The organism is Myxococcus sp. NMCA1, from assembly GCF_026810205.1.
Lineage (GTDB): Bacteria > Myxococcota > Myxococcia > Myxococcales > Myxococcaceae > Myxococcus > Myxococcus xanthus_A.
In genome coordinates, this window is sequence record NZ_CP113950.1 from 1,428,726 (window position 1) to 1,485,250 (window position 56,525).

The 56,525-nt window shown below is 69.9% G+C and carries 47 protein-coding genes (2 of these 47 cut by a window edge); 19 read left to right on the forward strand and 28 right to left on the reverse strand.

The window, feature by feature from the left end:
• The 3 genes from OZ403_RS06110 to OZ403_RS06120 form a co-directional block, all read right to left on the reverse strand.
• A protein-coding gene (locus OZ403_RS06110; protein ID WP_268783682.1) for a flagellar hook-length control protein FliK crosses the window boundary here: on the reverse strand, positions 1-4,219 show its 5' portion. The gene continues 1,124 nt to the left of window position 1, outside the view; 4,219 of the gene's 5,343 nt are visible here — the first part of the coding sequence; it begins with the start codon at positions 4,217-4,219; its stop codon lies beyond the left edge, outside the window.
• Entirely contained in the window at positions 4,212-4,829 is a 618-nt protein-coding gene (locus tag OZ403_RS06115) for a peptidoglycan-binding protein (protein ID WP_268783683.1), read from the reverse strand. Before OZ403_RS06115 ends, OZ403_RS06110 begins: the two co-directional genes overlap by 8 nt.
• Before the next feature lie 144 nt (positions 4,830-4,973).
• Positions 4,974-7,679: a M1 family metallopeptidase gene (locus tag OZ403_RS06120; protein WP_268783684.1), complete on the reverse strand. Its 2,706-nt coding sequence runs from the start codon at positions 7,677-7,679 to the stop codon at positions 4,974-4,976.
• A 265-nt stretch (positions 7,680-7,944) separates the two neighbouring features.
• On the opposite strand from OZ403_RS06120, the gene OZ403_RS06125 reads away from it, so the two are divergent.
• A complete protein-coding gene (locus OZ403_RS06125; RefSeq protein ID WP_140788142.1) occupies positions 7,945-8,760 on the forward strand; it encodes a Uma2 family endonuclease in 816 nt (271 codons plus the stop codon).
• Positions 8,761-8,778: 18 nt separating this feature from the next.
• On the opposite strand, the gene OZ403_RS06130 is transcribed toward OZ403_RS06125, so the two are convergent.
• The 6 genes from OZ403_RS06130 to rsfS all read right to left on the reverse strand — a co-directional run bounded on the left by OZ403_RS06130 (position 8,779) and on the right by rsfS (position 14,152).
• Positions 8,779-9,480 (reverse strand): ComF family protein, encoded by a 702-nt coding sequence (locus OZ403_RS06130; RefSeq protein WP_268783685.1) that lies wholly within the window; start codon positions 9,478-9,480, stop codon positions 8,779-8,781.
• 19 nt (positions 9,481-9,499) lie between these two features.
• On the reverse strand, positions 9,500-11,041 hold the full coding sequence (gene gpmI, locus OZ403_RS06135; protein ID WP_268783686.1) for a 2,3-bisphosphoglycerate-independent phosphoglycerate mutase: 1,542 nt from the start codon (positions 11,039-11,041) through the stop codon (positions 9,500-9,502).
• Between the two features lie 56 nt (positions 11,042-11,097).
• Positions 11,098-11,898, reverse strand: coding sequence for a GNAT family N-acetyltransferase (locus OZ403_RS06140; RefSeq protein ID WP_268783687.1), 801 nt, complete (start codon positions 11,896-11,898; stop codon positions 11,098-11,100).
• A gap of 9 nt (positions 11,899-11,907) precedes the next feature.
• Positions 11,908-13,065: an RNA ligase RtcB family protein gene (locus OZ403_RS06145; RefSeq protein WP_268783688.1), complete on the reverse strand. Its 1,158-nt coding sequence runs from the start codon at positions 13,063-13,065 to the stop codon at positions 11,908-11,910.
• Positions 13,066-13,128: 63 nt separating this feature from the next.
• A complete protein-coding gene (locus OZ403_RS06150) occupies positions 13,129-13,593 on the reverse strand; it encodes a 23S rRNA (pseudouridine(1915)-N(3))-methyltransferase RlmH (RefSeq protein WP_140853218.1) in 465 nt (154 codons plus the stop codon).
• A 1-nt stretch (position 13,594) separates the two neighbouring features.
• A complete protein-coding gene (gene rsfS, locus OZ403_RS06155; RefSeq protein ID WP_237078081.1) occupies positions 13,595-14,152 on the reverse strand; it encodes a ribosome silencing factor in 558 nt (185 codons plus the stop codon).
• Between rsfS and OZ403_RS06160 the strand changes: the two genes are divergently transcribed.
• Complete coding sequence (locus tag OZ403_RS06160) at positions 14,151-14,528, forward strand: tetratricopeptide repeat protein (RefSeq protein ID WP_174259204.1); 378 nt, start codon at positions 14,151-14,153, stop codon at positions 14,526-14,528. The genes rsfS and OZ403_RS06160 overlap by 2 nt on opposite strands.
• A 9-nt stretch (positions 14,529-14,537) precedes the next feature.
• Here the strand turns inward: OZ403_RS06160 and OZ403_RS06165 are convergent, their stop codons facing one another.
• Positions 14,538-15,659, reverse strand: coding sequence for a hypothetical protein (locus OZ403_RS06165; protein ID WP_268783689.1), 1,122 nt, complete (start codon positions 15,657-15,659; stop codon positions 14,538-14,540).
• A gap of 38 nt (positions 15,660-15,697) precedes the next feature.
• Here OZ403_RS06165 and OZ403_RS06170 point away from each other — a divergent pair, with 38 nt between their 5' ends.
• Positions 15,698-16,234, forward strand: a complete 537-nt coding sequence (locus OZ403_RS06170; RefSeq protein WP_174258663.1) for a hypothetical protein — start codon at positions 15,698-15,700, stop codon at positions 16,232-16,234.
• A 23-nt stretch (positions 16,235-16,257) separates the two neighbouring features.
• Here OZ403_RS06170 and OZ403_RS06175 read toward each other — a convergent pair whose 3' ends face one another.
• The gene (locus OZ403_RS06175) at positions 16,258-17,304 is read right to left on the reverse strand and encodes a TetR family transcriptional regulator (protein ID WP_237078082.1); all 1,047 of its coding nucleotides are present in this window, start codon (positions 17,302-17,304) and stop codon (positions 16,258-16,260) included.
• A 173-nt stretch (positions 17,305-17,477) separates the two neighbouring features.
• The gene (locus tag OZ403_RS06180) at positions 17,478-18,887 is read right to left on the reverse strand and encodes a sigma-54-dependent transcriptional regulator (RefSeq protein ID WP_140788159.1); all 1,410 of its coding nucleotides are present in this window, start codon (positions 18,885-18,887) and stop codon (positions 17,478-17,480) included.
• 162 nt (positions 18,888-19,049) lie between these two features.
• On the opposite strand from OZ403_RS06180, the gene OZ403_RS06185 reads away from it, so the two are divergent.
• The 3 genes from OZ403_RS06185 (at position 19,050) to OZ403_RS06195 (ending at position 22,615) form a co-directional block, all read left to right on the forward strand.
• Complete coding sequence (locus OZ403_RS06185; protein ID WP_140873488.1) at positions 19,050-19,631, forward strand: NUDIX hydrolase; 582 nt, start codon at positions 19,050-19,052, stop codon at positions 19,629-19,631.
• Positions 19,632-19,861: 230 nt separating this feature from the next.
• Positions 19,862-20,605 (forward strand): TenA family transcriptional regulator, encoded by a 744-nt coding sequence (locus OZ403_RS06190; protein WP_140788161.1) that lies wholly within the window; start codon positions 19,862-19,864, stop codon positions 20,603-20,605.
• A gap of 219 nt (positions 20,606-20,824) precedes the next feature.
• Entirely contained in the window at positions 20,825-22,615 is a 1,791-nt protein-coding gene (locus tag OZ403_RS06195; RefSeq protein WP_237080213.1) for a methyl-accepting chemotaxis protein, read from the forward strand.
• Here the strand turns inward: OZ403_RS06195 and OZ403_RS06200 are convergent.
• Positions 22,599-24,092 carry a sensor histidine kinase gene (locus OZ403_RS06200; protein ID WP_140873491.1) on the reverse strand — a complete coding sequence of 498 codons (1,494 nt, stop codon included), beginning with the start codon at positions 24,090-24,092 and terminating at the stop codon, positions 22,599-22,601. The two genes, OZ403_RS06195 and OZ403_RS06200, sit on opposite strands and share 17 nt — an antisense overlap.
• Positions 24,093-24,400: 308 nt before the next feature.
• On the opposite strand from OZ403_RS06200, the gene OZ403_RS06205 reads away from it, so the two are divergent.
• Complete coding sequence (locus OZ403_RS06205; protein WP_140853224.1) at positions 24,401-24,952, forward strand: dihydrofolate reductase family protein; 552 nt, start codon at positions 24,401-24,403, stop codon at positions 24,950-24,952.
• 72 nt (positions 24,953-25,024) lie between these two features.
• Here OZ403_RS06205 and OZ403_RS06210 read toward each other — a convergent pair whose 3' ends face one another.
• From OZ403_RS06210 to radA, 4 genes are all read right to left on the reverse strand, one after another.
• Positions 25,025-27,202 carry a glycosyl hydrolase family 18 protein gene (locus tag OZ403_RS06210; protein ID WP_268783690.1) on the reverse strand — a complete coding sequence of 726 codons (2,178 nt, stop codon included), beginning with the start codon at positions 27,200-27,202 and terminating at the stop codon, positions 25,025-25,027.
• Positions 27,203-27,573: 371 nt separating this feature from the next.
• Positions 27,574-28,143 (reverse strand): imm11 family protein, encoded by a 570-nt coding sequence (locus tag OZ403_RS06215; RefSeq protein ID WP_268783691.1) that lies wholly within the window; start codon positions 28,141-28,143, stop codon positions 27,574-27,576.
• A gap of 15 nt (positions 28,144-28,158) precedes the next feature.
• Positions 28,159-29,499, reverse strand: a complete 1,341-nt coding sequence (locus OZ403_RS06220; RefSeq protein WP_268783692.1) for an AHH domain-containing protein — start codon at positions 29,497-29,499, stop codon at positions 28,159-28,161.
• A gap of 112 nt (positions 29,500-29,611) precedes the next feature.
• Positions 29,612-30,979: a DNA repair protein RadA gene (radA, locus tag OZ403_RS06225; protein WP_140853226.1), complete on the reverse strand. Its 1,368-nt coding sequence runs from the start codon at positions 30,977-30,979 to the stop codon at positions 29,612-29,614.
• Between the two features lie 183 nt (positions 30,980-31,162).
• Here radA and OZ403_RS06230 point away from each other — a divergent pair, with 183 nt between their 5' ends.
• From OZ403_RS06230 to OZ403_RS06255, 6 genes are all read left to right on the forward strand, one after another.
• Complete coding sequence (locus OZ403_RS06230) at positions 31,163-31,432, forward strand: GlsB/YeaQ/YmgE family stress response membrane protein (RefSeq protein ID WP_020478235.1); 270 nt, start codon at positions 31,163-31,165, stop codon at positions 31,430-31,432.
• 140 nt (positions 31,433-31,572) lie between these two features.
• Positions 31,573-32,613, forward strand: coding sequence for a biotin synthase BioB (gene bioB / locus OZ403_RS06235; protein WP_140873508.1), 1,041 nt, complete (start codon positions 31,573-31,575; stop codon positions 32,611-32,613).
• Positions 32,614-32,620: 7 nt separating this feature from the next.
• Positions 32,621-33,796 (forward strand): 8-amino-7-oxononanoate synthase, encoded by a 1,176-nt coding sequence (gene bioF / locus OZ403_RS06240; protein ID WP_268783693.1) that lies wholly within the window; start codon positions 32,621-32,623, stop codon positions 33,794-33,796.
• On the forward strand, positions 33,789-34,472 hold the full coding sequence (gene bioD / locus OZ403_RS06245; protein ID WP_268783694.1) for a dethiobiotin synthase: 684 nt from the start codon (positions 33,789-33,791) through the stop codon (positions 34,470-34,472). Before bioF ends, bioD begins: the two co-directional genes overlap by 8 nt.
• Before the next feature lie 132 nt (positions 34,473-34,604).
• Positions 34,605-34,883, forward strand: a complete 279-nt coding sequence (locus OZ403_RS06250; RefSeq protein WP_140788190.1) for a hypothetical protein — start codon at positions 34,605-34,607, stop codon at positions 34,881-34,883.
• Positions 34,880-36,046, forward strand: a complete 1,167-nt coding sequence (locus OZ403_RS06255; protein WP_268783695.1) for a pyridoxal phosphate-dependent aminotransferase — start codon at positions 34,880-34,882, stop codon at positions 36,044-36,046. Before OZ403_RS06250 ends, OZ403_RS06255 begins: the two co-directional genes overlap by 4 nt.
• Positions 36,047-36,058: 12 nt before the next feature.
• On the opposite strand, the gene OZ403_RS06260 is transcribed toward OZ403_RS06255, so the two are convergent.
• From OZ403_RS06260 to OZ403_RS06270, 3 genes are all read right to left on the reverse strand, one after another.
• The gene (locus OZ403_RS06260; RefSeq protein ID WP_140788195.1) at positions 36,059-37,489 is read right to left on the reverse strand and encodes an ABC transporter substrate-binding protein; all 1,431 of its coding nucleotides are present in this window, start codon (positions 37,487-37,489) and stop codon (positions 36,059-36,061) included.
• Complete coding sequence (locus tag OZ403_RS06265; protein ID WP_140788197.1) at positions 37,489-38,307, reverse strand: hypothetical protein; 819 nt, start codon at positions 38,305-38,307, stop codon at positions 37,489-37,491. Before OZ403_RS06265 ends, OZ403_RS06260 begins: the two co-directional genes overlap by 1 nt.
• A gap of 145 nt (positions 38,308-38,452) precedes the next feature.
• Positions 38,453-40,246 (reverse strand): phosphoenolpyruvate carboxykinase (GTP), encoded by a 1,794-nt coding sequence (locus OZ403_RS06270; RefSeq protein WP_140797456.1) that lies wholly within the window; start codon positions 40,244-40,246, stop codon positions 38,453-38,455.
• 210 nt (positions 40,247-40,456) lie between these two features.
• Here OZ403_RS06270 and OZ403_RS06275 point away from each other — a divergent pair, with 210 nt between their 5' ends.
• Positions 40,457-42,313 carry an SLC13 family permease gene (locus OZ403_RS06275; RefSeq protein WP_140788201.1) on the forward strand — a complete coding sequence of 619 codons (1,857 nt, stop codon included), beginning with the start codon at positions 40,457-40,459 and terminating at the stop codon, positions 42,311-42,313.
• Between the two features lie 4 nt (positions 42,314-42,317).
• Here the strand turns inward: OZ403_RS06275 and OZ403_RS06280 are convergent, their stop codons facing one another.
• From OZ403_RS06280 to gluQRS, 6 genes are all read right to left on the reverse strand, one after another.
• Positions 42,318-42,941: a tRNA-(ms[2]io[6]A)-hydroxylase gene (locus tag OZ403_RS06280; RefSeq protein WP_268783696.1), complete on the reverse strand. Its 624-nt coding sequence runs from the start codon at positions 42,939-42,941 to the stop codon at positions 42,318-42,320.
• A gap of 28 nt (positions 42,942-42,969) precedes the next feature.
• Complete coding sequence (locus OZ403_RS06285; protein ID WP_268783697.1) at positions 42,970-43,806, reverse strand: GNAT family N-acetyltransferase; 837 nt, start codon at positions 43,804-43,806, stop codon at positions 42,970-42,972.
• A 40-nt stretch (positions 43,807-43,846) separates the two neighbouring features.
• Positions 43,847-44,500, reverse strand: a complete 654-nt coding sequence (locus tag OZ403_RS06290) for an AgmX/PglI C-terminal domain-containing protein (RefSeq protein WP_140797457.1) — start codon at positions 44,498-44,500, stop codon at positions 43,847-43,849.
• A 28-nt stretch (positions 44,501-44,528) separates the two neighbouring features.
• A complete protein-coding gene (locus tag OZ403_RS06295) occupies positions 44,529-46,367 on the reverse strand; it encodes a patatin-like phospholipase family protein (RefSeq protein ID WP_268783698.1) in 1,839 nt (612 codons plus the stop codon).
• Positions 46,368-46,529: 162 nt separating this feature from the next.
• Entirely contained in the window at positions 46,530-47,486 is a 957-nt protein-coding gene (locus tag OZ403_RS06300; protein WP_140797459.1) for a hypothetical protein, read from the reverse strand.
• Between the two features lie 139 nt (positions 47,487-47,625).
• Positions 47,626-48,573 (reverse strand): tRNA glutamyl-Q(34) synthetase GluQRS, encoded by a 948-nt coding sequence (gene gluQRS, locus OZ403_RS06305; protein ID WP_140788210.1) that lies wholly within the window; start codon positions 48,571-48,573, stop codon positions 47,626-47,628.
• 169 nt (positions 48,574-48,742) lie between these two features.
• On the opposite strand from gluQRS, the gene OZ403_RS06310 reads away from it, so the two are divergent.
• Both OZ403_RS06310 and OZ403_RS06315 read left to right on the forward strand, forming a co-directional pair.
• Complete coding sequence (locus OZ403_RS06310; RefSeq protein WP_268783699.1) at positions 48,743-49,597, forward strand: metallophosphoesterase family protein; 855 nt, start codon at positions 48,743-48,745, stop codon at positions 49,595-49,597.
• A gap of 34 nt (positions 49,598-49,631) precedes the next feature.
• Positions 49,632-51,227: an adenylate/guanylate cyclase domain-containing protein gene (locus OZ403_RS06315; RefSeq protein ID WP_140797461.1), complete on the forward strand. Its 1,596-nt coding sequence runs from the start codon at positions 49,632-49,634 to the stop codon at positions 51,225-51,227.
• On the opposite strand, the gene OZ403_RS06320 is transcribed toward OZ403_RS06315, so the two are convergent.
• Together OZ403_RS06320 and rlmN are read right to left on the reverse strand one after the other, a co-directional pair.
• Positions 51,217-51,600 (reverse strand): hypothetical protein, encoded by a 384-nt coding sequence (locus OZ403_RS06320; protein WP_140788215.1) that lies wholly within the window; start codon positions 51,598-51,600, stop codon positions 51,217-51,219. The two genes, OZ403_RS06315 and OZ403_RS06320, sit on opposite strands and share 11 nt — an antisense overlap.
• Before the next feature lie 306 nt (positions 51,601-51,906).
• Entirely contained in the window at positions 51,907-52,986 is a 1,080-nt protein-coding gene (gene rlmN / locus OZ403_RS06325) for a 23S rRNA (adenine(2503)-C(2))-methyltransferase RlmN (protein ID WP_140788217.1), read from the reverse strand.
• A 171-nt stretch (positions 52,987-53,157) separates the two neighbouring features.
• Here rlmN and OZ403_RS06330 point away from each other — a divergent pair, with 171 nt between their 5' ends.
• The 3 genes from OZ403_RS06330 to OZ403_RS06340 all read left to right on the forward strand — a co-directional run.
• A complete protein-coding gene (locus tag OZ403_RS06330) occupies positions 53,158-54,648 on the forward strand; it encodes a glutamate-cysteine ligase family protein (protein ID WP_268783700.1) in 1,491 nt (496 codons plus the stop codon).
• 95 nt (positions 54,649-54,743) lie between these two features.
• Entirely contained in the window at positions 54,744-56,162 is a 1,419-nt protein-coding gene (locus tag OZ403_RS06335; RefSeq protein WP_268783701.1) for a hypothetical protein, read from the forward strand.
• A 203-nt stretch (positions 56,163-56,365) separates the two neighbouring features.
• A protein-coding gene (locus OZ403_RS06340; RefSeq protein ID WP_237078085.1) for a hypothetical protein crosses the window boundary here: on the forward strand, positions 56,366-56,525 show its 5' end (the start). The gene runs 602 nt beyond the window's last position; the window shows 160 of its 762 coding nt (coding positions 1-160); the start codon lies at positions 56,366-56,368; its stop codon lies off the right edge, out of view.

The window sequence follows — 56,525 nt, forward strand, 5'->3', positions numbered from 1 at the left end:
CCGGACCTGCCGCGGGGGCCGTGGCGGCGGCCGCGGCGGGGACCACGCCGATGGCGGTTGCAACGGCGGTGGCTGGCGCTGCTCCCGCTCCCACGGCCGCGGTTGCTCGGGCCGCGGCGACCTCCCTGCAACCATGGCACGTCCGCGAAAGGGTGCCCGTGACGGCGGAGGCCGGGCGCAGCGGTCCTTCGTAGAACGGGGCCAGCTCCCACCCCAATGCGTGGTGCCCGCGAGGGCTGTTGTCTGGCTGTGCGCTCTGGTCCGCGTGCATGCTGGTGTTGCGGCGCACCACCCAACCCCGGCGCTGGTACTTGTCGATGGCGAGGTGGGCGGGATGCCCCACGCCCTGCGAGAGATACCGGTGCGCGAAGGGAAGGGCCGCCGCCGCGCCGCCCGTCTGGGTGGCGACGCCGTAGGAATAGCCGATGCGGTCCGCCGCCGCGTGTGCGAGCCCGGCGGCCGGAGGTGCGCCCGCCGCCTGGCCGGTTTGCGCCGCGCGCGCCGCCTCGACGACCGCGGCCACCTCGGAGAGAGAGGCCGCGGGCCCGATGGCCGCGAGGGCTGCGGCAATCTCAACCAACGCGAGTGGGAACTTCGGGAGCGACTGGCCGCGAGACACCAGTGCATCCAGGATGATTTCGGGAAGGACGGGCGAGGGGGCGAAGGCGTTGGCCACCGCGCGTGGGGCATTCGCCGGGTCGATGGGCACGCTCCGCGCGAGCCCCAGCGCGGCCTGGACCGCCGCCAGCGGTGGGTTGGGAATGGCGGCGACAGCGGTGGCGAAATAGGGATGGGTCACCGCGGGGAGGTTGGCAATCCCCGCTCCGGCGAGGGCCGCCAATGTGCCCCCGGCGCCGGTGGTGATGCTCAGGCGGGAGGCCTGGACGATGGCGGTGGCGGTCGCGACGGAGATGGTTCCGCCTTGGGCGATGCTCCGCCGCACGGCCACGGCCGCGGCGACGGCCTGCAGCACGGGTTGTGGCGCTCCGGGCCTCGCGCCGACGTGCGCCTGCTCCACGGCTCTGCGCGCCGAGGCGGTGTGGTGGGCGTTGGGGAGACCCCTGGCCATGAGGACGGCCTCGGTGGCCGCCCTGACCACCTGGGGGCCTCCTGGGACCGCCACCACGGGGCCCAGTCCTGGCACCGCCGCCGCACCGCCACCACCCAATGCGGCTGTCACCAGGCCCCAGGCCGCCGCCGTTCCGCCGACCAGGACGGGCACGGGGGGCGGGGCGCCCGCGGACACGGCCCCCAGTTGGTCGAACTGCGCTTGGGGCGTGTTCGGGGCGGCGTTCTCCAGGACCACCGCCGCGGCCGCTGCACGGGCCACCACGAGCGGGGTGAATAGCCCCGCGGAGGCGGCATAGGCAGCGCGTTCCGCCGCGGCGGCCAGGTTCGCCAGGTTCGCGGGCAGGGGAATCGGGAGCGCCGCCGCGGCTGCCGCGGCTGTCGCGGCCCGGCGGATGTTGGGATTGGGAAGCGCCGTCGCCGCGTGCGCGACCGCGGCCGCACGGGTGGGCAGCGTGTTGGGGGCCCATGGAATCCTGTCGGGATTCAGGTCGTTCGCTCCCACCTTGTTGGACCCGTGGTGGGTCGCGGTGAGGCTCACGACAACGGGCGGGTGGGCCGTGGGGGCGTAGGGAAGCGCCACCGCGCCTCCGGGAGCTCCGCCGCCGGGTGCGGCGAAGGGGCGCCGCTGCGCGGGGATGTATTGGTAGTTGACGTCGCCCGTGAGGAGCACGAACCGCTCGTTGGCGTGGAAGGGCGCCTCTCCCTGGAGCGTCGGTGGCAGCGGGGGCGCGAGCGCCTTGCAGACCGCGGTGGGGTTGCTGACGCCAGCGGCGCGGGCCACGGCGCCTTCCAGCGACAGGCCGGGGAGCGGTGCGGGGGCGTGGGTGCGTACCACGGCCTCCACCGCGGCCCGCACCGCTTCGGCGCCCTGTGGCACGGCGCCGGCCGCCGTATTCGCCGCCGTCGTGACGGGGGAGACGGCGGGTGCACCGACGATGGCTCCCTGCACATGGGCCAACGCCAGGGCCTCGACGCTTCCGGGCATCAGCGGCGCGCCGCCCGCCGCCGCTGTCCCCATGGCCGTGAAGGTGGCGACCGCCGTGCCCGGCGCGCCGCCTGCCACGATGACGGCCGCGCCCGCCGCCGCCGCCATCTGGGGCAGGGTGCCGCCCGCGACCACCACGGCGTCCGCGGCGACTTCAGCGGCCCCGCCCAGCGTCACCGCCGTGGCGGCAGCGAGCGCGGGGTGCGCCACGGCCAGCGCCGCGATGACAAGCCGCTGTCTCGCGGTGAGACCGGCGCCGGGGCCACCCGCTCCCACCGCCGCGGTGGCCGCGGCCGCCTGTCGCCGGGCGAGGACCGCCGCGGGATTGGGGTTGCCACCGGCCGGACCCATCGCCGCGAGAAATGCGGCCAGGCCGCCTCCAACGCCAGGAAGGTTGGGCCCTCCGAACGCGGCAGCCACCCATGCAGGAGGGGCGCCTCCGCCGATGGTGACCAGACCTCGCCCATTGCCCCCCAGGTTGTTGGCGTCGGTGGCCACGGGGCCCGCGGCGACAGCAACTGCACCGGCCGCGTCGCGCACGCAGACATACAGCGCCAACCCGGAGTTGTTGCGCGGGTCCGAGCCACTGGCGAGCGGGTTCTGCGCGCCTTCACGGTAGTTGCGTTCGACGAAGCCCCAGGGAAACCGCATGTGACTGCCGCCCGGACGGTTCCAGGAACTCGGCGTGCCGCGTGGACTCGCGGCTGTTCCGGGCCGCCCTGATGCCGCCCAGATGTAGAACTCGCCACCGTCGTGGACGACGCGCGCGACCGTGTCGCGGCACACGACGGTGCCCATGTGCTGCTGCGGCGCGAGCCACCGGCAGCGGAAGGACTCCGGGTAGTAGCGCCCCAAATCACAGTGGTCCATGTCCCAGTGGGACAGGATGATGAGGGGGCCGTTGCACATGCAGGGGCCCACGCAGTGCCCCTGCGGAATGATGGGGAAGGTCCCCTGCTGGCCGTTCGCCGGGCTGCCGAAGTCGTAATAGACGATGGCGCGCCCCTGGTTGTCGTACAGCACGGAGCACGCGCCCTGGCCCACGTTGAACAGCCCCACGAAGGGGGCGAACAAGCGGTTCGGGTCGGACGCATCCATCGGATTGGGCGCGCCATCACCTACGTAGGTGTGGGCCGTGGGCGGTGGGGCACCTGGCCGCGACCTTTCCCTGGGCACCGCTCGTGAAGTCAGCGTAGGGCCGGCTGCTCCGGCGAATGCGAGCACGGGCCCTCCGGGAGGCGGCATCCAGTCATCGAAGAAGGCCGCCACCTCCTCGGTGAAGGCGCGCACCTGTTGGGTCAACTGGCGGCCCGCGGCGCGCATCCACCGGGCCAGCGCCGGGGTGGCGACCCGGGCCGTCACCGGAATGGGGAGGGGCGCGGAGGGGATGGCGAAGGGGTTCTTGACGGGAGGCTCTGGAATCGGGCCTGAGCCCCCGGAGCCGCCAGAGCCTCCTGGACGAGATGGAGGCGGTGGTGGTGGCGGCGCGGGCAGCGGAAAGTGCAGCGCCTTGAGGGCGCCCTGCGTCAGCCCGCCATCCGAGCGATCCTCCACCCGCAGGAAGCTCCGCACCCAACGCTCCGCGGGAGGCGAGTCCGTGTCCGGGGTGAAGCCCCGCACCGTGTGAACCCCCGCGCGACGCACGCTGCCCGCCCGCACGAAGAGCCCGTCCGGGCGGGTGCTGCCTGGCGCCGCCTGCAGCTCCAGGTGGAACCAGTCCGTCTCGTAGAGGTCATCACGCAGCGGGTCCCCGGGCGCGAGCTCGAACTCGAAGACGGACACCGGGGCGGAATCATTGCCGCCGTCGATGACCCGCCGCAGGAACCAGTAATAGACGACGTAGAAGAGGTTGAGTTGCTCCAGCGTCAGCGCATCGTAGAAGTCCTCGAAGCGCCGGCCGTTGATGACGGCATTGAAGAAGCGGAGGAAGTCGCCCGGGTCGAACTGCTTCTCCAGTTCATTCCAGACCCGGTCCATCCAGTCTCGCTCGACGCACTCCAGCCGCAGGTAGAGCGGGTCGTCGTCCGCGCCTTCCCGCTCCGTGACGAACGCGTAGTAGCGGCCGGGAAACCGGATGTTGAGGGTGTTGATTTCACCGCCGCGCGCGACGTGGCCCAGGCGGCGGTTCTTGGGCGCTGGAGTGGGGGGCGTGGCCTCAGGCACCGTGTGCCTCCCGCAGCTTGTGCCGGGTCCGCTCATCCACCGTGCCGGAGGGCATCAGCCCGTATTCGGCCTGGAAGCGCGCGACCGCCTCGGAGAGCGCGTCCTCCTCGCTGGCCTCGTCCTCGAGGAAGCCCAGGTTCGCCAGGCGCGCTCGCAGTCCCTCCTCCGTGGACACGGGTTGGAGCGTTCCCAGGGACAGCGTGTACTCCTCGCCGCCGACCTCCAGCGTCGCCTCGCGGGCACCGGGAGGAATCCCGCACTCGATGAGACCCTGCTCGTTCGTCTCTCCTTCGTGAGTGACGTCCCCGATGACGAGCCGGTAGGGCACCTTCGTCCGAGGCGCACCGTCCTCATGCAGTCGCAGGCGGAAGCGTTCCGGGATGCCCTTGAGCCTGAACGTGTGCGTCCTTCCCGTCGCGCAGGGGACCTGCCGGATTTCCTTGTCCGGGAGCGTCACCGTGTCGCCGGGCTTGAGCACATGGGGGCTCGTCCGCTCCCGTCGCAGGGCCTCGTTCTCGGGCGCTTCCCAGACGCGCTGCGGACTCAGGTTGTGCGCGTGGGCAATGCTGGAGACGCAGTCGCCCGCTTGTGCTGTGTACGTTCGAGGCATGGGTCCGGCGGGCTGAGTGCAGCCCGTGTGCCGGACGTGGCTGGAGTGGCCCCATGCCACGGGGGGCAATCCCCGACGCCGTGCGCGTCATGACGGAACGCAGATGCGTTTCGCGATGACGCGCACGGGAGGCGTGTCGCGCGCTCAGCGGGACTTCGCGGGGATCGGCTGGCTCTTCAAGAAGTCCCTGACGCTCTGCGCGTTCAGCGTGCTGGACGCGGCGCAGAGGCGGATGGACTCCATGGTGCGGGTGAGGGTGAGAGACGCGTTCTCCAGCTTCGCCGCGCGGGGGGTGAGGAATGCTTCCGCCTCGGCGGCGGTCTTCTCGTCGCACAGCGTGCCCACCAGTCCGATGAGCCCGGCGACTTCGTCCGAGCGCATCCGGCTGGCGAGCGCGTCGAAGTGCTCCTGGTAGAACGTCCAGGCGAGCGCCCGCGTCTGCGGCATCGAGAAGGCTCCCACGAGGATGGGCTGGGTGTCGCGCACGTCGAACTCGCTGCCGGCCACCAGCGCGAGTGCCTCGCGCATGAGCGCCGGGTCCCGGAAGGCGCCCAGGGTGGTGAAGACGCGGCTGCGCTCGGTCCGGTCCTCCGTGGTGCGGGCGCGCGCGACCAGCGTGTCGAAGAAGGCCTTGTCTCCGTTCCGAGCCGCCACCATCAGCGCGAGGGGAACGGCCTCCGGGTGGACGGACTTCCGGTCCGCCAGCCACGCCTTCACCAGCCGGTTCGCGTCCCGGACCAGGGCCGGGTCCTCGCCGCGCAGCGCCGCCAGCCCCAGGAGGTTGGGTCGCAGCGACTTCACCGCGTCGTCGTCACCGGGCTTGGGCTCCCAGCCCAGCGCACGGGCCCGAGGGCCGTACATCGCGGCCACCCAGTTCCGGTAGCGCGCGCTCTCGTCGTTGGACAGCCGGTCCACGTGCACGAAGGTCAGCAGCCGGGCGCCGCGCTGCATGATGAGGCGGTGGTCCGCCTTGGCCGTGGTGGGCACGTAGCGCAGGACGTCGCCCAGGGGCAGGTCTCCCCGGCGCACCCCGGCCTCCATGTCGGCCAACAGGGCCAGCCGCTCGCGCACCGTCAACGCTTCCGTGGGCGCGGCCAGCACGCGGGTGAGCTGCTCGCGCGTGTAGCCGGAGCGGTAGTAGCCGGTGCCGCCCGCGTTGAGCACGAACCAGGAAGGGCAGCTCTTGCCGGGCAACGCCAACTCACCCGTGGCCCCGGTGAGCAGCGTGCACGTGCGCTCGGACGTCTTGCCGGAACCCGCGCGCACACACACCGGCACGGACCACGTCTGGTCCTTGCTGGCGGTGGAGCCCGCGGGGACGTAGCGCTCCTGCGTGAACTTCAGCTTCGCGGGGGCCCCCGGCTGGCATTGCAGCTCGGCGGCGATGCGCGGCGCGCCGGGCTGGTCGATGAAGCTGCGGAAGGCACGCGCGACGTCCGGCCCCGCGGCGGCCGACAGCGTGGCGGCGAAGTCCTCCGACGTGGCCACGCCCCATTCATGCTTCTTGATGTGGCCGCGCAGCAGGTCGCGCATGCGCTCCTCGCCGAGCCACGCCTCGAACATGTCGATGATGGCCGAGCCCTTGGCGTACGTGGTGCCGTTGTCGAACGAGCCCAGCACCTCGTCATGCGTGGTGGCGGGCTTGCGCACCGGTGGGGTGGCGGCGAGCGCGTCCGTGTCCAACGCGAAGAGCGTGGACTGGGTGCTCTGCTCCAGCCCGAAGCCCCAGCTCGTGTCGAAGGGGTCCACCGTCTTGCGGTCCAGCCACGAGGTGAGCGACTCGTTGAGCCAGATGTCGTCCCACCACTGGCAGGTGACGATGTTGCCGAACCAGTAGTGCCCCAGTTCGTGGTTTGCGATGTTCACGTACCACTTGCGGCGCGCGAGCGTCTCCTCGCCGGGGCGGATGAGCGTCAGCGGCTGCCCGAGCGCGACGAGGCCCGGGTGCTCCATGGTGCCCCAGTAACGCGGCACCACCGCGACATCGAGCTTCTCGTACGGGTACGGCATGTCGAAGTAGTCTTCAATCAGCGTGACGATGCGCGGCGTGACGCTGGCCGCGTAGGCCGTCTCCGCGCCCCGGCCGCGCGGCACGATGAAGCGCAGCGGCGCGGCGTTGCGGCCCGCGGTGCCCGCGTCCACCACGTCGAAGGGGCCCACCACGAACGCGACGAGGTAGCTGGGCATCGGCTTGCTCTCGGCGAACGTGACGCGCGCCAGCCCGTCCGGCAGCGTCTCGCGCGAGACGATGGGGTGGTTGGCGAGCGCGACGTGGTCCTCCTTGGCGGTGATGCGCAGCGTCCAGGGCACCTTGAAGCCCGGCTCGTCGAAGCAGGGGAAGGCGCGGCGCGCGTCGACGGGCTCGAAGAAGGTGTAGAGGTAGGGCTCGCCGCCTTCCTCCACGGCGTAGAGGCCCTGGCTGCGCTCGCGGTCGACCTTGCCGGTGAAGGCGATGTGGATGCGGGCCTTGCCTGTCGCGAGCGTTTCGGGGAGCAGCAGTCCGAGCCGCCCTTCGCTGGCGGTGACGGCGCGGGCCTCCAGGGTGCGGCCTCCCGCTTCGATGCGGACCTGCGAGACTTCCATGTCCTGCCCGTGCAGCCAGACCTGGCGCACCGGTTCGCTCACGTCCACGTCGATGCTGACGCTGCCGGAGAAGGTGGGCTCGGCGGGCAGCAGCTTCAGGTCGAGCGCGTAACGCGTGGGGCGGACCGAGTCGGGCAGCCGCAGCGCGGGAGGCTGGGGTTCGGGCCACTCAGGTGCGGCGGCCACGGGAGCGGCGGGGGGCGCCTCGGGCGCATGGGCGCAGCGGAGGACGGCGACCGCGAGTGCAAGTGGGAGGAGCGAGCGCATGGGCTGACGCTAACTCCAGTTGGCCCTCGGGCCAGAGTCCTTGAGTGTGGCAATTCGCTGATGACGCGGCTCTTTCCGGAGAGGCGGAGAGTGGGACCGTGTGCGTTGAGCGTCCGCGTCATGGGATGCCGCGTTCCGGAACGCGAACGCGGCCGTGTGCGGGTTGAAGGCGTTCCTCTCGGAGACGTTCGCCGGTCCGTCACTTGCTGACGCCACGATGTGGGGGCGGATTGACCGCGACGGAGTGCCGCCACACGATGAAGGCATGGGACGGCCTACTGACGAAGGAGGGGCTGCCTTCCCCCGGGCGCCCTCACAGGATGCGTGGGACAGGATGAGTCCGGAGGAGCGGGCGCGGGTGGTGGAGTCCCTGCCGGCGGAAGTGACGTATGCGGAGATGGCACCGCCCGAAGGGGACCGGCACCAGTGGGCAAAGCTTCGGGCGTTGGATGTGCTTCGGGGGTACTTCGGCCACCAGCGGCGCACGGCGTATGTCGGCTCGGAGCTGCCGGTGTACTACCCGGATGAGCGGCGCTTCGCGCCAGACTTGCTGGTCGTCTTCGACGTGGGCGCCCACCCGCGGGAGAAGTGGCTCGTCAGCCATGAGGGCCGCGGGCTGGACTGGGTGATGGAGGTCCACGTCGGGGGCGACCGGAAGAAGGACGCCGAATTCAACGTGCGGCGCTATGCCCGGCTCGGAATTCCTGAGTACTTCATCTACGACCGGTCCCGGGAGCGGCTGGAGGCCTACACGCTGGAGTCACCCGGCGCAGGCGTCTACGTGCGGATGGAGCCTACGCAGGGACGCTATGTCTCGCGGGTGCTGGGGCTGGAGTTGGAGCTGGTGGGTGACCGGCTCCGGTTCTGGGCTGGAAACGCGCTCTTGATGGAGTCCGACGAACTCATCGTCCGGATGCGGGAGCGCATCACGTGGCTCGAACAGCGCGCGGATGAGGAGGCCCACCTGCGAGAAGATGAAGTCCGGCGCCGAGAAGAAGAGTCCCGGCGCAGAGAAGACGCGGAGCGGCGCGTGGCCGAACTCCAGGCCGAGCTGGAGCGGGTCCGGGCCTCCCAGAAGTAGCCTTCGGGCGTCGTCCACTCACTCCAGGCTGAAGGCCCGCGCCAGCGTCAGCATCTCCACCTGGACGGCGCCCGCTTCGAGCAGGGCCGAGGCCGCCGCCCTGGCGGTGGCTCCGGTGGTGAACACATCGTCCACCAGCAGAACACGCTGCCCCGAGACACGGGAAGACGCGGCGAACGCCCCCGCGACGTTGTTCGCCCGCTCCGCCTCGCTCAGGCCCACCTGCCGCTGTGTCTCGCGGTGCCGCGTCAGCAATCCCACGGGCGCCTTGCGCCCCGTGGCCTTCGCCAGAGCGCCCGCCAGCAACTGCGCCTGGTCGTACTTACGCGCGTGATATCGCCGCGTGTGCAGCGGCAACGCGACCACCAGCTCGGGTGCACGGCTGAGGAAGCTTCGCGCCTCGCCCGCCAGCAACTCTCCCAGAGGGCCCGCGAGATTGGGGTGGTCCTCGTACTTGAACCGGTGGATGGCGCGCGCCAGGGGCCCCTCGTGCGCGAAGGGCGCCCAGGCGCGAGTGAAGGACGGCGGGGCGGCACGGCACCGGGGACACGTGTCCCCAGGAAACGTGCCGGGCTCCGCGCAGGTGCGGCAGCACGCGGGAGGAAGCCGCTCCACCGCGGTGTCGCACGTCTCGCAGAAGAAGCCCTCGGGGCCCGGCAGCACCTTCGTGCACGCGAGGCACGAAGGGGGATAGAGCACGTCCAGCAGGGCTTTCAGCACAGGCCGTGCCCCGCGCGCATCACGGCAGCAGGCCCTGACGGTTCATCTCCTTGGACTGCGGCAGTCCCATCACCTTGCACAGGGTGGGCGCGATGTCCGCGAGGATGCCCGGGCGCAGCTTCTGCCCTCGGAAGTCCGGGTGGATGAGGTGGAAGGGCACCGGGTTGAGCGTGTGCGCGGTGTGGGGCTCGCCCGTCTCCAGGTCCACCATCTGCTCGCAGTTGCCGTGGTCGGCGGAGATGGCCAGCACCCAGCCGTTGCGCTCGCACGCCTTACCCAGCGCGCCCAGGCATTCATCCACCGCCTTCACCGCCTTCATCGCCGCGTCCAGCCGGCCGCTGTGGCCCACCATGTCCGGGTTGGCGAAGTTCACCAGCGCGAAGTCGTACTTCCCGGAGTCGAGCCGCTTTACCAGCTCGGCCGTGACTTCGTAGGCGGACATCTCCGGCTTCAAGTCGTACGTCTTCACGTCGCGCGGGCTGGGCACCAGGTGCCGGTCCTCGCCCGCGTAGACGACCTCTCGGCCGCCGTTGAAGAAGAACGTGACGTGCGCGTACTTCTCCGTCTCCGCCGTGCGGAACTGGCGCAGCCCCTGGCGCGACAGCAGCTCCGGGAAGATGTCCTGCGGCTGGTCCGGCTCGAAGAGCGCCGGCAGCTTGAACGTCTCGTCGTACTGGGTCATGCAAACGTAGCGGCCCAGTCGCAGCCCGCCCCGGTCGAACTCCTTGAACTCTGGGAACGCCAGGGCCTGCGTCAGCTCCCGCGCCCGGTCCGCGCGGAAGTTGAAGAAGAGCACCGCGTCGCCGTCCTGGATGCGGCCCACCGGCGTGCCGTCACCGCCGGCCAGCACCGTGGGCTTCACGAACTCGTCGGTGACCTTCTCCGCGTAGGACGCGCGGATGGCGCTCAACGCATCCGGCGCCTTGGGCCCGCGGCCGAACACCAGCGCCTCATAGGCCTGGTGCACCCGGTCCCAGCGCTTGTCGCGGTCCATGGCGTAGAAGCGCCCGCTCACGGTGGCGATGCGGCCGGTGTGCGTCTCATGGAGGAAGCGCTCCAACTCCTCCACGTAGCCCAGCGCGCTCTGCGGCGGCGTGTCACGCCCGTCCAGGAAGGCGTGCACGTAGACATGGGCCACGTTGCGTTCCTTCGCGGCCTTGAGCAGCGCGAACAGGTGGTCCATGGACGAATGGACGCCGCCGGGCGACACCAGCCCCAGCAGGTGCAGGGCCTTGCCGTCCGCCTTCACTCCGTCGAGGGCCGCGCGAAGCACGGGGTTCTGCGCCAGCTCTCCGGACTCCGCGGCGCGATTGATGCGCACCAGGTCCTGGTAGACGATTCGCCCCGCGCCGATGTTGGTGTGGCCTACCTCGGAGTTGCCCATCTGCCCCTCGGGCAGGCCCACGGCCAGACCCGCTGTCTGCAGCTCGGTGAAGGGGTAGGGGCTCGCCAGCTTGTCGAGGTGCGGCGTGCCGGCCAGGACGATGGCGTTGTTGTCACGCTCCTGGCGGATACCCCAACCATCCAGGATGCAGAGCAGGACCTTGTGCGCGGGCGTCATGCTCCGAACCCTAACCATGCAGGCGCCAGACGGGAGAGGACAAAAAGCGAGCGCGTCTATTGATACTCGCGGAAGGTCCCCTGAGGTACGAAACCCAGCCGGGAATAGACGCCCTGGCCCTGCGCGGACGCCTGGAGGGTGGCTGTCCGGTAGCCCGCCTCCCGGGCATCCAGCAGGGGTGCCAGCGTGAGCGCCGCGCCAATGCCTCGTCGCCGAGCGTGCCGCACAGTGGCCACCGAGTAGAGGCCCGCGACCCCCCACGCCCGGTGGCACTCACTGGCGGCGACCGCCTCGCCGTCCAGGTAGCCCACGAAGAAGCGGAGGGGACTGTCGGGTGCGAGCGCCACGTGCGCCGTCCTCGCGTAGAAGTCCAGCACGTGTGGGTCGGCGGGCTCCCAGTTCGCCGCGACGACGCGGGCGAAGTCCGCCAGGGTGTGTTCGTCCTCGGCGCGGCGGATGCACAGCCCCGAGGGCAGCGTGAGTCCTGGCAGCCGGGAGAGGTCCATGGACATGCCCAGCTCCTGCTCGGCGTTCGCCAGACCGTGCGCCGACAGGCGGGCGTCCAGGTCTTCGGGCGCGGCGTCCGGTCCCACCCACCATGCGAAGGGAAAGGCCTTGTCCCGGAAGTGGGAGACGGCGGCGGCGATGCGCGCGTCCGCTTCGTGGCGCTCAAGCCAGGCTCGGCACACCACGTTGAAGGTGTTGCAGGGCAACCCGGAGTCGACGAGCAGCAGCCCGGGAGTGTCCTTCACGATGGCGCCGGGGAGGCTTCGCGCCAGATAGGTCATGTGCTCCACCTGATTGGCTTCCATGGCGGAGCGCACTCGCGGGGAGTCTGGCTCAAGGAAAGGCTGCATGCGGGGACCCTACTCCGGCCGGGCGCGCGTCTTGTACGTGAGGACGGGCGCCAGGGTGGCCACCACGCGGACCAGCCCCGCTTCCACCAGGTCCGTCACCACGCGGTCGATGGGCTTGTACGCGGGCGGCGCCTCCTCGAAGAGGAGGTCCTTGTTCTCACACACCACGTGGCTCTTGAAGGCGGTGCGGGTGAGGGACTCCGCGGTGAAGCGCTCGCGCATGCGCTCCCGGGCGGCGGAGCGCGTCCACTTGCGGCCCGCGCCATGCGCCAGGCTGTGCGCGCTGGTGTGGCTCTCTCCGGTGGGAATCACCAGGTAGCTGAGCGCGCCCCGGCTGCCGGGAATCACCACCGGCCCTTCGTCGGACGGCGCCGCGCCCTTGCGGTGCAGCCACTGCGTCCGTCCCGTGTCACGCCGAGGGGTGACACTGTTGTGGCACACGTCGAGGACTCGCTGGCCCATCGCGCCGATGCCGTCCAGCATCCGCCGCGCCACCAGGGCCCGATTGGCCCGGCCCCAGGCCACCGCGTGGTCATGGCGCGTGAGGTAGGTCTGCGCCTCGGGTGAGTCGTCCGCGAGCCCGCCCGCCGCGTGCCGGTCCACGTGGGCCCGGAGAATCGCTTCACCGAGACCGCGTGAACCGGAGTGCACCAGGAGCAGCAAGCGGTCCGCCTCCAGGCCCAGGGCGCTGAAGACCTTCGCGTCATGGACCGCGTCCACCCGCTGCAACTCCGCGAAGTGGTTGCCGCCGCCCACCGTGCCCAGCGCGGCCTCGTAGCCCGAGGACTTCACGCCGTGCTCCTGGAGGAAACCTTCCGTGTCACCCGTCCACGGGCCTTCCAGGTCCAACTTGCCTGCCCAACGCTCGGGCTTGGCTTTACGTGCCAGCAGGTCCACGTTCCACAGGCCCATGCCACAGCCGATGTCACTGCCGACCAGATAGGGATAGAGAAAGCCTTCGGAGGTGAAGGCCGCGCCCACCGGAGCACCCTTGCCGGGATGCAGGTCCGGGAGGCCCACCGCCAGCTTCATGCCTGGCAAGCGGGCCATGGCTTCGAGTTGCCGCACCGCCTCGCCTTCCACCCAGGACTGGGCGGAGGCGATGACACGCACGGGCGCCTGCGGCGCGGAAGTGGGGAGCGTTTCAGAGGAGGCGTCAGTGCGCATGCCCGGGCTGACGGCACCTGTGCGCCGCGCCTGACGGTGGGGCCGGGCACCGTGCCCGGCCGCCTACTTGTGGTACGGCTCGCCCTTGAGGATGGTGAACGCGCGGTAGAGCTGTTCGATGAGCACCACGCGCGCCAGCCGGTGAGGCAGCGTCATCTTCGACAGGGACAGCGTGAGGTTCGCCGCGTCCCGCACGCGTGTGTCGAGCCCCTCATCCCCGCCGATGACGAACAGCAGGTCCTTGGCGCCCGTCTGGGCCTTGCCGACGTAGCGGCTCATCTCGACGGAGTCGAGCAGTGAGCCGCGCTCGTCCAGGGCCACCAGCCAGTCCTGCGGCTTGCGCTTGGAGAGAATCGCCTCGGCCTCGGCGGCCTTCGCGTCGCCGGGCTTGAGCCGCTTGCCGCTGGCCTCCGCCAGCTCCACCAACTCGAAGCGGGTGTAGTGGCCCAGGCGCCGGGCGTACTCCTGGACCGCGGGCTCATACAGGCCCGAGCGGTCCTTGCCGATGGAGAGGAGCCGGACCTTCACTTCAGGCCAGCTTCTCCCGGGACGCGTCGGCCCAGAGGCCTTCCAGGTCGTAGTGCGCGCGCAGGTCCGTGAGGAACAGGTGCGCCACCACCTCGCCGTAGTCGAGCAGCACCCACTGGCCCGTCTCGAAGCCCTCGGTGCCGATGGGACGCAGGTTGCCTTCGCCCGTCTTGAGCTGCACCTGGACGTTCTCCGCCATGGCGCTCACCTGGCGGTCCGTCTCCGCGGAGGCGATGACGAAGTAGTCCGCGTAGGACGTCATCCCGCGCACGTCGAGGATGACGACGTCCTGCGCCTTCTTGTCCACCAGCAGGTTGCCGATGCGGTGCGCCAGCGCCTTGGCGGCCGGGTTCTCCGCGGGACCCACCTTCTGGGTCAGGGCAACTGGGAGCTTCGCTTTCTTCTTCTTCGCGGGCGCCTTGGCGGGGGCCTTCGCCGCCGACTTCTTGGCTGCGGGGGCCTTCTTCTTCGCGGGCGTCTTGCCCGATACCGTCTTCTTCCGGGCCGCCGGGGCCCGGGTGGTGGTCTTTTTCGCGGTCGTCTTCTTCTTCGTGGCCATGTGCGGCGCACCCTACCGCACCCTTGGCAACACGGAAGCGGTCCTCTATCTGCTGGTGTCCATGAGCGACGCCCGGCTGGAACAGTTCAAGAAGATGGTGGCGGATTTCCCGGACTCCCCCATGAGCCATTTCTCCCTCGGGAAGCTGTACCTGGAGCGGCGGCAGTACCCCGAGGCCGCCCAAGCCCTGGAGTCCGCCGTCCGGCTGGACCCCACCTATGCGGCCGCCATGGTGGCCCTGGGGGATGCCTGGGCGGGGGCGGGGGAGTCCGACAAGGCGCGCGAGGTGCTGGGCCGGGCCCGGGAGCACGCCCTGGCCCAGGGGCACCCGGGGCTCGCCGAGGAAATCGACGAGCGCATCGCGGACCTGTCGTAGGCCGCGCCCTCAGTAGCGCCAGGTGAAGCCGGTGCTGAAGACCTGGCGCGTGTAGGTGAGCGAGTTGCGGGGCAGCTGGGTGCTCCAGATGCCCCAGGTCACCTCCAGGTCCAGCGACTCCGTCAGCGGCCGGGCCAGCTTCACCGACAGCGAGTTCTGCCCTTCGTCTTCTTCCACCAGGATGATTTCCGGGGAGAGGTAGATGCCGTCCGGATACTGGGTGATGCCCAGCGAGCCCTGCGCCAGCAGGGTCACCCGCCAGGGCAGCCGGACGCCGGCGTTGGCAGACACCCGGTGCCGGCGAATCGTCTCGCCGTAACTGTTGGAGGAGTTCTCCTGGAAGGCGTACGTCAGCCCCAGGGCCAGCGGGCCCCGGTAGGTGTACGACGCTCCCGCCGTCAGGGCTGCATCCTGACGCCGGCCGGCGAGGAGTCCCGAGCCGCCCCCTGTCCCCGGCGGGCGTGCCCGGGGTGGGGTGCCGAAGCGCCGGGAGTTCCAGTCGCCGAAGACGGACAGGCTGTGCCGGCGGTCGAAGCGATAGCGGCCCAGTACACCCACCTCGGGGCCGCCGAAGTTGGCGGTGGAGTCTGGCCGGTACACGAATCGCCGGGCGCCTGCCCGCACTCGCAGCGCCAGTCGCACGTCCGGGGCGTATTCCAGGAACGCGGTGGTCCCCAGGTCCGAGTACGAGCGCGAGCCACCCCGCCGGTCCTTCGCATGGCCCTCCAGGCCGATTCCCAGCGCCGTGCCCAGCGCGTGTGACACCTCCACCGCGCCTGACTGCACCAGCGTGTTCTCGTCCTGGTACAGGAGGTACATGCGCGTGCCCAGCTCGTAGCGGCCCACCAGTTGGGCGCGTTCGAAGGAGCCGCGCCCCTCGGCGGAGCCCAGCAGGCTGAGGGCGAAGTCCCGTTCCGGGCTGGGGGTGAGCGGGTCGGAGAAGTCCCGGGGCGCGTTGGTGTCCAGCATCAGGCGGCCGGTGCCCCTCAGTGCCCCTTCCCACTCGGCCGCGGGCGTACGGCCGGCGGCGAGCATGGCGAGGACGAGCAGGAGCGGCGCGAAGGAGCGGACCACGGCGCGCGACCATACCCCGTCGCAGGAGGGCAGGGGCGGCCGTCCAGCCGCTCCCACCAGTGACGACGCCCCCGGCGGCCCATTACATTGGGCCCATGCGCCTTGTGTCCTTTCTCGCGGTGGCCTGCCTGGGCCTGTCCGCCTGCGCCTCCTCCTCCTTCACCACCGAGGTGAAAGGGGAGTCGACCGTGCCCGCGGGCCCGCCTGGCGTCGACACGCCCCTCAATGGCCTTCCCGCCATCAGCAGCTTCGCGGGGATGGACTTCGACAAGAACCAGGACTTCAAGAACCAGGGGATTGGCAAGAACGAGGTGACGTCCGTCAAGGTGGAGTCCCTCACGCTCAAGGTCCTCAGCCCCAATGACCAGGACCTCCGTTTCCTGGACTCAGTGGAGTTCTATGCCCGCGCGGGAGACCGGGAGGCGCGCATCGCGGCGCGCCAGGACGTGTCCGCGCTGGACCTGAGGCCGCCCAACCCCGTGCTGTCGCTGCGCGTGGACAACGTGGAGTTGCAGCCCTTCGTCTCCGCGCCGTCCATGAGCATCATCATCCGCGGCCGCGGCATCATGCCGGCGCGCGAGGTGCGGCTGCAGGCGGTGGTGAAGCTCCAGGTGGAGACCGGGCTCTTGTAGTCCGGTGCCGGGAGGCGCGTCCCTCAGGGGGCGCCCATCTCCTGCGCGCGCCGTTCCAGCTTCGTGGCGCGGCCTTCCAGTTCCCCGGCCAGCGTCTCCAGCCGCGCGGCCTCGGCCTCCATCGCCGCCAGGTCCACGGGGCCGCCCGACGCCAGGTCCTGGGCGCGCTGCGTTTCGACCTGGGGCCGCCGGTCCGTGGCCCGGGCCGACAACTGCGTCGGATAGGGGGGGCGGCCCGGGTCGACACCTTCATCGGGGCGTCCGCCCACGTTGGGGGGCGAATCGTCGGGGCTGTCACCCTGGAAGGTAGGCGCACTGGGGCCTGGCACGGAGCGCTCCACCTGCAGCGTCCGGTCGCTCCCCATGCGCAGGCGCAGCCGCCGGTCCTGGTCGTCGAACATCGACTCCTCGCCGAGGAAGTCGTTCATGCGCCGGTCCAGGTCGCGCTCCTCGCGCACCTCGGTGATGCGGCCGCGCAGCGCCTTCAGCCGCTCGCGCACCTTGTCCCGGGTATCGCGGAGCGTGTCCGCCTGGGCCAGCAAATCCTCGGGGTCATCACCGCCCGCGGTGGCTTTGTTCAGCGAGGGCACCTGGGACGCGGGCAGGGCGGCGCGGATGGCTTCCCGCTCGGCGCGAACCGAGCGCACCGCCTCCAACAGCTTCTCCCGCTGGCCCCGGTCCGCCGTGCCTTCCCACGCCGCGAGCAGCCGCGTCAGCTCGTCCGACAGCGCCGTGTGCAGGGCCAGGTGGGCGCGCTCCGCTTCGCCCTCCGCCGCGACGACGGCCTGCGCCAGCCCGGTGAGCTGACCGCTCAGCTCCTGCGAACGCCGCAGCGCGTCCTCCAGCTCCGTCCCCGCCATCAGCCTGCCCTGGCGCTGCGCCTTCAGCGTTTCGATGCGTGCCGCAAGCCCGTTGAGCTCGTCGCGCAGGGCCTGCTGCTGACCCCGCAGCGAGCGCGTCTCCGCGCGAGCCGACTGGGCCCGTCCCCGCACCGCCTCCAGCCCAGACGCAGCCTGACCGGGCATGGCCAGCAGCAGGCTCAGCAGGAGGGCGAGGGGGCGGAGATTCATCAGCGACAGCCCCAGAGCAAGGTGAGTGCCAGCCTGCCAGCCCATCCCCGGAGGTCGAGGCCCCTCGGCGCCCAACAATTCCGGACACCTGGAGCATCCAGAGGGATAGGGGCGGAGGTGGGATACCGGTGAAAAGTCATGGGGGGCGGGGGCGGATGACAGATTTTCGAGGCTCAGCTCTCCTCGGGAGGCGTTCCCTTGGGGAGGAAGCCGTACTTCTCCAGCTTGTAGTACAGCGCGGACGTCTTGATACCTAGCAGACGGGCCGTCTCCGTCTTCACGCCACTGGCCTTCTCATAGGCCCGGGCGATGAGCTGACGCTCCAAATCCTCCAGGATGTCGGGCAGGGGGCGGTCGCCCTGGAGCACTGGCAGGCCCGCCTCGACGCGTGGGGTGCTACTGGCGGTGAGGTGTGAGGGCAGATCCAGGTCGGTGAGCTGCTCACCTTCGGCGAAGACGAGCGCCTGTTCGATGACGTTCTCCAGCTCGCGCACGTTGCCGGGCCACGCGTGGCGGGCCAGGGCACGCAGCGCGCTGTCGTCCAAGCCCATCACACGCCGGTTCACGCGCATGGCGTGCTTGGCCACGAAGTGCCGGGCCAGCAGGGAGATGTCCTCGGGCCGCTCGCGCAGGGGCGGCAGCACCACAGGAACGATGTGCAGGCGGTAGTAGAGGTCCTCGCGGAAGCGCCCGGCCTTCACCTCGGCCTGGAGGTCCCGGTGGGTGGCGCTCACCACGCGCACGTCCACCTTGAACGTGTCCTCTCCGCCCACGCGCTGGATTTCCTTCTCCTGGAGCACGCGCAAGAGCTTCGTCTGCACGGAGGCGGGAATCTCGCCAATCTCGTCCAGGAACAGCGTGCCGCCGTCGGCCAGCTCGAAGCGCCCCAGCTTGCGCTTCACCGCGCCGGTGAAGGCGCCGCGCTCGTGGCCGAACATCTCGCTCTCCAGCAGTGTCTCCGCCAGCGCCGCGCAGTGCACGACGATGAAGGGGCCGTCACGGCGCGGGGAGCGCTGGTGGAGCATGCGGGCCACCAGCTCCTTGCCGGTGCCGCTCTCTCCGCGCACCAGCACCGTGGCGTCGCTCTGCGCCACCTTGAGCACCTGGGACACCAGCCGCTGCATGGGCTCGCTGTCGCCCACCAGGCTGCCGTGCGTGAGGGCCGCATCCGTGTCGTGCGCGGCGGTGCGCGCCGTCAGCCGCTCCACCTGCTTGCGCGTGGAGGCCAGCTCCAGCCCCTTGTCCACCTTGGCGCGCAGCACCTCGGGCGGGAAGGGCTTGGTGATGAAGTCGTAGGCGCCTTGCTGCATCGCCTGCACCGCGGTCTCGATGGTGCCGAAGGCCGTCACCACCATGACGACGGCGCCAGCATCCAGCGCCTTGAGGGACTTCGTCACCTCGATGCCGTCCATGCCGTCCATCTTCAGGTCGGTGACGACCAGGTCGAACGGCGCCTTGCGGTAGGCGGCCAGTCCGTCCTGCCCACTGCGCACCGCGGACACGGTGTGGCCCGCCCGAGTGAGGGTGACAGCCATCCCTTCACGCAGCGTGTCGTGGTCGTCGATGACGAGGATTCGCGCCATGGCGTGAGTCGATTCTCCCTGCAACCCGAGGCCGGCCGCCTCCTGGGGCCGCCGCATGAGAGCACATCCGGACCGGCTCGCTCCACCGGCTCAGGAGGTTGTCACATGTCACGGGCGTGCGAAGGTGCTGGCGCCGCCTGGCCGGGAGCAGTACGGGGAGGCATGGAATCCGAAGTTTCTTCCGCCGCGTCCCTCCAGGCCCTGCTCGAGCGCCACGTTCCCGAGGACGTGAAGGAGCGCGAGGACCTGGAGCGCATGCTCCACTTCGCCCGTTCCCTGGCACGGCCCTTCTCCCGCGAGCAGTTGGAGGCCCACTTCACGGGCAGCGCGGTGGTGGTGGACCCAGAGGGCGCGCGTGTCGTCCTGTTGCATCACCGCAAGCTCCAGCGCTGGCTACAACCCGGAGGACACGCGGATGTCACGGACGCGGGCCACATGGAGGCCACGGCGCTGCGTGAAGCCCTTGAGGAGACGGGATGCCGCGTGTCCCTGCACCCGGCCGCGCCCCGGCCGCTGGATGTGGACATCCACACCATCCCCGCGCGCCGCGACGAGCCGGAGCACCACCACCTGGACGTGCGCTTCCTCGTGGTGGCGGAGAACCCCGACGCCCTGGTGCATGACCCGGCGGAATCCTTCGGCGTGCGGTGGCTCACCTGGGACGAAGCCATGACGCATGCGGACGAAGCGCCCCTGCGCCGGATGTTGGAGAAGGCCCGGCGCGTGGTGGCCTCCGCGCCCTGAAGCGCTTGAAAGCGGAAGCGCGCACGGCCTCGCGGTCAGGGGCACTGTGGCTTCGCGGACCGAGCGCGCGCGCCCGCACCCGGATTTGAAACAAAATACGGAAAACATGGCCTGATTGCCTTTGGGCCGGTGGTGCCGCTGGAAAGCGATTGCAACCATGCCGTCCTGCTTGGGCGGGTGAGGGAGGCCATGCCGGCCTGTCACCTGTCAGGAAGCCAGGAGCCGTGCCCATGTCGTCCGCCGCGCCCCACCGTTACAGCCCCCCTGTGCTCACGCTCACCGCGCACCCTCACTGGCTGGAGTCGATGCTGGAGTCCCTGCGCGACGAGTGGAGCGCGGCCTGCTGGCCTCCGTTGTTCCGCGCGACGGCTGACGGCCAGCGTCCACCGCTGCGTCACTGGCGGCGGGTGCTGTCCCACTTCTTCCTCATCGTCGAGTCCTTCCCCAAGTACATGGGCCTGTCGCTGGCAAAGACGACCTACGGCCAGCGTCCCGGCGACGCGAGCGCCCGTCGCTGGCTGCTGCAGAACCTGGGCGTGGAGGCGAAGCACGCCGAGTGGTTCATCGACTGGATGCGCGGCATTGGCCTGGCGCCGGAAGATGTCTTCACCCAGCGTCCCCTGCCGGAGGTGCGAGCGCTGCATGAGTTCCTGCTCGACACCTGCGCGCACGGGACACTGGCCGAAGGCGTGGCCGCGTCCAACTGGGCGGTGGAAGGCATCACCGGCGTGTGGACGCGGGAGGTGGTGGAGCCCTTCCGCGCCTATGCCGCGGACGGCGCGCGCATCGACGCGCATTCGATGATGTGGCTCAAGGTGCACGCGCGCTACGACGACCAGCACCCGGAGGAGGCGCTGGAAATCATCAAGCTGTCCACCGACGCGGGCACCGGTGAGCCCTTCCGCGTCCAGGCCGCGGCCAGGAAGTCGCTGCAGATGTATGCCGCCGCGCTCCACGCATGCTGCAACGACTGAATCGCGCGACACCAGCGCACAGCCCTCTGGTGTGCCTCCCGCACACCTCGATGCCCGGCATGTGCTCGCGGGCCCCGTGTTTCATGTGCTCTGTCCGGAAGGCGGCAGCTTCCGGATGACCCGCCTGTCCGCTTCGCGCGGAGAGTGCCGTACTTGCGGGTGAGGACTTCTGGCTCTGCCCTCGCGGTGTGAGCCCATGGCCTCGGGGGGATGTGCCACATGAATGCCGAAGACAAGGTCATCCAGGAGTACCGGGGACGTGCGCTCAAGGTGTTCATGTTGTGGGTGCTGCCGGTGGCACCCATCGCCGCGTATCTCAATGGCATGGCCATGGGCGTGGCGGGCTGGTCGGGCCTGATTGCGGTGGCGTGGGTGCTGCCGCCCATCATCGTGGGCCTGGGCATCGCCTATCCCGCGTTGGTGATGCATGTGCTGGTGGACGGCGCGCTGCGGGAGCGGCCGGAGGACACGCCTGGCGCGCGGCTGGAGCGAATCCTGCGCCTGCCGTGGCGCGCCGCGGTCGCATCCTCGTGGGGCGCGTGGACGCTGGGAGGCATCTGGTTCAGCCTCCACGTGTGCCTGTTGTGGAAGAAGGATTTGTCCCTGGTCGTGGTGGGCACGCTCATCGGCATCTGCTTCGGCGTGGTGCTGGGCTTTCCCATCAGCGTCACGCTGGAGCGGCTGCTGTTGCCGCTGGCGCTGGAGGAGCAGCGCAAGGACCCGACGCTTGCAATCAAGGGCGGCGGCTTCTTCTGGCCGCGGCAGGCGTGGTTCATGCCCGTCACCTTCATTGGCTCCAGCCTCTGCGCGTTGGTGCTGAGCGGGTGCGTGGTGCTGGTGAAGCTGCAAGGCGTCCGGGACGAATTGCACAATGCGCTGGTGGCGGAGGGCGCGCACGGCTCGGCGGAGACGCTGATGGGCATGGGCGGCATGTTGGCGGGTGAGCTGGCGTTCGGGCTGGCCTGGGTGGGCGGATTGCTGGCGATTCCCGCCGTCACCACCTGGATGCTGGCGCGCCGCCAGGCGAACGCGGCGGGCGCGGTGGGCGTGGCCATCGAGTCACTGTCCGCGGGGCGCGTCGTCTCTCCCGCCTGGGTGTCCACGGATGAGATGGGGGATTTGTCGGCTGGCATGAACGCGGTGCTCGTCCGCCTGCGGCAGTTGCCCCTGTCGCTCAATGCCTCCGCCACGCGGCTGAGCGGCGCGGGGCGCCACCTTCGGGATTCGCACGATGAGCACCAGCAGAGCCTGGTCCGTCAGGCGTCCGCGCTGCACGAGGCGCAGATGACGTCGGAGGAGATCCGGCGCACGTCGCTGATGGCCGTCGAGCGAGCGGAGGAGGTGCTTCAAGTGGCCCGCCGCTCGGAGGTCCTGGGACAGCAGGGCGAGTCCGCCGTGGAGCGGAGTCTCAACGGCCTGACGGACATCCGCCGCGTGGTGGACGGCATCCAGGACCGGCTGACGCGGCTGGCCCAGAGCACCACGCAGATTGGCGAAATCACCGAGACGGTGAAGGACCTGGCGGACCAGTCCCACCTCCTGGCGGTCAACGCGGCCATCGAGGCGGCGCGTTCGGGCGAGCAGGGGCGGGGCTTTGCGGTGGTGGCCCGCGAGATTCGCGGCCTGTCGGACCAGTCCATCCAGGCCACGCGGCGCATCCGCGGCATCCTCCAGGACATCAGCACGGGCATTCGAGACGCGGCGAAGATGGGCGAGGCCGGCGTGCAGACCATTGGCACGGGCCTGGACCAGATGCGGGCGTCGGGGGACTCGCTGCGGGAGCTGTCCCGCATCGCCCAGGAGAACTCCACCGCGGCCCGGCAGATTGCCGCCGCGGTGACGCAGCAGGATGCCGGCTTCACGCAAATCTTCGACGCCATCGCGGACCTGTCGCAGCTCATGGACGCCACGCTGAAGCGGCTGGAGTCCACACAGGAGGCCACCGACACGCTGAGGGTCGTCTCCGACGACGTGGCGCGGATGGCGCGGCAGTTCAACGCGACGGGGTGACGGAAGCGCCGTGGCCCGGCTTCCCACCCAGCGGCAGCGTGAGGATGAAGCGCGTGTCTCCAGGCGCGGAGTCCAGCCGCAGCGCGCCGCCGTGCGCGAGCGCAATCTTGTGCGCCAATGGCAGGCCCAGGCCGGTGCCCTTCTCACGGGTGGTGAAGAAGGGCTCGAAGATGCGCTCGCGCGCCGTGCCGGGCACGCCAGGGCCCGTGTCGCGGACCTGGATGGTGTAGTGGCCGTCGTTGGACGCGCCGGACACCTGCACGCGTCCGCCCGGGGGTGAAGCCTGCACCGCGTTCTTCACCAGGTTGACCAGCGCCGCGGTGAGGAGGCTGCCGTCGGCTTCCAGCACCGCGGGGGCGGCGTCGATGTCCACCGCGACGTCGCGGGCGCTGGCCTCGGCGGCCATCAGCTCGCAGGCGACAGAGAGCAGGGTAGGGGCCTCCACGGGCGCGCGGGCCAGGGGCTGCTCGCGGGCGAAGGCGAGGAAGTCCTCGACGATGCGCTGGAGATAGGCGACCTCGCGTTGGATGCGCTCCACATGCGTGCCCGCGTCGGCGTGGGCGCCAGCCTGGAGGTCCTCCTTCAAGATTCCGGAGAAGAGCGCGATGCCGCCAATGGGGTTGCGCACCTCGTGGGCCACGCCCGCGAGCATCATCTTCAGCTGGCGGTCCCGGCTCTCCAGGGCGCCGCGCATGTCCTCCAGCTCGCGCGCGAGGACGCCGATTTCCAGCGTGGGCTCCGGTGGCACCGGGGTCGTCAGGTCACCCCGGCCGATGCGCAGCGCGGACGCCATCAGCCGCCGCAGAGGCCGGGCCAGCCCGCGTGCCGTCACCACCGCGATGACGGCAAGCGCGCTCAGCGCCACCGCGCCCATGATGGCGTAGGTGCGCGACAGCTGCTGCAGGGGGCCGAAGAAAGCGGCGCTGCCTTCCACGCCCACGGCGCCCACCACGCGGCCATCGTGCAGGATGGGCGCATACCCCGTCTTGTAGAGCCGCCCATCCGAGCCGGTGAAGAGCACCTGACTGGCGGCGCGTTCCCCGGCGAAGACACGGGTGAGCTCCAATCTGTCGCGTGCCAGCTCCGGCATCTCCGCGCCCACCGGGAGCCCGCCCCCGACGTCCACGCGCATCCGGCCCTGCGTGTCCACGGCGTAGACGCGGCGCACGCCACTGGCCTCCGCGATGTTCTCGAAGGTGCGGACGAAGTTGCGCCACGTGCGGGTGCTCGCCACGTCGTCGCCAGGCTCGATGGTCAGCAACCGCTCGCCATGGACCTGGGTGGCGGTGGCTGCGGCGATGCCGCTGAGGCTGGTGCCCAGCTCCTCTTCCAGGATGACGCGCGTGAGCTGGTAGACGGCGGTGCCCGCCACCGCGACGAAGAGCAGGGTGGGCACGAGGAACGCCACCAGGAGCCGCGCGGAGAGCGAGCCCAGCGCGTTACGCCATCGCGAAGTGTGTGGGGCAACGTGAGGCATGTCCGGAGCGGGACTCTAATCGAGCCTCGTCTCCCTCGCGGGGGCGAGACTGCGCGCTGCTGCCTGCTCGGATGGGGGTTGCCGAGGGCGCCTTCGTGTGCGTAATTTGTGCGTGGCGCCTCACGGCGCTGTCCCATGACCTTCGCTCGCTAACCCAGGCTTCCGTGATTGCCCTTGCCGCTCCGGCCGATGTGCCGTGGCGTTGACGTGGGCTGCTTTCCGGATGCGTGGGTCCCCGCTGTGTTTCCCAGTCGTCTTCCTGAACCTGAATGACCGGCGCCTTTGCGCGCGCGGCATGGAGAACACGTATGCGAAAGCTCAAGTACCACGTTGCCACCAGCGTCGACGGTTTCATCGCCCACGAGGACGATACGTACGGCGCCTTCATGCAGGACCGCCTCGTCAAGGACAGCGAGCACGTCGCGGACTACGTCGCGTCGCTGGCGACCTATGCGACGGTGCTCATGGGGCGGCGCACCTATGACGGCGGCCTCAAGGTGGGGGTGACGGACCCCTATCCGAACATGGACACCTACGTCTTCAGTCGCACGATGAAGGAGAGCCCGAATCCGCGCGTGAAGCTGGTGTCGGACGACGCGGTGGGCGAGGTCCGGCGTCTGAAAGCTCAGGAGGGCGGTGACATCTACCTGAGCGGTGGTGGCGCGTTCGCCGGCTTGCTGCTCGCCGAGGGACTGGTCGACGAGGTACTGCTCAAGATGAACCCGCTGATACTCGGCTCGGGCATCCTGCTGGCGTCCTCGCTGAAGCAGGTGGTGGACCTGGACCTGAAGTCCACCAAGGTCTACGCCAACGGCGTCGTGCTGCTGCGCTACGCCGTGATGCCCCGGCCGCGGGCCTAGCTCGCGGTACCTCGCGAGGGAGCGTGTCCGTGTGTCCTGGGCGCGCTCCCTCCGTGGGCCTGTCTCCCGCGACTACTGGAGGAAGGCGCCCTTCACCGCGTCGAGCAGCGGGTTGGCGCCCGTGGTGGGGTTGGTGCAGCCCTGGTTGAGGGTCCAGATGATGGTGCCGCCGAAGTCGTTGTCGCGGGCGTAGGCGCCCTTGGCGGCGATGGCCTCCGGGCTGTCATAGGAAATCCACCGCACGGTGCCGTCCTCCACGGGCGTGTTGAAGGTGACGTAGCTGGCCGCCGCCACCGCGTCCCAGCGGTACGTGCCCGACGCGGAGAGCTGCTGAATCTTCTTGTACGTGAAGGAGTTGTCGCTGCCGACGTAGTCAGACCAGTGGGTGAAGTTCTGGTAGGGGCCGGTGATGTTGCGCCACGCCATTCCGTAGAAGGGAATGCCCATGCCCAGCTTCGCCTTGGGGATGCCCGCGCGAGCCCAGCCCTGGAGGCTGGAGGACACGGACGTCGGCCGGTTGCCGGACTCGCCGTAGAGCGCGGACGTGTACCAGGACTGCCAGCCGTCCCACGGGCCAATCATCTCGTAGGACATGATGTTGAGCTGGTCCAGATACGGCGCCAGGTTGGCGAACCACGGGTCCGCGTCACTGGCGAAGTTGCTGTTGATCCACCCGATGGGGAACGTGAGCAGCATGTTCGGCCGCGCCGCGCGGAGCTCCTTCACCAGCGCGAGCAGGTTCGGCTTGTCGGCCGCTTCCACCGGTTCCCAGTCGATGTCGAGCCCGTCGTAGCCGAAGGTGTCCATGGCGTTGAGCAGGTTTTGCACGAACTTCGCCCGGTTCGCGTTGGAGGCCGCGGCCACCCAGCCCGCGTGCTCGCCCGCGCCGCCCACCATGATGATGGCCTTGCGTCCGGCGGCGTGGGCTCGCTGCGCGAGCGTCTTCGCGATTTGCGGCCCGTTGTTGTTGTCGAAGGCCGCGTTCAGCGAGCCATCCGGCTTGGGCGTCACGCGGCCGACGATGATGTGCGTCAGCGCGCTGAAGTCCACCTTCTCGGGCGGGTACAGGTCGGCGTTCCAGCCGGTGTAATAGCCGGACACCCACTTGCCACTCCCGGGCTGCGTCGCCGCCACGGTGACGGTGGCCGTTGCCTTCTTCGTGGTGTCCGCCTGACTGGTGGCGATGACGTGGTAGGTGCCCGTCGTCCGCGGCGCGGTGTACTGGCCGCTGTGGGTGATGGTGCCTCCCGCGCTGCCCTGCTGGATGGACCACGTCACCGCGGTGTTTGTGCTGCCCGTCACCGTGGCGCTGAAGGTCCGCGAGGCTCCCGGGGCCAGTGATGCGCTGGTGGGCGTCACCGAGATGGCGACCTGCGGCTGCGGCGGCTTCACGGTGGCGGAGACGGGCGTGGAGCGGAGGCCTTCGCCGCCCGCGCTGACCGCCGACACCGCGTACCAGTACGTGGCGCCCGCGGTGACGCTGGTGTCGCGGTACGTGGTGTTCGTCAGCGGCGTCGTGGTGCGCTTCGTGTACGTGCCCGTCTGGGAGGTGGCGCGATAGACGTGATAGCCGGTGGCGCCGCTGACGCTGTTCCACGTCAGGGACACGTCCGTCGCGGAGGCCACCGCCTTGAGGCCGCTCGGAGCGGACAGCGTGGCCGTGCCCAGGCGGACGCTGTCGAAGGTCATCACTGGAAGGTTGCGGCCCGCGCCCTCCTGGATGGCGATGCCGTCCATCGTGACGTTGGCGACGTTGAGCGCCGTGAGGGGCACGCGGCAGCGAGTCCATGCGCCGGCCTTGATGGTGCCGCCGTCACAGTAGCGGTTGATGGACACGGTGGGCCGCGCCTGGTTGCCGACGGTGGCGTAGGCGGTGAGCGCGGGGTTGGACGTGGCGCCGCCGTGGACCTGGAACTCCAAGAACTCGAGCCCGCTGGTGGAGACGCCGGGGTGGTGGAAGTAGAGGCCCGTCCAGGGGCCGAACGTCGCGGAGACGGCGCGCGAGCCGGAGGCCACGGGCGAGGTCGCCGCGAGGTTGTGTGTTGCCCAGGACCAGTCCACCCAGCCTGGGCCCAGCGCGTCTTCGTACAGCGTGGTCGAGCCATCATCCACGGCTTCTGCCTGGACGGGCCGCGCGCTGTCATCTGGCGCGGAAGCCTCGGGTGGAAGGCCGTCCGCGATGGACTCATTGCCACACGCGCTGAGCTGTATGCCCACTGCCAACATGAACCACGTGAGTTGCCTTTTCATGTCGCTCCAGTGGCCAGGGCGCGAGAGCTGGCATGGGACGGTCGCCACGGCTTATGTGGCGGGAGCGCCCGGCGCCCTCTCGCGGTGCGCCCACCGGGAGTGGCGGGCGTTCAGAGACCTGGCTGTCGAGGCGCAGAGACACCGCGTGTGGGCATCGGCTTTCAAGCCATGGGGTAAGCCGTTTCAGCACTTCGCCCGTCGCTCAGGCCAAGGAGCAGCCAGCGAGCCATGCGTCTGATTCACGAGGAGGCTGAGCCTGTCTGCACCTTGAGAGGACGGTTTCCCGACGTACTGTTTGGGAAGTCTGCCGGGAGCGGGCGCAGGAGTGCTGGGGCGCCGTGCCTGCTCGTGAAATCATTCAAGGTACCGGTCTACACCTCGGTGAAGCGTGCTCCCGTGGTCTGCTCCTGCTCAATTGCCGCCTTGAGGTCTTCAGAGACAATCAGGGCGATGTCCCAGCCCCAGGTCCGGAACAGCTTGGCACTGCCGACGAGCCCCGGGTCGATGCGCAGGCCCGCGACGGAGCGGTATTCGCCCACCCGCTTGGGTTGGCCGTGCTCAGGCTTCCAGTAGCGGACTTCTCTACTCGCGGTCGGGTCGATGCACCGAACGAGCTTCGTCGCTACGAGGATGAGGTACTGATCCGGCTGGCCGTCCACATCCACAGGGAGGAACTGCACGTCATCGGGTGCTAGTTCAGAGAGGCGGGTTGCCACCTTGACGTGGACGATGGGGGTGGCGCCGATCCCAGCGGTCGAGAAGTCCAATGGCCTGCCAAGCGCGGTAATGGGGACTTTCATGCGGCCCTGGATGGAGACGGGCCTTCCCGCGGTGAACTCGCAAGAGTCCGCGTCTTCATGAGTCGCGGCACGTCGGGGCTCACCCAGATACCAGTGCCCTGGCTGGACGTCTTCGGACAGCGCGAAGTAGCGAAGTGCCATGGCGGAGTCTTACCGTTACTTGCTCCGGGTCACGAGCCTGTTGAGCTCCGTTCCCTGCGTGATGGCTTCCTCCGCCATTTCGTTGAGTGCCGCGGTCAGTGCCTTCCGACAGGCCTCCACGGTGCGGCATGCTCGGGTTGCATCACGGAGTCTCGCGAAGACCAACGCATGATACTCCTGTGGGTGAGGCCCGCGATGTCCCTGAACGGGCACGATGTTCTCCGGGTCCTTCAACTCCATCCCTGCCTTCTTGAAGAACTCCTCGAACCTCGGCGTCCAGGGTCCACCGCGTGCCGTGGAAACGCTGTTCTTGTTCGTGGCGAGATGGTGCTGGTGAGTCCAGCGGTTTGAAGGCTCCCGCGTCGACATGGTCACGGCATTGGGGACCAATGCCACGGTGAAGCCCTCGGCGGTCATCGCCACTGAGCCCACGTTGCCAATTGACGTGAATCGAAGCCCTGCCTGGGATTCGATGGCGAGGGCTGCCTGCGCGGAGTTGGGCAGTCCCGAAGACTTTGCCGCAAGCCCCGCCGTACTTCCAATGGCGGCAGTGGCCAGCATGACGAAGACCCGGGCTGCATTCACTCCAAGGACTTCTCCGTAGGCCTCGCCAGCTTCGCTGAGTTGCTCGAACGTAGTGGCTTGGTCCACCGTTCGGACCAGTGACACCCATCCGTCAAGCAACCGCCACACCATGTCGACTCCCAGGTAGGCAATGGCGGTCGCGGTGATGAGCGCAGCGACTCCCTTGCTCGTGGGTTCCGGCAGCGCCCAGAGGAGCAGATACATGCTCACCGAAGCCGTCACCGTTGCCATCACGGCCTGCGGGTCCGTCATGTCCTCCAACGCTTCGGCAGTCTCCTCCCACACCGAGTCCATGGCGATGGCCATGGCCAACGTGTACTTGCCGTCGCTCGCAAGGAGCGGCCCTTCGTCGAGGAGGCGCAGGCAATCTCGAGACTGGCCCTTGCTGTGACACCACTGGCCGTACGCTCGCGTGAGTTCGTCGTCCGCGTACGACTTCAGAAACCGAGGCCCCTGAACGCTCTCGTCTTGGGGGATGAGTCGCTGGCTGCGGCCCTCGTACCAGTACACGCCGCTCCGCCGCGGTACGCCCATCCGGAGTCGTGCGTGATTCAGTGGCTGTCGGGAGGGCCGCACGTCCCAAGCGAGTCTCGCCAGCGCTTCTTGAAACGCACCAGCCCCTACTTTTGCGTCTCGCAGATTGGCATCTGCCGCATCCGGAGGCGTGACGAGGATGGGGGCCTCATCGCCGATGTCGAGACGCACGCGGCGGGATGCCGAACAGCTCACGGCGAAGAGCAGGAGTGGCAGTAGCGCCCATCGAAGCAGCATTGGTAGCCCCCGGGATGGGCATCCCGCCATTCAGCGGTGCCCGCTCCCAGGTTATCCGCTGCCGCCGACGCCGTGCCCGGGTTGACTCACGCCCGCGCGCGGCACGTGCTGCTCAGTCGAACATCGCGACGAGCGCGTCGCCAAGCGTCTCCACGCCGACGATTTTCATCTTCGGGCCCGCATCCTCCAGGCGCCGCGCGCTGCCAGCGGGCATCACCACGCGTTGGAAGCCCATCTTCGCGGCCTCCGCCAGCCGGGGCTCCACCTGTCCCACCGCACGCACTTCTCCCGCGAGGCCCACTTCGCCCAGCACCAGCGTCTTCGGATCCAGCGGACGATTCTGGAGACTGCTCACCAGCGCCGCGCACACCGCCAGGTCACACGCTGGCTCCGTGAGCTGCATGCCGCCCGCCACGTTGACGAACAAGTCACAGCCCACCAGCGGAATCTCTTCCTTCTTTTCCAGCACCGCCGCCAGCAGCGCCACGCGGTTGCTGTCCACGCCAATCGCCGTGCGCCGCGCGGTGCCGTAGCCCGTGGGCGCCACCAGCGCTTGCACCTCCACCAGCAGCGGGCGCGTGCCGTTCAGCGTGCTCGTCACCACGCTGCCGGACTTGCCCACCGGCCGCTCCGACAGGAAGAGGGCGGACGGGTCGGACACCTCCACCAGCCCCGCGCCCTTCATCTCGAAGACGCCAATCTCGTTCGTGGAGCCGAAGCGGTTCTTGTGCGCGCGCAGGATTCGGAACGGGTGGCCCCGCTCGCCCTCGAAGTAGAGGACCGTGTCCACCATGTGCTCCAGCACACGCGGGCCCGCGATGGAGCCTTCCTTCGTCACGTGGCCCACCAGGAACGTGGGCACCCCCGTACGCTTCGCGTAGGCCATCAGCCGGCCCGCGACCTCGCGCACCTGGGTGATGCTGCCGGGCGCGTTGCCCAACTCCGGCAGGTACATGGTCTGGATGGAGTCCACCACCAACGCCTGGGGCTTCAACGCCTCCGTCGCCGTCAGCACCCGCTCCGCGTCCGTCTCCGCGAACAGGTGGATGGCATCGCCCTCCACCCGGAGCCGCTCGGCGCGCATCTTCGTCTGTCGCAGGCTCTCTTCACCGGAGACGTAGAGCACCGGTCCGTGCCGCGCCAGCCTGTCCAACGCCGCCAGCAGCAGCGTGGACTTGCCAATGCCCGGGTCGCCACCCAACAGCACGATGGAGCCACTCACCACGCCGCCGCCCAGCACGCGGTCGAATTCGGCGATGCCCGTGCGCCGGCGCGTCTCCGTCTCGCCGCTCACTTCCTTGAGCAACATGGGCCGCGCCGCGCCGCCCGAGGCACCCCAGGCCGGACGTCGCTCATCCGCCTTCGGGTCCGTCTCCTCCAGCAGGGAACTCCACGCGCCACAGTCCGGACACTTCCCGAGCCACTTCGCCGTTTTGTATCCACACGCCTGACAGGTGTAGTGCGTCTTCGCCTTCGCCATGGGTTGGGTGAATAGCGCGGAACCCTGACGTTTTTGCGGCCTTACAGGCAGGCACGACCGCAGAGCAGGCAGGCACCATGTCAAGCCCCCCCGTGCCAAGTTGTACGAACGGGAGGGGCAACCCAGGTTTGCTCCCAGGTGGGCGTCGCACCCTGCGTCGCTAAACAAGCAAGGGAGGTAGTCATGGGGATTATCGCGTTTCTGGTCATTGGCCTTCTCGCGGGTCTGATTGCCCGCGCGCTCATGCCGGGCAACCAGTCGATGGGGCTCCTCGCCACCACGCTGTTGGGTATCGCCGGCTCCTTCGTGGGCGGTTTCGTCGCTTCGCTCTTCCGCAGTGATGGCCGCGTCTTCGACCTGCACCCGACGGGACTCCTGTTCTCCGTCCTGGGCGCACTCCTGGTGTTGTTCCTGGTGGGCCTGGCAGGCAGGGGTCGCCGCGTCCACGTCTAGTGCCGCGCGTCAGCTGACGCGCTGAGCCCCTCCCGAGGGGAGATGGGCCCTGGAAAGTCGTCAACCTGCCTGCTCGAGGGCGTTGACAACTTTCCGGGGTCCACGCACGTTCGGGCCCTCATCCGTCCGTAGAGGAGCCCATGCCCGATACCGCCACTGTCTCCAGCGAGAGCGAGTTCTCCGGTCACGCCCACGTCGCCGCGCCACCACCGGCGGGCGTGGACGTGCGCCATGACTGGTCGCTGTCCGAGGTGAGGGCCCTCTACGAGCTCCCCCTGCTGGACCTGGTGCACAAGGCCCAGACGGTCCACCGGGCCGTGTTCGTGGACAACAAGGTCCAGCTCTGTTCACTGCTGTCCATCAAGACGGGCGGCTGCCCGGAGGACTGCTCGTACTGCCCGCAGGCGGCTCGCTACAAGACGGGCGTCAAGGCGGAGAAGTTGATGGCGGTGCCGGACGTGCTGGATGCCGCGTCCAAGGCCCGCTCCGCCGGAGCCACCCGTTTCTGCATGGGCGCCGCGTGGCGTGAGGTGAAGGACGGTCCGCAGTTCGACAGCGTGCTGGAGATGGTGCGCGGCGTGCGTGCGCTGGGCATGGAGGCGTGCGCCACCCTGGGCATGCTCTCCGAGAGCCAGGCGAAGCGCCTGCGCGAGGCCGGCCTGTCCGCGTACAACCACAACCTGGACACGTCACCCGAGCACTACGGCGACATCATCTCCACCCGCACCTATGAAGATCGCCTGCGCACGCTCAACCGCGTGCGCGACGCGGGCATCTCCGTGTGCTGCGGCGGCATCATTGGCATGGGCGAGTCGGTGGATGACCGCTGCAACCTGCTGCGTACCCTGGCCAACCAGGAGCACCACCCGGAGTCGGTGCCCATCAACGCGCTGGTGGCCGTGGAGGGTACGCCGCTGCAGGAGCAGCAGCGCGTGGAGACGGTGGACATGGTGCGCACCATCGCCACCGCGCGCATCCTGATGCCCCAGTCCATGGTGCGCCTGTCCGCGGGCCGGCAGCAGATGAACGAAGAGGCGCAGCTCTTGTGCATGATGGCGGGCGCCAACTCGCTCTTCTTCGGCGAGAAGCTGCTCACCACCGGCAACCCCGAGTACACCCAGGACATGGCCCTGCTGGAGAAGGCGGGAATCCGCCCCCTGGAGCCGCGTCAGGAAGGCTGAGCCCATCGTGAGTGATGAAGGCGTCGCGGCGGCGTGGGCCCGGGAGGACCTGGAGGCCCTGTCCGAGCGCGGCCTGCGCCGGTACCTGGAGCCCCTGGATTCGCCCCAGGGGCCCGTGGTGCGCGTGGGGGGCGAGACGCTCGTCAACTTCTCGTCCAATGACTACCTGGGGCTGGCCGCGTCGCCCACCGTGCGTGCCGCGGCGCTGGCCGCCGTGGAGCGTTACGGCGTGGGCACCGGTGCCAGCCGGTTGGTGGTGGGCGACACCGCCGCGCATCACCGGTTGGAGACGCGGCTGGCCGCCTTCGAGCGCGCCGAGGCCGTGCGCCTGTTCAACAGCGGCTACGCCGCCAACACCGGCATCATCCCCGCGCTGGTGGGGCCCGAGGACGCCGTCTTCTCTGATTCCCTCAACCACGCCTCGCTCGTGGATGGCTGCCGGCTGTCACGCGCCCGCGTCTGCGTCTATCCACACGCGGACGTGGAGGCGTTGGAGCGCGCCCTGGCGGAGACGTCCGCGCGCCGCAAGCTGGTGGTGACGGACACTGTCTTCTCCATGGACGGAGACGTGGCCCCGCTGCGCGACATCGTCGCCGCGTGCCGGGCCCACGGCGCCGCGCTGATGGTGGACGAAGCGCATGCCACCGGCGTGCTGGGCGCACGCGGCGCGGGCCTCTGCGATGAGCTGGGGTTGGAAACCGAGGTGGACCTGCGCATGGGCACGCTGAGCAAGGCGCTGGGCGTCATGGGCGCGTACGTGGCGACCTCGCGCGAGGTGGCGGACCTGCTGGTATCCCGCGCGCGGCCCTTCGTCTTCTCCACCGCGCTGCCCGCGCACCTGTGCGCCGCCTCCGAGGCCGCCGTGGACGCCGTGGAGGGCGACCCGGACCTGCGCGAGCGGCTGTGGCGCAACATCCGTCGCTTCGCGGACGGCCTGCGCGGCTTGGGCGTGCGCGCCGAGCCTCGCAGCGCCGTGTTTCCCATCATCCTCGGCGAGCCCGAGCGGGCGCTGGACGCCGCGCGCCGACTGCGCGAGGCGGGCGTGCTGGTGAAGGCCATCCGCCCGCCCACCGTCCCCGAGGGCACCAGCCGCCTGCGCTTCTGCCTGTCCGCTTCCCACACCGTGGGCCACGTGGACCTGGCGCTGGAGGCGCTGCGCACCGTGGGAGTCCGCCGTGGCTGAGCGTGGCAAGCCGTTCCAGATTTTCGTGACGGGCACGGACACCGGCGTGGGGAAGACGCAGGCGTCGTGCGCGCTCCTGTCGCTGCTGGCGGACGTGGGGCTGCGGCCCCAGGGCTTCAAGCCCTATGAGAGCGGCTGTGCGTCCCTTCGCGCGCCCGCGGACGCGCTCGCCCTGCGCGCGGCGGCGGGCAGCTCGCTGAGCGTGGATGAAGTGTGTCCTCACCGCTTCCGCCTGCCCGTGGCGCCCGGCGTGGCCGCCAGCCGCCTGGGACGCGAGCCCGACTGGGACGTCACGCTGGCCGCGTGGCGGAGGCTGCGTGGGGGCAACGCCGTGGTGGAGGGGGCAGGGGGCCTGTTCGTGCCGCTGGACTCGAAGCACGACGTCATCGACCTCATCGCCACCTTGCGCCTTCCGGTGCTGCTGGTTGCGCGGGCGGGCCTGGGCACGCTCAACCACACCGCGCTGTCGCTCCAGGCGCTGGCCGCACGCCGCATTCCCGTGCGGGCCGTGCTGCTGTCGCGCGGGACGTCCGCGAAGGATGTTTCGGAGCGCGACAACCGGCGGCTCCTGGAGGCGCGGCACGGCGTCCCGGTGCTGGGACCGGTGCCCTATCTTCCCGACGCGCGGCGCCGCCATGCCGCGTTCCGCCGCGCGCTGCGGCCGCTGATTCCCTGAACGCGCGGAGGCCGGAAAATCGGCCTCCGGCGCGTTTGCGTTCCAGGGCCAGTGCTACAGGGCGCGCAAGTTTTCGGGACATGCGGCCGTGAAATGGACGTGCCGTTTTTTCCGCGCGAGAACGCCTCACGAATGGCGGACATCATCGATCTCACGTTCCTCGCGGACGTCCGGCGGCTCTACAAGAAGCTCATTGACCAGAGGGGGCTTTCTTACTTCCTGCAAAAGGAAGGGCCTCGGCTCTTTCACATCGAGCCCTCCAAGGTGGAGCTCGTGCTCCGGACCGCTCTGCGCACGCGCGACCCTCAACTTCCCCGGCCTCACGACAAGGCCATCGAGCACTGCCGCAAGGAAGTTCGCCGCGACCTGATTCGTCGCGTCGCGAACGCCATGCTGCAAACGGGCCTGTGAGCCGCTTCTCCGCGCGGACGGACTTCGCACGGACAGCCAACCCGCTGGCACTGGCGCTCGAAAGGCACCGCGCCAGCGGCCGTCTCCTCCTGGACCTCACGGAATCCAACCCCACGCGTGTGGGGTTTCCCCTGCCGGACGCGGCGCTCCTGGCCCCCGAGGACGCCTTCACCTACGAACCCGAGTCCCTGGGGCTCGCCTCCGCGCGACAAGCGCTGGTGGCGGACTTCGCGGCGCGAGGCGCCCAGGTCTCCGAGGCGCACCTGGTGCTGACCTCCAGCACCAGTGAAGCCTACGGGTGGCTCTTCAAGCTCCTGTGCGAGCCAGGGGACAACGTTCTCGTCCCGGCCCCCTGCTACCCCCTGTTCGAGCACCTCGCGCGCCTGGAGGGCGTCCAGACGCGTTCCTACGCGCTGCCACGCGCGCATGGCTTCGGCCTGGACGCGGGGGAGGTGGCGGAGGCGTGCGACGCGCGCACCCGCGCGGTGCTGGTGGTGAACCCCGGCAACCCCACCGGCCACTTCCTGCACGAAGGCGAGCTGGAGGCGCTGGCGGACGTGTGCGCGCGCCGCCAGCTGGCGCTCGTCTGCGACGAAGTCTTCGCTCCCTTCGCCTGGGACGCGGCGCCCGGGCGCGTGGTCACCGTGGCGGGGCGCGCGCTGCCGATGCTCACCTTCGCCCTCTCCGGCCTCTCCAAGTCCGTGGGGCTGCCCGGACTCAAGCTGGCGTGGACGCACGTGGGCGGGCCCGCGGCGCTCCGTGACGAGGCGCTGGCCCGGTTGGACTGGGTGGGGGACACGTACCTGCCCGTGGGCACGCCCGTGCAGCGGGCCCTGCCTGCGCTCCTGGCCCATACGCCGCGCTTCCAGGCGGCGGTGTTGGAGCGGGTGAGAGGCAACCGCCAGCGCCTGCTCGCGGCTCGGCCTCGCGACGCCAGCTGGGACGTGGTGCCGGCGGAGGGCGGGTGGAGCGCGGTGGTGCGGATTCCGAGGGCGCCCGGCGAGGAGGCCACCTGCCTGGCCCTGCTGGACGCAGGCGTGCGGGTGCAGCCGGGCTACTTCTACGACTTCGGCGGCGGCGCCTTCCTCGTGCTGTCGCTGCTGCCCCAGCCCGAGGATTTCGCCGCCGCCGTCGAGGTGCTCGCGCGGACGTTGGGGCCCTGAGGCCCCTTCACGTCACTCCGTGGGCGGGGCGATGAGCTGCACCGTCACGAACTCGCCGGCCTCCACGCGGAACAGCTCGTACTCGGACGGCGCCTCGCCGTCGGAGTTGAAGTCGAGGTTGCCGCTGGCGCCCGTCACGTTGATGACCGTTCCGTTGCGGATGGCCGCGCGAGCCCCCGCGAAGCCGTCCGTGCCCAGGTTGAACGCCGGGGCGGAGGTGCCCTCGGGCGGCGTCACCAGCGCCAGGCCATCCGCCATGCGCGCGCCGGTGATGGCCAGCGGGGTGTTGACGTCGGGGCCCGCGGCATACGCGGCGCCGAGCGCCACCAGGTACATGGCGTCATACGCGTGCGCGGTGAAGGAGTACTGGCCCGGGTCCGTCTGGTTGTTGGCGGAGCGGAAGCGCTGCGCGAACAACTGGTAGACGAGGTCCGGACGGGCCTGCGCGGGCGACGTGCCGTAGGCGCCATCCACGAGGCCCGTGTTGGCGCCCAGCGCGGTGAAGAGGCCCCGGTCCTTGCCAGCGTCGGTGAAGAACCACCGCTGGGTGTTCCGGCCCGCGGTGGCCGTCTGGTTGATGATGCGCGCGTTGTCCTCGGAGAAGCCGATGAGGACCTCGACATCCGGCTGGTCGGTGGTGATGTGCCGCACCACGCTGGTGATGTCGGTGCCGTTGCGGCTGTACTGGGCGGACGTCACGGTCCGCTGGGTGGAGTCGATGCGGCCCAGCGTCACGCCGAAGAGGCCCTGCCCGTAGGCATCGTTCACGTAGCTGATGCCGACCTTGGAGACGCTGTCGTAGAGCGGGGCTCCGTTCACGAGGATGTCGCCCTGGAGCAGGTCGCCGATGATGCGCCCCTGCAGCGCGTCAGACGGCGCTGTCCGCCACACCAGGCCCGCGTTGGTGCCAATCTTGTCGTTGATGGCGGCGATGTCCGGGCTGGTGCCGCTGTACGTAATCATCAGCACGCCGTTGGTAACGGTGTGCGTGGCGACGGCGAGCGCCTGGGCGCTGCTGGAGGCGAAGACCATCGGCACCTGGCGCTCGCGAATCAGCCACTGTGCCTGCTCGGCGGCGCGGTTCGGTTCCGAGCGCGTGTCGCAGATGTGGAGGACGAAGGGCCGGCCGTTGACGCCCTCACGCTGGTTGATTTCGTCGAGCGCCAGCTTGATGGCGTTGAGCGCCTGGACCTCGGACTCGTCCGGGCCGTCGGAGGTGCTCAGCGGCACCGCGGCGCCCAGGGGAATGGCATTGGCCGCGGAGGCCGGGCCGTAGACCTCTCCACAGCCCTCTGGCTGCGGCAGGCAGTAGCCAGCAGTGCACACCTGCGCGGTTTCACAGTCCGAGGACGTCTCGCACTCGGTCAGTCCACTGGCGGTGGTGAAGCTGCACCCGGCCATCAGCAGGGTGCTTCCCGTCATCATCAATCGCAGCGCGCGCATCAGAAGCTCACCGCCATTCCTGCTCCGGCGCCCTTGGGCGCCATCGTGACTCGCACCTCACCCGCAGCCGGGGGGCCCTCCTTCGGGTAGAGGACGATGGCGGTGATGACACCGGCCAGTCCCACGCCGAAGCCGACGTCCGCCAGCAGCGCCCGGCTGCGCGTCTTGTCGGCGAACTCCTCCTTGGTCTCCACCCTGGTGGCGCCGTCGAACTGCTCACGCGCGTCGCGCGCCTGCATGCCGAAGAGCACGCCCGCCACCACGCCCGCCGCGCCCACGCCGGCCGCGGCGAAGGCGCCAATGCGCTGGCGCTTGTACGACGTCAGCGCGCGCTGCAGCTCGGCCTCCTGCTGGCGCCGGCTCTCATCCTCGGCGCGGCGGGCCGCGAGCTGCTCTTCTTCCGCCTGCCGGCGCGCGGCGTCCGCTTCGTCCTGGAGCCGCTGACGCTCGGCGTTGGACGCGGCCGCGGTCTGGTCTTCCTTCTCGATGAGCACCCGCAGCCGGTCGATGCTGCGCGCGCTGCGCTTGAGCAGCGTCGGGTCCGTGCCGTCGGTGGCGCCGACGTACTGCTGGTACCAGGTCACCGCCTCACGCAGCTCTCCCGCGTTCTCCAGGGAGATGGCGATGTTGTAGATGAGCCGCGGATGGGGCTGGGCTTCATGCGCCTTCTTCAGCGCATCCGCCGCCTCGCGGTACTTGCCTGCCTGGTACAGCCGCTCGCCGTCCTTGATGAGGGCCGCTGCATTTTTCCCGCGTTGTGCAAACGCCACCGGTGGCGCCAGCGCGAGAATCACCGACAACACGAAAACCAGTCTCATGACCTGAGAGCCTAGCGCGGAGCTCCGGGAAGGTCGAAGAGCTGACTTTTACTTCCTGTGAAAAATGGAGAGGCCGCCTCCCGCGCTCGGTGCGAGCGAGAGGCGGCCCCGGGGGTATTTCAGGCTGCTACAGGCCGGCGGGGACTCAGTGGTCCAGGCGCGCCATCAGCAGCTTGCGCTGGAGCATCAGCGCGTCCGGCGCCTTGGTGCCGAGCTGCTCGAAGAAGACCTCCTGGCTCTTCAGCTCGGCCTTCCATTCGTCCTCCTTGATGGACGTGACTTCCGTCACCACGTCGGCGGCCAGGTCCAGGCCCTTGAGGTTGAGGCCCTGGTCGGCGCGGGGCACCCAGCCCAGCAGCGTCTCCTGGGTGGGGACGCGGCCGTGGACGCGGTTCACGATCCACTCCAGCACGCGCATGTTCTCGCCGAAGCCCGGCCACATGAACTTGCCGTTCTTGTCCTGGCGGAACCAGTTGACCTGGAAGATCTTCGGCAGCTGGGCGATGTGCTTCTGCATGTCCAGCCAGTGCTGGAGGTAGTCACCCATGTGGTAGCCGCAGAAGGGCAGCATGGCCATGGGGTCGCGGCGCACGACGCCGACCTTGCCGGTGGCCGCGGCCGTCGTCTCGCTGCCCATGGTGGCGCCCAGGAACACGCCGTGGGTCCAGTTGAAGGCCTGGAGCACCAGCGGGACGGTGTTGGAGCGGCGGCCGCCGAAGATGAGCGCGGAGATGGGCACGCCCGTCGGGTCGTTGGCCTTGGGGCTCAGCGCCGGGTTGTTGGACATGGGCGCGGTGAAGCGGCTGTTGGGGTGCGCCGCCTTCTCCGTGCTGCCCTTCTTCCAGGGGCGGCCCTGCCAGTCGGTGAGCTCGTCGGGGACCTCGCCGTCCTTGCCCTCCCACCACACGTCGCCGTCCGCCGTCAGCGCCACGTTGGTGAAGATGGTGTCCTTGGAGATGGACTCCATCGCGTTGGGGTTCGTCTTGTAGTTGGTGCCGGGCACCACGCCGAAGTAACCGGCCTCCGGGTTGATGGCGTACAGGCGGCCATCCTTGCCGGGGTGCATCCACGCGATGTCGTCGCCGACCGTCTCGATCTTCCAGCCCTTGTACTCGGCGGGCGGAATCATCATCGCGAAGTTCGTCTTGCCACACGCGGACGGGAAGGCGGCGGCCACGTACGTGGTCTCACCCTTGGGGCTGGTGACGCCCAGGATGAGCATGTGCTCGGCCATCCAGCCTTCCTCGCGGCCCAGGTAGCTGCCGATGCGCAGCGCGAGGCACTTCTTGCCCAGCAGCACGTTGCCGCCGTAGCCGGAGCCGAAGCTCCAGATGGTGTTGTCCTGGGGGAAGTGGCAGATGTAGCGGCGATCGGGGTCCACGTCGCCGGTGCTGTGCAGGCCGCGGTTGAAGTCGTCGCTGTCACCCAGCATGTCCAGCGCCTGCTTCCCCATGCGCGCCATGATGCGCATGTTCAGCACGACGTAGATGCTGTCGGTCAGCTCCACGCCCAGCTTGGTGAAGGGGCTGCCGATGGGGCCCATGGCGTAGGGCACCACGTACATGGTGCGGCCCTTCATGCACCCGCTGAACAGGTTGCCCAGCTTGGTGTAGGCCGCCTCGGGCTCCATCCAGTTGTTCGTCGGGCCGGCGTCCGTCTTGTTCGGCGTACAGATGAACGTGAGGTGCTCCACGCGCGCCACGTCGTTCGGGTTGGAGCGGTGGAGGTAGCTGTTGGGGCGCTTCTCCGGGTTCAGCGGGATGAGGATGCCCTCCTTCACCGCCTGGTCCGTCAGCCGCTTCTTCTCCGCCTCGGACCCGTCACACCAGACGATGCTGTCCGGCTGGGTCATCTCGGCCATCTTGGCCACCCAGGCGAGGAGCGTGGGGTTTTTCGTGGGGGCCTGCTGGCCCTCCGCCGCAACTTGCGTCGAAGCCATGGATTCGTCCTTGTGGTTCAAGTCTGGAGACAGGCCCCAAACGTTCTGGAAGGGGGGCATAAATGCAACCCGCGACCGGTCACCCACCTTGGTACCGAACAGGCCGCTCCTAATTCCACTTATCAGCGGCCGGTCATCCAGAAGTAAACGGCGCACTGCGCCACGACACTCGCCATATCAGCGCAGCGAATACAGGTTGGGGCGGGCCTTATGACCATCGCCATCGTCCTGGGTGTTGTCGTCGTCGCGCTGGTGCTGTTCTCGTTCGACACGCTTCCCATCGAGGTCAGCTCGCTCGTGGTGGTGTGCCTGCTGGCGCTCACCGGCGTGCTCACGCCCGTGCAGGCGTTCGAGGGGTTCAGCAACGACACTGTCATCTTCATCTTCACGCTGCTCGCGATGACGCAGGGGCTCGCATCGACGGGCGTGGTTCAGTTGGTGGGCCAACGGTTGGCCTTCTTCGCCCGCTTCGGCCACCAGACGTTCGTCATGGCGATGATGGTGGTGGTGGCTGCCTTCTCCTCTGTCATCTCCAACACGGTGACGACGGCGGCCTTCCTGCCGGTGGCCATTGGTGCGGCCCAGCGCGCCAAGGTGCCCAAGAGCAAGGTGCTGTTGCCGCTGGCGTACGCCTCCATGCTGGGCGGCATGGTGTTCCTCTACGGCACCTCCACCAACCTGGTGATGTCCGCCGCGATGCAGCGGCAGGGCATGCCGGGCATCGGCGTGACGGAGCTGGCGCCGGTGGGGCTGCCGCTGGCCATTGTCGGCATCCTCGGGGTGGTGCTGCTGGCGCCGTGGCTGCTGCCGGCCCGCGAGGGGCGCGGCGCCATGGAGGATTGGACGCTGCGCGACTACCTCACGGAGGCGGTGCTGCCGCCGGACTCGCGCTACGTGGGCAAGGAGCTGGGGGACATCTCGGAGGGGCTGGGACTGCGCGTCATCGGCATCATCCGCGACGGCGAGGCCCTGTCCGCGGTGCCCGGCTACCGGCTGCGCGGCGACGAGCGGCTGCTCATCGAAGGCAACCGCGAGACGATTCTGCGGGTGAAGGACCTGCGCGGCATCCAAATCCGCCCGGACGTGCGGCTGTCCGACGAGGAGCTGCACGACAAGGACTCGCTCCTCATCGAGGCCAGCGTGCCACCCGACAGCCCGCTGGTGGGGCGGAGCCTGAAGGAGACGCTCTTCGTGGAGCGCTACGGCCTGGTGGCGCTGGCCCTGCACCGCAAGCCCGCCATCCAGCGCATCACCAAGCTCCAACTGCTGGGCCGCACCTTCGGGGAACGCTCGCTGTCCATGCTGCCGCTGTCGGTGGGGGACGTGCTGCTGCTGCGCGGCGCGCGCGACCGGGTGGATGAGCTGGCGCGGGGTGGCAACCTGACGGTGCTCAGTGGCCACGAATACCAGCCCCCGCGCTACGGCAAGGCGCTGCTGGCGGTGGTGCTGTTCCTGGGCGCGCTGGCGGCGGGCTCGCTGAACGTGGTGCCACTGTCGGTGGCGGGCCTCACCGGCATGTTGCTGATGATTGCCACTGGCTGCGTGGATCCGCGCACCGCGTTCCGCGTGGACTGGCGCGTGGTGCTGCTCATCGGCTCCATGATGGCGCTGGGGCTGGCCATGGAGGTGAGCGGCGCGGGCGCGTTCGTGGGAGATAGGGTGGCGGCGCTGGGCGCGTATGGTGGCCCGCGCATGGTGATGGTGTTGCTGATGGTGCTGACCATCGTCCTGTCCGCGCCGATGAGCAACCAGGCCGCGGCGCTGGTGGTGCTGCCAGTGGCCATCAACGCCGCGCAGCAGCTCGGCGTGGACGCGCGGCCCTTCGCCATGGCGGTGACGCTGGCGGCCAGCTGTTCGTTCATCACTCCGCTGGAGCCCAGCTGCGTGCTCGTGTACGGGCCGGGGCACTACCGCTTCACGGACTTCTTCCGCCTGGGCACGCCGCTCACCGCGGTGCTCGTCGTCCTGCTCACGGTGGCCGTGCCCTGGGTGTGGCCGCTGGAGAAGGGCTCCTCTCCGGCGCCGCCTCGTCCGGCCGTGGGCCTGCGGGCGCCCATGGGGCCGTGACGGCTCAGTGGATGGTGGCGCGCAGCCCCACGTCGGTGATGACCTGGGCCTCGCGCTCCAGCATCCACTCCAGCCGCGCCTTCACGCTGGCTTCGTTGCCTTCGGACGCGGTGACGGCCAGCCGGTAGAAGAGGGACTGATGACCGTCCTCTGACTGGGCCAGCTCGCCGTAGAAGCGCGCCAGGGCCGGGTCGGTGAGGCCTTCGGCCAGCAGGGACAGTCGCTCGCAGGAGCGGGCTTCGATGACGGCGGCCACCAGCAACCGGTCCATGCGGCGCTCGGCGGCGGGCGTGCGAATCAACTTCTGCAGGCCCTGGGCGTAGGGGTCTCCCGCGTCCTTGGTCAGCGTGAGGCCACGCGCCGCCATCAAGTCCAACACGCGGGCCAGGTGAGCGCTCTCCTCGCGCGCCAGCCGCGCCATCTGCGAGGGCAGCCCCGGCAGGTCCGGGTAGGCCTGGAGCATGGACAGCGCGTTGGCGGCGGCCTTCTTCTCGCAGTGGGCATGGTCCACCAGCACCTCGTCGAACCGCTCGAGCGCCAGGGGCAGCCAGCGCGGGTCGGTGGCGGCGTGAAGAATGACGGGGCCCTCTCCAGAGAGGGGACGGCGGGAAGGCGTGGGACGGCTCATGCGGGCGCGGACTGTACGCGGCCGGTCGCTAGTCCACCAGGACGAGCCGCCACGGCCGGCCGGCCAGGTAGCCGACCCTGCGGGCGATGCGGGCGGTGCTCTCGTCCCGCTCGTCGATGCGCAGGGTCAGCCGCGGCAGCGAGGACAGCAGGTGGCGGGAAATCTGGCCCAGGCACAGCAGGGCGTGGCCCTTCTTGCGCTCGGCGGGCAGCGTGTAGAGGCCCTCCAGCTCCGCGCCGTACTGGGAGCGGCTGCCGATATCCACCTTGAACACCAGCGCGCCATTCTCCTCCAACACGTAGGTGCGGCGCTGGCGCACGCGCTGGATGACGCGGGCCTCGTAGCCTCGCGGGTCCTCGGCCAATGGGTCTCGCTCGTGCACCTCGCGCACGTAGCCCTGAGCCAGCGGCAGCAGCCGGGGCAGGTCCTCTTCCTTCGCCAGCCGCAAGAGCGGGTTGGTGAAGGGGCCCAGGTCATCCGCCGACACGCTGAACAGCCGCTGCGTGCGCGACAGGCGTGGCTTGCCGGGGGCCAGGCTGCGCAGCAGCGCGTCCACCGACGACTTGTCGCCCACGGTGGAGCGCAGCGTCAGGCGCGAGGACAGCGCGTCCGCGATGACGCTGGTGGCGCCCGCGTCGCTCGCGCTGGGCACCACCAGCCCGCCGTCGCCGCCCACGAACACGGCGGCGGTGAGGACCTGGCTGTCGAAGCGACCGTAGAAGGCGAAGGGCACCCTGCCACGGGGGGCGATGCCGAACTCCTCCAGCAACCCCAGCAGGTAGAGGTTGTGGACCGGGTCCTTCGACAGCAGCCCCCGAAGGGCTTCCGCGTCCTGGGGACCAAGCTGTTCGACGGTAACGGGCATGAAGGGTCGGGGGCTCCGGCACCTTACGCAAAACCGGGCCCTACCGGCCAGTCTCCCCAGGGACACGGAACTCGAAGGGGTAGACGACCGTCGCCTTTCCTCCGCCGTAGGGCGCCGGGAAGCGGACGTCCAGCAGCGAGTCCAGCGCGCACGCCTGCACGAAGGGGTCGGGGATGGTGCTGGACACCAGCTCGCCCGCGCTCATCACCCCGCCTTCGTTGCCCGCCTCCACGGTGAAGCGCAGTTTCACTGTCTGCGGACCCCGGTTGCGTTGTGCCGCGTCCTCGAAACATTGCTGTACGAGCGGAGTCACCGCCTGGATGGCGGCGCGGATGTCCTCGGCGTGGATGCGGCCGGTGGTGGATTCGACCACCGGCTCCACCTCCACCACGCGGCGCGGGTCCCCCGAGGCCGCGGGCGGCGCGGGCACGTCGGTCCGCGAGGACGGAAAGCCGGGCGGAGGCTGCACCGGTGGGGGTGTGACGCTGGGCGGCGACAGGCCGGGCGTGGGGGCGATGCGTGTGCCAGGCGGCTGCGGGGCGGGCAGCTCTTCGGCGGGGGGCGGCCCGACGGGCAGCGGCTCGTCGTGGACGGGGCGCGTCAGCCAATAGGAGAGGGCGGCGCTCAGGATGAGCACGCCCAGGCTCACACCGGGAATGACGAGCCAACGGATGAGGGACGACCGGTCGGACATGGACGCCTGGAGGATATGCCTCCAGGGCTCACTTGCACGAGCGCTGCTCGGGCTTGCCCTTCGTGCACTGGGCCAGTGGAGCGAACCGCGCCTCGGCTTCCGACACCGCGTCGTCCACCGGCTTATCGCACTCCGAGGCGGCCAGCGTGCCCTGAATCTCGAAGAGGCGCAGCACTTCATGGCAACGCTGCTGGAAGTGCTTCACGCCTTCCTTGAACAGCGGCCGCATGACCTCCGGCGAGAAGCCGTAGCCGCTGGCCGTCTGGAGCTGCGAGTCCGGACGGAACATCCACGACGAACGCCAGCTGGAGGCCACCTGGTCGAAGCGGGCGGAGCCCAGCCACATGCTGGTGGCCGCCTTGAGGGCCCCGGGCTCGCGCGGGACGAAGCCCGTGCCCGTGCGGCGGCAGAAGGCGTTGACGCTGGCGGCGTCGGCCACGTTCGCCAGGCGCTCCACGCAGACGTTGTACTCCGCGAAGCGCCGGCCCACGGCGGCCATCTCCCCCTGCTGCACCTCACCCACGCGCGGCTGGGCGACGAACAGATCGATGGTGCGCATCAGCACGCTGACGGCGTTGTCCGGCGGGTTCTCTGGTGACGGCTCCACGCCGCCGGTGGAGATGACCAGCACGCGCTCGGCACCGCGCTGAACGGCTTGGAGCAGCGGCAGTCCAGAGCGCACGCCGCCGTCGAAGAAGGAGCCCCTTATCCTCCCGGTGTGTGACGGCAGCCACGGCACCGGGTCTGCGAGCACGGGCTCCACGATGGAGGCGACGACGCCGTTGATGATGCCCTCCACGCGCTGCTGTTCGGTGGCGTTCGGGTCGAAGTTCGCCGGGTCCTGGTCGCTGATGCCGAAGACGTCACCCGTGTCGAAGTCCACGGAGACGGCCACCAGCTCCGTGCCGTTGGTGAGCTGCTCGGGGACCACCGCTGCGCGGAGCTTGCCGTAGATGCCGTCGAACTGGACCAGGCCACGCAGGTTGGAGGCAATCTTCCAAATCCAGGTGTTGTTGACGCAGTACAGGTCCGACTCCACCGCGCAGGTGTAGTTGCTAATGAGCAGTTGGCGCGCGGCCTCTTCGTGGCCCGGCGTGTGGAACAGGTCCACCAGCGTGCTGATGAGCGCGCCGGTGCTGCTGCCCGCCGCCAGGTCGATACGCGCGTCTCCACAACCCTCCGGCGCCGGCTTGCCGCGGCACTGCTCCAGCACGCCGAGCAGCCGCCAGATGGCCCCCGCGCTGAACGCGCCATTGGCTCCGCCGCCGCTCAGGACAAGGGCGTTGGATGGGCGTCCCAGCGTGCGGTTCCACTTGCGGACGCTGACGTACTGCGCGGCGGACTCGGCGCCTTCGCGGATTCCACGGGCGAGCACCTGGATGGGCACGCGGTCTCCCTGGGCATCACGCAGGGCCACCAGCGACGCGGCGATGCCCAGCGTGTTGGCCAGGAAGCGCGCGGCGTCCACTTCGCGCGGTGAGGGCGCGGCGGGGTCCACCGTGGTGGGCAGCGACGGCAGGCCCCACTGCGGCGTCTCCATGGCTGTCTTGAGGAATCGCTCGTAGCACTCGCTGTTGCTGCCGCCCGCGCTCTGCTTCAGGCAGTCCAGTTGCTCGAGGATGGGCTGGGGCGCGTTGCCCATCGCGGACATCCAGCGCGCGGCTTCGGCGGGGTCGGCGTAGGCGTCCACCAGGTGCGTGCGGGTGAGGCGCGCCGCGCGCTCCTGGATGGGCACGGGCAGCGGCGCCGCCTGCGGGTCCCCGGGTGTGTTCAGTGCGTCGAGGATGTAGCCCGTGCGCAGGAAGCAGCCGCTGGAGACGGCGGCCAGCGCGGTGAGACACAGCAGGTACGTGGTGCTCCGGTTCATGGGTGTCCCCCCGAAAGGCGCGCGAGGCCGCCGCGTGCCTGGGCCCGCCGCCTCGTCGGGGGGAATGTTAGCGCATGCGCACGTGCGGGCGCTGCGCGGGGTGTGTGGAAGGCGACGGCCGTGAGCCCTCGGGGACGGCGCTCACGGCCGCGCGGCCTTCCCCTACGGATACACCTCGCGGCGGGGCAGGGGGGGCTCCGTGGGGCGGGTGGGCGGCGTGGTGATGACGGCGCCTTCAGCGGCGATGCGCTGGCGGCGGCTCACGCCCACGGTGGCGCCGAGCATCGCGGAGATGAGGCCCAGCAGCAGTGACGCGAAGATGCCCCAGAAGACTCGGCTGGTGGGCTCCGCCGCCTGCAGCGCGCCCTGCTGGAGCTGCTGGCCCATCTGGCCGACCTTGCCCCGGAACGCGGTGAACTGGTCGCTCACCCGGCCCGCGATCTCCCGCGCGTCCTGGCGCGACAGGCGCGTGTTGTCCGCGATGGAGGTGACGAGCACCTCCTGGTCGAGGTTGCCAGTACGCAGGGCGGTGCTGAGGACTTCGGACGTGGCGGACTGGAGTTGGTTGGCGGTGATGGTCGGCTTTCCCTCCGCCTGGAGGCGCCGGTTGATGGGGCCGAGCGCGTCATTGGCGTCCAACCCGAAGGCCTGCGCGGCCTGTCCGCCTCCCGATGCCGCGCCCGCCACCGCCGAGCCGGTGGCCCCCACCACCGCGCCGCCCGCGCGCAGCGCGGTGCCGATGACGGACGACAGCAGCATGCCCAGCAAGGCGGTGCCCACCAGCGTCGTCAGGCCCCACATCACCGCGCCGTGCAGCGCACCGCCGCCCTTGTCCAGCCGGCCCGCGGAGCGCGCGGCGACGAAGCCGCCGCAGAAGAGGGCGATGAGCGGCGCGATGGCACTCCAGATGCCGGTGCCGATGCCCGCGGCCCGGGCGCTGCCCGGGTCATTGGGGTTTATCGACGACAGCCCGAGCGCCAGGCCGAGCGAGTTCAGCAGAAGCCACAGGGCCAGGGCGACAAAGGCGCCTCCGAAGATGGCGCCCCAGCTCAGCTTGTAGGGGTTGCCCGCGACGGCGGAGATGTCGCCGGGCGCTTGGTTCTCGACGATGGCTGCCATGGTGCTGCCCCTCCTGATGCCTGAGAGCGCCCCGAGCGGAGAAGGCGCTCATGTTCGCGGCAAACATGGGCATGGGGCAGCGGACGCACGATTCCGCCGTTTCCGGATGGCTCCCCGTGGAGGAGGGCGGAGCCCGGGCTCACCCCAGGCCGAGTGCTTCTCGGAGCGCGGCCTCGCCCGCGACGACAGGCGTGCGCGGCAGTCTTTCGGGACGGAAGCTGTGCACCAGCTCGGCGAGCGTCAGGGGGCCTCCGTCTCCCCATCCACTCCATGAGGCGAGCAGGCCCAGCACCCGCTCGGGAGCCACGCCACGCTCACGCAACTCCGCGAGCGCGAAGGCACCCTCGCGCTTGGCGAGCCGCTTGCCGTCTTCTCCCAACACCAGCGGGACGTGGAGGAACTCGGGCGCGCGCAAGTCCAGCGACGTGTAGAGCTGGAGCTGCCGGGGCGTGGAGGAGAGCAGGTCGTCCCCGCGCAGCACGTGGGTGATGTCCGTGGCCGCGTCGTCCACCACCACCGCGAGCTGGTAGCTGGACACGCCGTCGTTGCGCCGCACGACGAAGTCGCCCACCACCGCGTCCACGTCTTGCGAGTACGGGCCCTGCAAGCCGTCCACGAAGCGGACCTCGCCGGAGCTCGCGCGGAAGCGGTACGCGGGCGCGCGCGTGCGGGCGCGCTCGGAAATCTGTTCGCGGGTGAGTTGCGCGCAGGTGCCCGGGTAACGGGGGCCTTCGTCGGAGAGACCGTGAGGCGCGCTGGCGGCCCGTGCAATCTCCGCGCGTGTGCAGAAGCAGGGATACACGCGCCCTGCTTGTTCCAGCCGCGCCTGGGCGTCGCGGTAGAGGCCGTCCCGTTGGCTCTGGAAGAGGGGCTGCTCGTCCCAGTCCAGCCCCAGCCATTCCATGTCGCGCAGCAGGTCGTCGACGTACTGCGGCTTGCAGCGCGCGCGGTCCAGGTCCTCGATGCGCAGCAGGAAGCGGCCGTGGGCCGCCCTCGCCTGGAGCCAGCCGAGCAGCGCGCTGCGGATGTTTCCCAGGTGCATGCGCCCGGTGGGGCTGGGCGCGAAGCGGCCTCGGACCAGGCTCATGGGCGCCCCCGGAGGCCGTGGGGCAAGAGGGCGTGCGGGCACGCGGAGCGAATCATCGTCGCGGGGGACCATAACCGACGCGGGGGCCCGTCGCAGTGCCCGTGGCCTGCTTCGTCGACGCCCCCGGGGGTGGGTGCTACGTTCGTCGTGATTGGCGGAAAACCCCTCGATGCGCATCGCCCACTGCTCCGACGTCCACATCACCGAGGACTACTTCGCGCTTCCGCTGCACCGGCTGGGCTGGCGACGTTGGGTGGCCCTGGCGGAGCTCACCGTGGGAGGCCGCGCCCGGCGGTACGCGCGCGCGCCCCAGGCGCTGGCCGCCATTGCCCGGGACGCGCAGGCCGCGCAGGTGGACCATTTCATCCTCTCCGGCGACCTGACGGCGTACGCGCTGGACGGTGAGTTCAGCGGCGCCCGCCAGTCCCTGGGCGCGCTGGCGGAGGACCCCCGCCGCTGCACCGTCATCCCCGGCAATCACGACGTCTTCACGCCCGGGAGCCACCGGACCGGGCGCTTCGCGAAGTACTTCGGCCACCTGCTGGAGAGCGACCTGCCGGAGTACCGCCGCGAGGGCGCCTTTCCCTTCGTCCGGTTGCTGGGCACCGAGGCCGCGGTGGTGGGGCTGCTGTCCGCCCGTGTGCCGCGCACGCCGGGCCTGTCCTACGGCGTCATCGGCGAGGCTCAGCTCGGTGGCCTGGCCGCGCTGCTGACGGACGCCCGGTTGGAGGGCCGCGCCATCCTGGTGGTGGTGCACCACGCGCCGCTCAATCCCCATGGGCGACCGGACCGCTGGCACCATGGCCTCCGGGACGCGGAGGCTTTGCTGAAGCTGCTGCCGGGCCCGCGTTACGCGGTGCTGCACGGCCACATCCACCGGCGCTACCACCATCCCGCCACCGCCGACCGGCCCCATGTCTTCGGCGCGGGCTCCTCCACTGAATCCGGGCACGAGGGGTACTGGCTCATCGACGTGGCGGACGGGCAGGTGTCCGGCGGCCAGCAACAGACGCCCACCCTATGACAGCACCGCCCGGGCGGCGATAGAAGGGCAGCCCATGACCGACATCACCCTGGAGGAGTACAAGGCGCTGCGCACCCTCCAGCGCGCGGTGGATGACGCCTTGGAGGATAGCCTGCGCGAGCGCGAGACGCTGACGCAGACCTTCAAGCGCTGCTTCCCGTTGGTGCTCTCGCTCACCGGCGCCAAGGCCGTGGCCATCACCACGCGCGACGAGGAGCTGGTGGAGCAGACGTGGAACGAGGGGGACTGGAGCGACCGCCACCCCGGCGCGCTGCTGGAAGGCGCCGTGGGCGTGCGCCGGTTGGGGGCGGACACCCTGGTCAGCCAGCCCCTGGACGTGGCGGGAACGCGCGTGGGCGTGTTCGGCCTGCTCTTCGCGAACGACGCCACCGCGCCGGATGTCTCCTCGCGCCTGCTACGCGTGCTGGACACCGTGGCGGAGCAGCTCGACACGGTGTTGTGCCTGGTGCACACCGCGTCGGAGAAGCACCAGCTCATCCTCCAGTGCAACAACCATCTGGCCAACCCCGTCTTCGAAGCGGGCATGGACCTGGCCGTGCTGACGCTGGCGCAGCGCGTGCGCCTGCCAGGCTTCCTGCTGTTGTACCGGGACGCGGTGCAGCCGCACGTGCTGCACTACCGCACCTACCGCAATGGGCACCTGGAGTTCGAAAGCGGCGAGCAGCCCCATGCGGGGTTGGAGGCGGCCATCCGCCAGCACGGCCCCCGGCTGCTCCTGAGCGAGGAGTCCACGCTGCGGCGGCTCTTCTCCGGCCGCACCACCGAGGCCGTGCTCATCTCCGGCGCCGCCGCGCATGGCCCGCTGGGGAAGATTGTCGTGTGGAACGACAACGGCTTCTCCACCTACGCCATGGACCTCATCCGGGTGCTGGCGTCCACGCTGAGTCAGCGGCTCCAGGACTACAACCGCGAGCGCATCCACCTGTCGCAGTTCTTCCCCAACGCCATCATCGACGCGTTGTTGCACGACCCCGCCTATGCCCAGTACCTGCGGGCGCAGGACCAGGAGGTGGGCATCCTCTTCGCGGACATCAACGGCTTCACCCGCATCTGCGAGCGGGGCTTCGACAGCCCGCGCAACATCGGCCGCTTCGTGGACGAGTGGAGCCAGCGCGCCGTGGGCTGCATCTGGGAGCACGGCGGCGTGTTCGACAAGATGGTCGGTGACTGTGTCATCGGCCTCTTCGGGCCGCCCTTCTTCAAGGGCACGCCACGCGAGCGCGCGCAGGCGGCGGTGCGGGCCGCGTGTGACATCCAGGCCTTCACCGCGTCGCTGGGCGCGCGCGAGGAAGTGGCGGCGCTGTGTGAGCGCGTGAAGCTGCCGGGCCTGGGGGTGGCGGTGGGCGTCAACCTGGCGCACGCCAACTGCGGCCTCTTCGGGCCCAACCGTCAGTACACGGCCTTCTCCAGCGGCATGAACCAGGCGGCCCGCCTCCAGTCACTGGCGGGTTTCCGGGAGACGCTGGTGATGGACAGCGTGCATGCCGCGCTGGTGGGCTCGGATGAGCCCTTCTTCCAGGGCCTGCGCTTCGGGCCCCTGACGGAGACACCCGTGAAGAATGTGGCGCAGCCGCTGCGCCACTACCGGCTGGAGCCGCTCACGCCTTGAGGTGAGGGCCCGCGTAGCGCCGCGAGAAGTGAATCCACCGGCGCTCGTCCACCTCCACCTGCCATTCGGAGTTGGGCGTCAGTGGCAGCCGCTGCTTGAGGAAGTTTTCCAGGTAGTCCGCCGCCTTCACCGGTGTGAGTCCCGGTGCACGGAAGGCGATGTGCAGGAAAACGTCCAGCGTGGCCGCCACGTCCACGGACGCGCAGATACGCAGCGACCCCACGCGGCGCTGATAGAGCGTGTTCTGCCCGGGCCATGCTGCCGGGTCCATGCCTGTTCGTGGCAGTGACAGCCAGTTGTACGGCTTGAGAACGAAGTCGAGCAGCTCACTGCTCGCCTCATCCACCGTTGCGTGCTCCTGGATGGAAAGCATCGCCCACCTCCCCGGGGAAGCCGATGGAAAGAATGTGCCCATGGCCGTGTCGCGTGCAAGGGGCACCACCCGCAATCGACATGGGCGTCCGCCACCGACACGGCGCACCGCTTGGGGTGTAACTCAGGACCCTGACGGATGGACCTTCGCGTCACGGCGCGTGCGCTTCGCGCGAAGCGCACGCGGTGTGGCGGCCATGCGAGCGTGAGCTGTCCTCGCGCGGCGCTCGGGCGCTTCGACGTTCGAGACAGTGCGCTCGTACCCGGGGCCTGGGCGGACAGCAGGCTTGGGGCCTTCAGGAATGCGTCAGGCGCTGGTGGGAAGTGAACGGCGTGAACGTCGCTCCACGGTGGCCTTGAGCTGGCCACAGCCCGCGTCGATGTCGATGCCCCGGCGCTGACGCACCGTGCTGGGCACGTCATAGGAGGCGAGCACGTCCTGGAAGGCGCGCACGGACTCCGGACGGCTGGGGCCGCCGTCGTAACCCACCGTGGGGTTGAGGGGGATGACGTTGACGTGCGCGTCCATGCCGCGCAGCAGCAGGCCCAGCGTGTGCGCGTGTTCGGCGGTGTCGTTGCGGCCGGAGATGAGCGTCCACTCGAAGAAGATGCGGCGCTTGCGCTTCTCGCTGTAGTAGCGGCACGCGTCCATCAGCTCGTTGAGGGGCCAGCGGCGCCCCGCGGGGACCAGCGCCGCGCGTTCGGCGTCGGTGGCGCCATGGAGGCTGACGGCCAGGTGGATGGGGCGCTCTTCATCCGCGAGCCGCCGGATGCCGGGCACCACGCCCACGGTGCTGAGCGTGATGAAGCGTGGGCCCATGGCGAGCCCCAGCGCATCCACCAGCACGTCCACCGCGGACATCGTGTGCTCGTAGTTGTGGAGCGGCTCGCCCATGCCCATGAGGACGACGTTGCGCAGCGTCTCGCCGGAGGCGCGCAGGATGCGGTTGACGTGGAGTATCTGCCCCACGATTTCGCCGGGCGTCAGGTGGCGTGAGAGCCCCATCTGCCCGGTGGCGCAGAAGACGCAGCCCATGGCGCAGCCGGCCTGCGTGCTGATGCACACCGTGGCGCGGCCCTTGAACCGCATCAGCACGGTTTCAATGGTCTGCCCGTCATCCAGGCGCAGCAGCAGCTTGTGCGTGAAGCCGTCGCTGCTGAAGGACTCGTGGTGGGTGGCCAGCTGGCCCAGGCGCGTGTGCTCGCGCAGCATGCGCAGCAGCTCCGGCTTGAGGCCGTCCAGTTCGTCGAAAGTGGTCGCGTGCCGGCGGTACAGCGCGGTCCAGAGCTGGTCGCGGTGGTAGGGGCCGAAGCCCCAACCGGAGAGCAGCGCCCCCAGCGCGGGCCGCGTCAAATCGTACAGGTTGGCGGACGTGTCGGACGGCATGACGAGGCCCCGAGATAACACACCGGGCGCGGGCGTACCTACCCGTGCCCGGTGCCATTCGTGGACATTGACCCTGCCCTGCGGGGCGGTCTGGCAGGTGCCTGGTGGCCGGGCAGGCGGGCTCCCGGGCGCTGGGGCGGAAGCAGGCGGCCATGCCTACCTTGAGCCTTCATGGGGATGGCCATCCATCAGGAGGAATTCCGCCCGGAGGACCACGCGCGTTTCTCCCGGCGGTTGGCGGAGAGCCTGGAGGCGCTGCGGGCACTCCTGGCGCGTCCGGGGTTCGGCGCGGGCGCGCCGACCGTGGGCGCGGAGCTGGAGCTGTACCTCGTGGATCGCCTGGGCTTCCCACTGCCAGTGAACCGAGCGGTGCTGGCGCGCGCGGAGGACCCCCGCGTGACGCTGGAGCTGGATGCCTTCAACCTGGAGGTGAACCTGCGTCCCTGTCCGCTGGCCGGCAGGTCCTTCAGTGCGCTGCGCCAGGAGGTGGAGAGCGCGGTGGGCGCGGTGCGCCGGGCCGCGTCCACGCAGGGCGCGCGCGTGGCCGTCATCGGCATCCTCCCCACCTTGCGCGAGGCGGATTTGGGCAGTGGCGCGCTCACGAGCGAGCCGCGCTATCGCGCCATGTCCACCGCCATCCGTCAGCGCCGGGCCGCGCCATTCCAGGTGTCGATTCGGGGCGAGGAGGAGGCACTGTCGCTCACCTGGAAGGACGTGACGCTGGAGGGCGCGAACACGTCGCTCCAGTACCACCTGCGCGTGGCGCCTGGTGACTTCGCGCGCATGTACAACGCCGCGCAGCTCGCCACGGCGCCGGTGCTGGCGGCGGCGGGCAACTCGCCGCTCTTCCTGGGACGGAAGCTGTGGGACGAGACGCGCGTGGCCCTGTTCCGGCAAGCGGTGGACGACCGGGGCGAGCCCGGAGAAGGCGGCTTCCAGCCCCACGCGCGCGTGTCGTTCGGCCATGGCTGGGTGCGCGAGGGCGCCTACGAGTTGTTCGCCGAAGCGGTGGCGCTGCATCCACCGCTGTTGCCGGTGTCGGGCGACGAGCCCCTGCGCGAGCGCGTGGCGGCGGGCGAGGTGCCTGACCTGGATGAGCTGCGCCTGCACCAGAGCACGGTGTGGAGCTGGAACCGCGCCATCTACGACCCGAAGGATGGAGGCCACCTGCGCATCGAGTTCCGCGCCCTTCCCGCCGGGCCCACGCTGGTGGACATGATGGCCAACGGCGCCTTCCTGCTGGGCCTCACGCTGGCGCTGGCCGAGCGCGTGGACGCGCTGCTGCCCGCGCTGCCCTTCGTCCACGCGTACGGCAACTTCATCCGCGCCGCGCGGCAGGGGCTGGACGCGGAGCTGCTGTGGCCCTCCGCCACGGCGCCCAGTCCCCAGCCCGTGGCGGCGACGGAGCTGGTGAAGCGGCTGCTCCCCGAAGCCCGCGAGGGCCTGGTTCGCGCGGGCGTGGACGCGGAGGAGGCGGACACGCTGCTGGGCATCATCGAACAGCGCGCCGTGCTGCGACGGACGGGCGCGACATGGCAGCGGCAGATGCTGGCGCGGCTGGAGTCACAAATGCCCCGGCAGGACGCCCTGGCGGCGATGCTGGAGCGCTACCTCCAGCGCTCCGAATCCGGAGCGCCTGTCCATACATGGCCGGTCGAGTAGCCTGTCACCCGAGGTGTGCGGTAAATCGCGGCGCGCCGTGAATATCCCGCCGCCGCGTCCGTCACCGGACGCACGCGACCTGCGCTTTCGTGACCATGGCCCGGCTCCTCCTCGTCTCCTTGTTGGTTCTGTGTGCCTGTACCACCCTGCGCGGCCGCGCGGACTCCCTGGCGCAAAAGGGCATGTTCGTGGAGGCCGCGGCCATCTACGACGACCTCATCCGGCAGAGCCCCTATGACCAGGAGCTTCTCCTGGCGCGCGAGGACCTGCGCTCGCGCGCGCTGGCGCAGTTGCTGAGCAACGCGCGGGAGGCGCGCCTGGAAGGGGATGACGAAGAAGCGGAGGCGTGGCTCCTGCGCTTCCTGAACCACCGGACGGCATGGAACTCGAAGCTGAATGGCGGCTTGGAGAGCTCCCTGCGCGAGGAGGTGGATGGCACACGCCGTCATCTCCAGCGGCTCATCGGCAATCCCGCGCGGCAGGGACACGCGCTCACGGCGGAGCAGTCATTGCAGCGCAAGCAGCCGCTGCTGGCGCACCGCGAGCTGGCCCTCATCTCCCGCGACATGGAGTGGCTGGTGCTCCAGAGTGGCAAGACGTCCTGCCAGCGGCTGCGGGACACCAGCACGGATGACAGTCCGCACTGGCGCGAGCTGGTGTTCCGCTACTGCGGCCACTGGCGGGAGTACGCGCCGCGCCCCGCGACGGCGCCCGAGCTGTTCGGCCCGCCTTCCTGGACGGGCACCGTGGAGGGCCTGGACGAGGCACAGCAGGCGCAGTTGGAGGCCCGGCTCACCCAGGCTTTCGAGTCCTCGCCCTGGTTCGCGCCGGGAGGCTCGGCGCGGCCGGTGTTCAGCCTGGAGGGACGCTTCGTCACCCAGCGCGACAGCCACCCCGTGGAGCTGACCGCGCCGTGGACGGAGAGCGTGCCGTACACGGACCACGAGGACCGCACGGAGACCATCGAGGAGCCCTACGAGGCGGAGGAGGAGTACACCGACTCGAAGGGAAAGACGAAGACGCGCAAGGTGACGAAGTACACCAAGCACACGCACACCTACTCCGTGCCCGTCACGCGGTACCGCGACGTCCCCAGGACCTTCGAGTACCACGCGCTGCGGCTGTCGCAGGCGCACCACGTCGCGGTGGCTTCGTCCGTGGTGTTGGACGCCCGGCGCGGGCCCTTCACCGTGACGTTGCAGGACCAGCTCTCCGAGTCCGGCCACGAGCACGACGTCACCTTCAAGGAAGGCAACGTGAGGCCCCAGCGGCCGAACTTCACCCTGGCCGAGGCCTGGCTCGAGGCGAAGGTGGAGGCCCTGCGCGTGGCCTTCTCCCGGCGGCTCGCCGAGCACTGGCGTGAGTCCTACTGTTCCACGCCTTCGCTCACCCTGGACGAAGCCGCGCGGTGCGCGCGCGCTGGCATCGCCGTACCCATCCAGGCGTCCCGGGTCCTCTCAGACATCCTTGGCGCGGACGCGACCCAGGTTCCCGCACTTTTCGCGTCACCGTGACGCGGTGTGGGGCGGTGTCGCGTCCAGTCGGCGGGTATCATTTATGACGGTCCGGGTTGTTATGGTGTTCTGACCTGGAATACCCGTGAGCGCGGACTGTAAAACCTGTCAACCCCGCGCTGGTAGGTGGATTCCACCCAGAGGACCGTATGCATCCGACTGACGTCCGCTGCCGTAGTCCCCGTAGGAACCTTGCGATGTGGATGGCTTCTTCGCTGCTGCTCGCCGCGTGCGGTGGGGCGGAAGCGGAGGCGCTCGCGGACGCTGAGTCCCCTGGCGTGGCGTCCCAGTCGTTGGTGGAGCCGTCGTCCGAGTCCGCCGACCGGCGCATCATCGTGTACCAGACGACCTCGCTTCAGCTCA

Excerpts from the sequence above, each read along its gene's own strand:
- gpmI (WP_268783686.1), bottom strand. The coding sequence starts at position 11,041 with ATGACGCCCGCGCACAAGGTCCTGCTCTGCATCCTGGATGGTTGGGGT.
- OZ403_RS06270 (WP_140797456.1), bottom strand. The coding sequence starts at position 40,246 with ATGGCTTCGACGCAAGTTGCGGCGGAGGGCCAGCAGGCCCCCACGAAA.
- OZ403_RS06140 (WP_268783687.1), bottom strand. The coding sequence starts at position 11,898 with ATGCAGCCTTTCCTTGAGCCAGACTCCCCGCGAGTGCGCTCCGCCATG.
- OZ403_RS06260 (WP_140788195.1), bottom strand. The coding sequence starts at position 37,489 with ATGCGCGCGCTGCGATTGATGATGACGGGAAGCACCCTGCTGATGGCC.
- OZ403_RS06315 (WP_140797461.1), top strand. The coding sequence starts at position 49,632 with ATGACCGACATCACCCTGGAGGAGTACAAGGCGCTGCGCACCCTCCAG.
- OZ403_RS06290 (WP_140797457.1), bottom strand. The coding sequence starts at position 44,500 with ATGTCCGACCGGTCGTCCCTCATCCGTTGGCTCGTCATTCCCGGTGTG.
- OZ403_RS06265 (WP_140788197.1), bottom strand. The coding sequence starts at position 38,307 with ATGAGACTGGTTTTCGTGTTGTCGGTGATTCTCGCGCTGGCGCCACCG.
- radA (WP_140853226.1), bottom strand. The coding sequence starts at position 30,979 with ATGGCGAAGGCGAAGACGCACTACACCTGTCAGGCGTGTGGATACAAA.
- OZ403_RS06190 (WP_140788161.1), top strand. The coding sequence starts at position 19,862 with ATGTCGTCCGCCGCGCCCCACCGTTACAGCCCCCCTGTGCTCACGCTC.
- OZ403_RS06210 (WP_268783690.1), bottom strand. The coding sequence starts at position 27,202 with ATGAAAAGGCAACTCACGTGGTTCATGTTGGCAGTGGGCATACAGCTC.
- OZ403_RS06220 (WP_268783692.1), bottom strand. The coding sequence starts at position 29,499 with ATGCTGCTTCGATGGGCGCTACTGCCACTCCTGCTCTTCGCCGTGAGC.
- OZ403_RS06295 (WP_268783698.1), bottom strand. The coding sequence starts at position 46,367 with ATGAACCGGAGCACCACGTACCTGCTGTGTCTCACCGCGCTGGCCGCC.
- OZ403_RS06125 (WP_140788142.1), top strand. The coding sequence starts at position 7,945 with ATGGGACGGCCTACTGACGAAGGAGGGGCTGCCTTCCCCCGGGCGCCC.
- OZ403_RS06145 (WP_268783688.1), bottom strand. The coding sequence starts at position 13,065 with ATGCGCACTGACGCCTCCTCTGAAACGCTCCCCACTTCCGCGCCGCAG.
- OZ403_RS06335 (WP_268783701.1), top strand. The coding sequence starts at position 54,744 with ATGGCCCGGCTCCTCCTCGTCTCCTTGTTGGTTCTGTGTGCCTGTACC.
- OZ403_RS06160 (WP_174259204.1), top strand. The coding sequence starts at position 14,151 with ATGTGCGGCGCACCCTACCGCACCCTTGGCAACACGGAAGCGGTCCTC.
- OZ403_RS06330 (WP_268783700.1), top strand. The coding sequence starts at position 53,158 with ATGGGGATGGCCATCCATCAGGAGGAATTCCGCCCGGAGGACCACGCG.
- gluQRS (WP_140788210.1), bottom strand. The coding sequence starts at position 48,573 with ATGAGCCTGGTCCGAGGCCGCTTCGCGCCCAGCCCCACCGGGCGCATG.
- OZ403_RS06280 (WP_268783696.1), bottom strand. The coding sequence starts at position 42,941 with ATGAGCCGTCCCACGCCTTCCCGCCGTCCCCTCTCTGGAGAGGGCCCC.
- OZ403_RS06230 (WP_020478235.1), top strand. The coding sequence starts at position 31,163 with ATGGGGATTATCGCGTTTCTGGTCATTGGCCTTCTCGCGGGTCTGATT.
- OZ403_RS06185 (WP_140873488.1), top strand. The coding sequence starts at position 19,050 with ATGGAATCCGAAGTTTCTTCCGCCGCGTCCCTCCAGGCCCTGCTCGAG.
- OZ403_RS06285 (WP_268783697.1), bottom strand. The coding sequence starts at position 43,806 with ATGCCCGTTACCGTCGAACAGCTTGGTCCCCAGGACGCGGAAGCCCTT.
- OZ403_RS06115 (WP_268783683.1), bottom strand. The coding sequence starts at position 4,829 with ATGCCTCGAACGTACACAGCACAAGCGGGCGACTGCGTCTCCAGCATT.
- OZ403_RS06170 (WP_174258663.1), top strand. The coding sequence starts at position 15,698 with ATGCGCCTTGTGTCCTTTCTCGCGGTGGCCTGCCTGGGCCTGTCCGCC.
- rlmN (WP_140788217.1), bottom strand. The coding sequence starts at position 52,986 with ATGCCGTCCGACACGTCCGCCAACCTGTACGATTTGACGCGGCCCGCG.
- OZ403_RS06175 (WP_237078082.1), bottom strand. The coding sequence starts at position 17,304 with ATGAATCTCCGCCCCCTCGCCCTCCTGCTGAGCCTGCTGCTGGCCATG.
- OZ403_RS06180 (WP_140788159.1), bottom strand. The coding sequence starts at position 18,887 with ATGGCGCGAATCCTCGTCATCGACGACCACGACACGCTGCGTGAAGGG.
- OZ403_RS06205 (WP_140853224.1), top strand. The coding sequence starts at position 24,401 with ATGCGAAAGCTCAAGTACCACGTTGCCACCAGCGTCGACGGTTTCATC.
- rsfS (WP_237078081.1), bottom strand. The coding sequence starts at position 14,152 with ATGGCCACGAAGAAGAAGACGACCGCGAAAAAGACCACCACCCGGGCC.
- OZ403_RS06320 (WP_140788215.1), bottom strand. The coding sequence starts at position 51,600 with ATGCTTTCCATCCAGGAGCACGCAACGGTGGATGAGGCGAGCAGTGAG.
- OZ403_RS06120 (WP_268783684.1), bottom strand. The coding sequence starts at position 7,679 with ATGCGCTCGCTCCTCCCACTTGCACTCGCGGTCGCCGTCCTCCGCTGC.
- bioB (WP_140873508.1), top strand. The coding sequence starts at position 31,573 with ATGCCCGATACCGCCACTGTCTCCAGCGAGAGCGAGTTCTCCGGTCAC.
- OZ403_RS06250 (WP_140788190.1), top strand. The coding sequence starts at position 34,605 with ATGGCGGACATCATCGATCTCACGTTCCTCGCGGACGTCCGGCGGCTC.
- OZ403_RS06200 (WP_140873491.1), bottom strand. The coding sequence starts at position 24,092 with ATGCCTCACGTTGCCCCACACACTTCGCGATGGCGTAACGCGCTGGGC.
- OZ403_RS06195 (WP_237080213.1), top strand. The coding sequence starts at position 20,825 with ATGAATGCCGAAGACAAGGTCATCCAGGAGTACCGGGGACGTGCGCTC.
- OZ403_RS06300 (WP_140797459.1), bottom strand. The coding sequence starts at position 47,486 with ATGGCAGCCATCGTCGAGAACCAAGCGCCCGGCGACATCTCCGCCGTC.
- OZ403_RS06310 (WP_268783699.1), top strand. The coding sequence starts at position 48,743 with ATGCGCATCGCCCACTGCTCCGACGTCCACATCACCGAGGACTACTTC.
- OZ403_RS06275 (WP_140788201.1), top strand. The coding sequence starts at position 40,457 with ATGACCATCGCCATCGTCCTGGGTGTTGTCGTCGTCGCGCTGGTGCTG.
- OZ403_RS06215 (WP_268783691.1), bottom strand. The coding sequence starts at position 28,143 with ATGGCACTTCGCTACTTCGCGCTGTCCGAAGACGTCCAGCCAGGGCAC.